The organism is Spirillospora sp. NPDC127506, from assembly GCF_040302145.1.
Classification (GTDB): domain Bacteria; phylum Actinomycetota; class Actinomycetes; order Streptosporangiales; family Streptosporangiaceae; genus Spirillospora.
This window is the reverse complement of record NZ_JBEORG010000012.1, coordinates 114685-171343: the sequence shown is the minus strand read 5'-3', so window position 1 is coordinate 171343 and position 56659 is coordinate 114685. Positions and strand designations below refer to the sequence as shown.

The 56659-nt window shown below is 73.6% G+C and carries 55 protein-coding genes (1 of these 55 cut by a window edge); 22 read left to right on the top strand and 33 right to left on the bottom strand.

Annotated elements, in window-relative coordinates; genetic code table 11:
• From soxR to ABTW95_RS14825, 8 genes are all read right to left on the bottom strand, one after another.
• Positions 1-498: redox-sensitive transcriptional activator SoxR (gene soxR / locus ABTW95_RS14860; RefSeq protein WP_500226529.1), on the bottom strand; the 498-nt coding region annotated here is incomplete at its 3' end.
• Positions 499-559: 61 nt separating this feature from the next.
• Positions 560-1132: an HdeD family acid-resistance protein gene (locus ABTW95_RS14855; protein WP_396445790.1), complete on the bottom strand. Its 573-nt coding sequence runs from the start codon at positions 1130-1132 to the stop codon at positions 560-562.
• Positions 1133-1260: 128 nt separating this feature from the next.
• Positions 1261-3078: a phosphoenolpyruvate carboxykinase (GTP) gene (locus ABTW95_RS14850; protein ID WP_500226528.1), complete on the bottom strand. Its 1818-nt coding sequence runs from the start codon at positions 3076-3078 to the stop codon at positions 1261-1263.
• A 177-nt stretch (positions 3079-3255) separates the two neighbouring features.
• The gene (locus ABTW95_RS14845; RefSeq protein WP_500226527.1) at positions 3256-4302 is read right to left on the bottom strand and encodes an ABC transporter ATP-binding protein; all 1047 of its coding nucleotides are present in this window, start codon (positions 4300-4302) and stop codon (positions 3256-3258) included.
• A gap of 10 nt (positions 4303-4312) precedes the next feature.
• Positions 4313-5110 carry an ABC transporter permease gene (locus ABTW95_RS14840; RefSeq protein ID WP_396445787.1) on the bottom strand — a complete coding sequence of 266 codons (798 nt, stop codon included), beginning with the start codon at positions 5108-5110 and terminating at the stop codon, positions 4313-4315.
• The gene (gene modA / locus ABTW95_RS14835; RefSeq protein WP_500226526.1) at positions 5107-5901 is read right to left on the bottom strand and encodes a molybdate ABC transporter substrate-binding protein; all 795 of its coding nucleotides are present in this window, start codon (positions 5899-5901) and stop codon (positions 5107-5109) included. The genes ABTW95_RS14840 and modA overlap by 4 nt, the downstream gene beginning before the upstream one ends.
• The gene (locus ABTW95_RS14830; protein ID WP_396445785.1) at positions 5898-6311 is read right to left on the bottom strand and encodes a TOBE domain-containing protein; all 414 of its coding nucleotides are present in this window, start codon (positions 6309-6311) and stop codon (positions 5898-5900) included. The genes modA and ABTW95_RS14830 overlap by 4 nt, the downstream gene beginning before the upstream one ends.
• 93 nt (positions 6312-6404) lie before the next feature.
• Positions 6405-7535 carry a nucleoside 2-deoxyribosyltransferase domain-containing protein gene (locus ABTW95_RS14825; protein WP_500226525.1) on the bottom strand — a complete coding sequence of 377 codons (1131 nt, stop codon included), beginning with the start codon at positions 7533-7535 and terminating at the stop codon, positions 6405-6407.
• Between the two features lie 111 nt (positions 7536-7646).
• On the opposite strand from ABTW95_RS14825, the gene ABTW95_RS14820 reads away from it, so the two are divergent.
• Positions 7647-8270, top strand: coding sequence for a hypothetical protein (locus tag ABTW95_RS14820; protein WP_500226524.1), 624 nt, complete (start codon positions 7647-7649; stop codon positions 8268-8270).
• A gap of 16 nt (positions 8271-8286) precedes the next feature.
• On the opposite strand, the gene ABTW95_RS14815 is transcribed toward ABTW95_RS14820, so the two are convergent.
• The 14 genes from ABTW95_RS14815 to ABTW95_RS14750 form a co-directional block, all read right to left on the bottom strand.
• Positions 8287-8493, bottom strand: a complete 207-nt coding sequence (locus ABTW95_RS14815; RefSeq protein WP_500226523.1) for a hypothetical protein — start codon at positions 8491-8493, stop codon at positions 8287-8289.
• Positions 8494-8667: 174 nt separating this feature from the next.
• The gene (der, locus tag ABTW95_RS14810) at positions 8668-10053 is read right to left on the bottom strand and encodes a ribosome biogenesis GTPase Der (RefSeq protein WP_500226522.1); all 1386 of its coding nucleotides are present in this window, start codon (positions 10051-10053) and stop codon (positions 8668-8670) included.
• Between the two features lie 3 nt (positions 10054-10056).
• Complete coding sequence (cmk, locus tag ABTW95_RS14805; protein WP_500226521.1) at positions 10057-10719, bottom strand: (d)CMP kinase; 663 nt, start codon at positions 10717-10719, stop codon at positions 10057-10059.
• A 134-nt stretch (positions 10720-10853) separates the two neighbouring features.
• The gene (locus ABTW95_RS14800) at positions 10854-11945 is read right to left on the bottom strand and encodes a prephenate dehydrogenase (protein WP_396445779.1); all 1092 of its coding nucleotides are present in this window, start codon (positions 11943-11945) and stop codon (positions 10854-10856) included.
• A gap of 89 nt (positions 11946-12034) precedes the next feature.
• Positions 12035-12397 carry a chorismate mutase gene (gene aroH, locus ABTW95_RS14795; RefSeq protein ID WP_396445777.1) on the bottom strand — a complete coding sequence of 121 codons (363 nt, stop codon included), beginning with the start codon at positions 12395-12397 and terminating at the stop codon, positions 12035-12037.
• A gap of 48 nt (positions 12398-12445) precedes the next feature.
• On the bottom strand, positions 12446-13177 hold the full coding sequence (locus tag ABTW95_RS14790) for a pseudouridine synthase (RefSeq protein ID WP_396445776.1): 732 nt from the start codon (positions 13175-13177) through the stop codon (positions 12446-12448).
• Positions 13178-13187: 10 nt separating this feature from the next.
• Positions 13188-13757, bottom strand: coding sequence for an SMC-Scp complex subunit ScpB (scpB, locus tag ABTW95_RS14785; protein WP_500226520.1), 570 nt, complete (start codon positions 13755-13757; stop codon positions 13188-13190).
• Positions 13754-14680: a segregation and condensation protein A gene (locus ABTW95_RS14780; RefSeq protein WP_500226532.1), complete on the bottom strand. Its 927-nt coding sequence runs from the start codon at positions 14678-14680 to the stop codon at positions 13754-13756. Before ABTW95_RS14780 ends, scpB begins: the two co-directional genes overlap by 4 nt.
• An 87-nt stretch (positions 14681-14767) precedes the next feature.
• The gene (locus tag ABTW95_RS14775) at positions 14768-15415 is read right to left on the bottom strand and encodes a SecDF P1 head subdomain-containing protein (protein WP_500226519.1); all 648 of its coding nucleotides are present in this window, start codon (positions 15413-15415) and stop codon (positions 14768-14770) included.
• 39 nt (positions 15416-15454) lie between these two features.
• The gene (locus tag ABTW95_RS14770; protein ID WP_396445835.1) at positions 15455-16321 is read right to left on the bottom strand and encodes a ParA family protein; all 867 of its coding nucleotides are present in this window, start codon (positions 16319-16321) and stop codon (positions 15455-15457) included.
• 209 nt (positions 16322-16530) lie between these two features.
• A complete protein-coding gene (xerD, locus tag ABTW95_RS14765; protein ID WP_500226518.1) occupies positions 16531-17433 on the bottom strand; it encodes a site-specific tyrosine recombinase XerD in 903 nt (300 codons plus the stop codon).
• A gap of 152 nt (positions 17434-17585) precedes the next feature.
• A complete protein-coding gene (locus ABTW95_RS14760) occupies positions 17586-18224 on the bottom strand; it encodes an NUDIX domain-containing protein (protein WP_396445772.1) in 639 nt (212 codons plus the stop codon).
• Positions 18221-19891 (bottom strand): CTP synthase, encoded by a 1671-nt coding sequence (gene pyrG / locus ABTW95_RS14755; RefSeq protein WP_396445771.1) that lies wholly within the window; start codon positions 19889-19891, stop codon positions 18221-18223. Before pyrG ends, ABTW95_RS14760 begins: the two co-directional genes overlap by 4 nt.
• 160 nt (positions 19892-20051) lie before the next feature.
• Positions 20052-21869 carry a coiled-coil domain-containing protein gene (locus ABTW95_RS14750; RefSeq protein WP_500226517.1) on the bottom strand — a complete coding sequence of 606 codons (1818 nt, stop codon included), beginning with the start codon at positions 21867-21869 and terminating at the stop codon, positions 20052-20054.
• A gap of 369 nt (positions 21870-22238) precedes the next feature.
• Between ABTW95_RS14750 and pip the strand changes: the two genes are divergently transcribed.
• From pip to ABTW95_RS14690, 12 genes are all read left to right on the top strand, one after another.
• Complete coding sequence (pip, locus tag ABTW95_RS14745) at positions 22239-23204, top strand: prolyl aminopeptidase (protein ID WP_500226516.1); 966 nt, start codon at positions 22239-22241, stop codon at positions 23202-23204.
• A gap of 572 nt (positions 23205-23776) precedes the next feature.
• Positions 23777-24325 (top strand): diaminobutyrate acetyltransferase, encoded by a 549-nt coding sequence (gene ectA, locus ABTW95_RS14740; RefSeq protein ID WP_500226515.1) that lies wholly within the window; start codon positions 23777-23779, stop codon positions 24323-24325.
• Between the two features lie 53 nt (positions 24326-24378).
• On the top strand, positions 24379-25641 hold the full coding sequence (gene ectB, locus ABTW95_RS14735) for a diaminobutyrate--2-oxoglutarate transaminase (RefSeq protein ID WP_500226514.1): 1263 nt from the start codon (positions 24379-24381) through the stop codon (positions 25639-25641).
• Positions 25642-25686: 45 nt separating this feature from the next.
• Positions 25687-26088 (top strand): ectoine synthase, encoded by a 402-nt coding sequence (locus ABTW95_RS14730; protein WP_500226513.1) that lies wholly within the window; start codon positions 25687-25689, stop codon positions 26086-26088.
• Positions 26085-26993 carry an ectoine hydroxylase gene (gene thpD, locus ABTW95_RS14725; protein WP_396453855.1) on the top strand — a complete coding sequence of 303 codons (909 nt, stop codon included), beginning with the start codon at positions 26085-26087 and terminating at the stop codon, positions 26991-26993. Before ABTW95_RS14730 ends, thpD begins: the two co-directional genes overlap by 4 nt.
• A 103-nt stretch (positions 26994-27096) precedes the next feature.
• Positions 27097-27990 carry an ectoine/hydroxyectoine ABC transporter substrate-binding protein EhuB gene (ehuB, locus tag ABTW95_RS14720; protein ID WP_396445763.1) on the top strand — a complete coding sequence of 298 codons (894 nt, stop codon included), beginning with the start codon at positions 27097-27099 and terminating at the stop codon, positions 27988-27990.
• Positions 27991-27996: 6 nt separating this feature from the next.
• Complete coding sequence (gene ehuC, locus ABTW95_RS14715; protein ID WP_396445762.1) at positions 27997-28713, top strand: ectoine/hydroxyectoine ABC transporter permease subunit EhuC; 717 nt, start codon at positions 27997-27999, stop codon at positions 28711-28713.
• Positions 28713-29366, top strand: coding sequence for an ectoine/hydroxyectoine ABC transporter permease subunit EhuD (gene ehuD, locus ABTW95_RS14710; protein ID WP_500226512.1), 654 nt, complete (start codon positions 28713-28715; stop codon positions 29364-29366). The genes ehuC and ehuD overlap by 1 nt, the downstream gene beginning before the upstream one ends.
• A complete protein-coding gene (gene ehuA / locus ABTW95_RS14705) occupies positions 29353-30309 on the top strand; it encodes an ectoine/hydroxyectoine ABC transporter ATP-binding protein EhuA (RefSeq protein ID WP_396445760.1) in 957 nt (318 codons plus the stop codon). The genes ehuD and ehuA overlap by 14 nt, the downstream gene beginning before the upstream one ends.
• Before the next feature lie 177 nt (positions 30310-30486).
• On the top strand, positions 30487-31659 hold the full coding sequence (locus ABTW95_RS14700) for a thiolase family protein (protein WP_500226511.1): 1173 nt from the start codon (positions 30487-30489) through the stop codon (positions 31657-31659).
• Between the two features lie 3 nt (positions 31660-31662).
• Positions 31663-32034, top strand: coding sequence for a Zn-ribbon domain-containing OB-fold protein (locus ABTW95_RS14695; RefSeq protein WP_500226510.1), 372 nt, complete (start codon positions 31663-31665; stop codon positions 32032-32034).
• Positions 32035-32067: 33 nt separating this feature from the next.
• On the top strand, positions 32068-33204 hold the full coding sequence (locus ABTW95_RS14690; RefSeq protein ID WP_396445757.1) for an NAD(P)H-dependent flavin oxidoreductase: 1137 nt from the start codon (positions 32068-32070) through the stop codon (positions 33202-33204).
• Here ABTW95_RS14690 and ABTW95_RS14685 read toward each other — a convergent pair.
• Positions 33188-33955 carry an SAM-dependent methyltransferase gene (locus tag ABTW95_RS14685; protein ID WP_396445756.1) on the bottom strand — a complete coding sequence of 256 codons (768 nt, stop codon included), beginning with the start codon at positions 33953-33955 and terminating at the stop codon, positions 33188-33190. The two genes, ABTW95_RS14690 and ABTW95_RS14685, sit on opposite strands and share 17 nt — an antisense overlap.
• Before the next feature lie 293 nt (positions 33956-34248).
• Between ABTW95_RS14685 and ABTW95_RS14680 the strand changes: the two genes are divergently transcribed.
• Entirely contained in the window at positions 34249-35262 is a 1014-nt protein-coding gene (locus ABTW95_RS14680; RefSeq protein ID WP_500226509.1) for a methyltransferase, read from the top strand.
• 1 nt (position 35263) lies between these two features.
• On the opposite strand, the gene ABTW95_RS14675 is transcribed toward ABTW95_RS14680, so the two are convergent.
• Positions 35264-35611 carry a ClpX C4-type zinc finger protein gene (locus ABTW95_RS14675; RefSeq protein ID WP_396445754.1) on the bottom strand — a complete coding sequence of 116 codons (348 nt, stop codon included), beginning with the start codon at positions 35609-35611 and terminating at the stop codon, positions 35264-35266.
• Positions 35612-35696: 85 nt separating this feature from the next.
• Here ABTW95_RS14675 and ABTW95_RS14670 point away from each other — a divergent pair, with 85 nt between their 5' ends.
• A complete protein-coding gene (locus ABTW95_RS14670) occupies positions 35697-35840 on the top strand; it encodes a hypothetical protein (protein WP_396445753.1) in 144 nt (47 codons plus the stop codon).
• Between the two features lie 81 nt (positions 35841-35921).
• Here the strand turns inward: ABTW95_RS14670 and ABTW95_RS14665 are convergent, their stop codons facing one another.
• The 6 genes from ABTW95_RS14665 to ABTW95_RS14640 form a co-directional block, all read right to left on the bottom strand.
• Positions 35922-36956 carry an SGNH/GDSL hydrolase family protein gene (locus ABTW95_RS14665; RefSeq protein ID WP_396445752.1) on the bottom strand — a complete coding sequence of 345 codons (1035 nt, stop codon included), beginning with the start codon at positions 36954-36956 and terminating at the stop codon, positions 35922-35924.
• Positions 36957-37259: 303 nt separating this feature from the next.
• Entirely contained in the window at positions 37260-37757 is a 498-nt protein-coding gene (locus tag ABTW95_RS14660) for a GNAT family N-acetyltransferase (RefSeq protein ID WP_396445751.1), read from the bottom strand.
• A gap of 40 nt (positions 37758-37797) precedes the next feature.
• Positions 37798-39519, bottom strand: a complete 1722-nt coding sequence (locus ABTW95_RS14655) for an ABC transporter ATP-binding protein (RefSeq protein WP_500226508.1) — start codon at positions 39517-39519, stop codon at positions 37798-37800.
• On the bottom strand, positions 39516-41303 hold the full coding sequence (locus ABTW95_RS14650; protein WP_500226507.1) for an ABC transporter ATP-binding protein: 1788 nt from the start codon (positions 41301-41303) through the stop codon (positions 39516-39518). Before ABTW95_RS14650 ends, ABTW95_RS14655 begins: the two co-directional genes overlap by 4 nt.
• Positions 41300-41686 carry a cupin gene (locus ABTW95_RS14645; RefSeq protein WP_396445748.1) on the bottom strand — a complete coding sequence of 129 codons (387 nt, stop codon included), beginning with the start codon at positions 41684-41686 and terminating at the stop codon, positions 41300-41302. The genes ABTW95_RS14650 and ABTW95_RS14645 overlap by 4 nt, the downstream gene beginning before the upstream one ends.
• The gene (locus ABTW95_RS14640; protein WP_500226506.1) at positions 41683-43134 is read right to left on the bottom strand and encodes an MFS transporter; all 1452 of its coding nucleotides are present in this window, start codon (positions 43132-43134) and stop codon (positions 41683-41685) included. Before ABTW95_RS14640 ends, ABTW95_RS14645 begins: the two co-directional genes overlap by 4 nt.
• Positions 43135-43299: 165 nt before the next feature.
• On the opposite strand from ABTW95_RS14640, the gene ABTW95_RS14635 reads away from it, so the two are divergent.
• From ABTW95_RS14635 to ABTW95_RS14625, 3 genes are all read left to right on the top strand, one after another.
• Positions 43300-44442 carry a sensor histidine kinase gene (locus tag ABTW95_RS14635; protein ID WP_500226505.1) on the top strand — a complete coding sequence of 381 codons (1143 nt, stop codon included), beginning with the start codon at positions 43300-43302 and terminating at the stop codon, positions 44440-44442.
• Entirely contained in the window at positions 44439-45098 is a 660-nt protein-coding gene (locus ABTW95_RS14630; RefSeq protein WP_500226504.1) for a response regulator, read from the top strand. The genes ABTW95_RS14635 and ABTW95_RS14630 overlap by 4 nt, the downstream gene beginning before the upstream one ends.
• Before the next feature lie 107 nt (positions 45099-45205).
• The gene (locus ABTW95_RS14625) at positions 45206-46066 is read left to right on the top strand and encodes a GNAT family N-acetyltransferase (RefSeq protein WP_500226503.1); all 861 of its coding nucleotides are present in this window, start codon (positions 45206-45208) and stop codon (positions 46064-46066) included.
• On the opposite strand, the gene uvrB is transcribed toward ABTW95_RS14625, so the two are convergent.
• Positions 46059-48176, bottom strand: a complete 2118-nt coding sequence (gene uvrB, locus ABTW95_RS14620) for an excinuclease ABC subunit UvrB (RefSeq protein ID WP_396445743.1) — start codon at positions 48174-48176, stop codon at positions 46059-46061. The two genes, ABTW95_RS14625 and uvrB, sit on opposite strands and share 8 nt — an antisense overlap.
• Before the next feature lie 98 nt (positions 48177-48274).
• Complete coding sequence (locus tag ABTW95_RS14615) at positions 48275-49438, bottom strand: sensor histidine kinase (protein WP_500226502.1); 1164 nt, start codon at positions 49436-49438, stop codon at positions 48275-48277.
• A gap of 132 nt (positions 49439-49570) precedes the next feature.
• On the opposite strand from ABTW95_RS14615, the gene ABTW95_RS14610 reads away from it, so the two are divergent.
• From ABTW95_RS14610 to ABTW95_RS14600, 3 genes are read left to right on the top strand one after another with little or no spacing between them, the layout of a single operon-like run.
• The gene (locus ABTW95_RS14610; protein ID WP_500226501.1) at positions 49571-50584 is read left to right on the top strand and encodes a hypothetical protein; all 1014 of its coding nucleotides are present in this window, start codon (positions 49571-49573) and stop codon (positions 50582-50584) included.
• Positions 50581-51261 carry a hypothetical protein gene (locus ABTW95_RS14605; protein ID WP_500226500.1) on the top strand — a complete coding sequence of 227 codons (681 nt, stop codon included), beginning with the start codon at positions 50581-50583 and terminating at the stop codon, positions 51259-51261. The genes ABTW95_RS14610 and ABTW95_RS14605 overlap by 4 nt, the downstream gene beginning before the upstream one ends.
• Before the next feature lie 28 nt (positions 51262-51289).
• Positions 51290-52174 (top strand): inositol monophosphatase family protein, encoded by an 885-nt coding sequence (locus ABTW95_RS14600; protein WP_396445739.1) that lies wholly within the window; start codon positions 51290-51292, stop codon positions 52172-52174.
• A 52-nt stretch (positions 52175-52226) separates the two neighbouring features.
• On the opposite strand, the gene ABTW95_RS14595 is transcribed toward ABTW95_RS14600, so the two are convergent.
• Positions 52227-53459, bottom strand: a complete 1233-nt coding sequence (locus ABTW95_RS14595) for an ArsB/NhaD family transporter (RefSeq protein ID WP_500226499.1) — start codon at positions 53457-53459, stop codon at positions 52227-52229.
• Positions 53460-53552: 93 nt separating this feature from the next.
• Between ABTW95_RS14595 and ABTW95_RS14590 the strand changes: the two genes are divergently transcribed.
• A protein-coding gene (locus ABTW95_RS14590) for a WD40 domain-containing protein (RefSeq protein WP_500226498.1) crosses the window boundary here: on the top strand, positions 53553-56659 show its 5' portion. 2734 nt of this gene lie beyond the right edge of the window; the window shows 3107 of its 5841 coding nt (coding positions 1-3107); it begins with the start codon at positions 53553-53555; the stop codon falls past the right edge of the window.

The window sequence follows — 56659 nt, the reverse complement described above, 5'->3', positions numbered from 1 at the left end:
CCACCCCGGCGTCGCGATGGCCGCAGGGATCGGCGTCCCCGACGAGGTGCTGGGCAGCCTGCGCGGCCCCGGGCCCTCGTCGCCGAGCCGGTCGTAGGGGTTGGCCAGCGCGCACCTGCTGATCGACAGGCAGCCGCAGCCGATGCAGTCGGTGAGGTCGTCGCGGAGCTTCTCCAGCTGCCGGATGCGGTCGTCGAGGTGGCTGCGCCACGCCTCCGACAGGCGCGCCCAGTCAGCGACCGTGGGGGTGCGCTCCTCGGGGAGGGTGGCGAGCGCGTCGCGGATGTCGCTGAGCGGGATCCCGACCCGCTGCGACACCTTGATGAACGCGACCCGGCGGAGCGTGTCGCGGCTGAACCGGCGCTGGTTGCCGGCCGTCCGGCGGCTGCTGATCAGCCCCTTGGACTCGTAGAAGTGCAGCGCCGAGACGGCCACGCCGCTCCGCTCGGCGAGCTGCCCGACGGTCAGTTCGTGCACCCGGTGCTCAAGCCGCGTCATGCCCCGCATCCTATGCGACCTCAAGCTCGCTTGAGGTCGCGCCGGGCCGGCGGCACCGCGGCTAGTGGCGGGCGGCCGCGCCCATCCGGCGGCGTTCGGCGCGGTGGCCGAGCCGGCGCAGCCGGAACGCGGCGCCGAGCATGGCGGCGCCGCTCAGGATCGCCAGCAGCCCGATCAGCCAGACGATCGCGATCGCGCCGGAGACCGGCCAGGCGAACAGCAGGATGCCGAACAGCAGCGAGACGGCGCCGGTCAGCACGTACGCCCACTCCCCGCGCAGCTCCCGGTGCATCGCGAGGGCGACCACGATCTCCAGGACGCCGGTGGCGACCGCCCACGCGGCGATGAGCATGAGCAGCACGAACGCGGTGATGCCCGGCCACACCAGCGCCGTGACGCCGAGCGCGATCCCGGCGAACCCGACGAGCATGAGCAGGCCGCGCGGCCCGCCGGACGCGCCGCGGAACGCCTGCGTCACCGCGACCAGGCCGTCCGCGAGGGCGTACGCGCCGAACAGCAGCACCAGGGCCAGGACGGTGATGCCGGGCCACGCCCAGGCGACGATGCCGAACAGGATCGCGAACGCGCCGCGCAGCCCGAGCACCCACCAGTGGCGGGTCATCGAGTCGAACATTCCGGCCTCCCGGGACGGGGACTTGCCCCATTGCTGCCCCCGCGCAGTGCAGGAGAGGCCAAAGGCCGGTCGCGGACTCGGCAAAGTCCGCGACCGGCCCGCGCGTCACGCCGGCGGCCGCCGGGAGGTCAGTGCTCCAGGCGGCGCACCAGGTCGTGGTACTCGTCCCACAGCGCCTGCGGCAGGTGGTCGCCGAACTTCTCGAAGAACTCCGGCACGAGGGCGGCCTCCTGCTTCCACACCTCCTTGTCGACCGACAGGAGCGTGTCCAGGTCGGCGTCGTCGATGGTGAGGCCGTCGGTGTCGAGCGCCTCCTTGGTCGGCAGGTGCCCGATCGGCGACTTGGCGGCGTCGGCCTTGCCGTTGAGCCGCTCGACGATCCACTTCAGCACGCGGCTGTTCTCGCCGAAGCCGGGCCAGATGAACTTGCCGTCGGCGTTCTTGCGGAACCAGTTGACGTAGTAGATCCGGGGCAGCTTCTCCGGGTCGGTGGCCTTGCCGATCTCCAGCCAGTGGCCGAAGTAGTCGCCCATGTTGTAGCCGCAGAACGGCAGCATCGCGAACGGGTCGCGGCGCAGCTCGCCCACGGTGCCCTCGGCGGCGGCGGTCTTCTCGGACGCGATGTTGGCGCCGAGGAACACGCCCTGCTGCCAGTCGAACGCCTCGGTGACGAGCGGGACGGCGGTGGCGCGCCGGCCGCCGAACAGGATCGCCGAGATCGGGACGCCCTTCGGGTCCTCCCACTCGTCGGCGATGATCGGGCACTGCCCGGCCGGGGTGGTGAAGCGGGCGTTCGGGTGCGCGGCCGGGGTCTCGGACTCCGGCGTCCAGTCGTTGCCCCGCCAGTCGGTGAGGTGCGCGGGCGGCTCGTCGGTGAGGCCCTCCCACCACACGTCGCCGTCGTCGGTGAGCGCGACGTTGGTGAAGATGCTGTTGCCCCAGAGCGTCTTCACGGCGTTGGCGTTGGTGCTCTCGCCGGTGCCGGGCGCGACGCCGAAGAAGCCGGCCTCGGGGTTGATCGCGTAGAGCCGGCCGTCGTCGCCGAACCGCATCCAGGCGATGTCGTCGCCGATGGTCTCGACCTTCCAGCCGGGGATGGTCGGCTCCAGCATCGCGAGGTTGGTCTTGCCGCACGCCGACGGGAACGCGGCGGCGACGTAGCGGGTCTCGCCCTCCGGCGGGGTGAGCTTCAGGATGAGCATGTGCTCGGCCATCCAGCCCTCGTCGCGGGCCATCGTCGAGGCGATCCGCAGCGCGTAGCACTTCTTGCCCAGCAGGGCGTTGCCGCCGTAGCCCGACCCGTACGACCAGATCTCCCGGGTCTCGGGGAAGTGGGTGATGTACTTGGTGGAGTTGCAGGGCCACTTGACGTCCGCCTGGCCGGGCTCCAGGGGCGCGCCGACGGAGTGGACGGCCTTGACGAACGAGCCGCGCTCCTCGATGAGGCGCAGCGCGGGCTCGCCCATCCGCGTCATGATCCGCATGGACACGGCGACGTAGGCGGAGTCGGTGATCTCGACGCCCAGCTGGGAGATGTTGCCGCCGAGCGGGCCCATGCAGAACGGCACCACGTACATGGTGCGGCCCTTCATGCAGCCGTCGAAGAGGCCGTCGAGGGTCTGCTTCATCTCGGCGGGGGCGACCCAGTTGTTGGTGGGACCGGCGTCCTCCTCCTTCTCGGAGCAGATGAACGTGCGGTCCTCGACGCGGGCGACGTCGGTGGGGTCGGACGCGGCGTGGAAGCTGTTCGGCCGTTTGGCCGGGTCGAGCCGCGTGAGCGTGCCCTGCTCGACGAGGAGACCGGTGAGCCGCTCCCACTCCTCGTCCGAGCCGTCGCACCACTCCACGCGGTCCGGCTTGGTCAGCTCGGCGATCCCGCGTACCCACTCAATCAGTTCGGTGTGGCCGGTAGGGGCCTGGTCGAGGCCGGGGACCTGGATGGACACGGGCTACTCCTTCAGCTGTTCGCAGGATGTTTGCATGATGAACAAGACGCGTCGTTTTTGCCATTTGGTCTGGACCAATCCCGTCCGCATTTGAGGCTTCTTGCCCGTTTTGTGATTGTTATCACGCGGCGGCGGACGTGACGCCCGCCACCCCGGCGTGGTTCGGTATGGGCACGGTCAAGCTGGGTAAACGTGAGTTTCGGTGGCCTTCACGGCCGCCCAAATCATGCTGCCCTCTGACAATTCGAGCTCCGCGACGGCGGCCGGAGTGACGTCCGCGACCGCGTCGAAAGGCGGCCCGGAGAGCTGCACCCGGGCCCGGTCCCCGTGCCGTTCGACCGCGGCCACCCGGGCGCGCCAGAGGTTGCGGGGGCTGCCGTCGGGGCGCGTCCGGTACAGCGCCACCGAGGATGGCGCGAAGGCTATGAACACCTCACCCTCAGGTGAGTCGACCGTGTCCAGGGTTGCGTCGCCGCCGCCGATCACCACGGTCCCGCGCTCGGCCCTCCCCCGATACAGGTTCAGGCCGACGAGCCGCGCCACGTAGCCGGTGCGGGGGCGGCGGGCGATGTCGGCGGGCGCCCCCTCCTGAACGAGCCGCCCGTCCTCGACCACGACGATGCGGTCGGCCAGCACCATCGCGTCCAGCGGGTCGTGGGTGACGAGGACCGCCGCGCCCGTGAACCCGGCGAGGTGGCGGCGCAGCGCCGCCCGGATCTCCAGCCGGGTGCGGGCGTCGAGCGCGGCGAGCGGCTCGTCCAGCAGGAGCAGGCGCGGCTCGACGGCCAGCGCGCGGGCGAGCGCGACCCGCTGCGCCTGGCCGCCCGACAGCGCCCGGGGGCGGGCCGAGGCGTACCCGGCGAGCCCCACGCGGTCGAGCCACTCCGCGGCGGCGCGCCGGGCGGCGCGGCGGCCGGCGCCCCGGCAACGCGGCCCGAACGCGACGTTGTCCAGCGCGCTGAGGTGCGGGAACAGCAGGTAGTCCTGGAAGACCATGCCGATGCCGCGGCGGTCGGCGGGCAGCGGGCGCAGGTCCTCCCCGTCCACCCGGAGGTGCCCGCCCGCCATCGGGACGAGCCCCGCCAGCGCGCGCAGCGCGGTGCTCTTGCCGGCGCCGTTCGGGCCGAGCAGCGCGACGACCTCGCCGGGCGCGGCGGTGAGCGGCAGGTCGAGCGCGAACCCGCCGCGCCGCACCACGAGCCGCGCGTCCAGTCCCTCGCTCATGCCGCCTCGCTCACGCCGTGCCCACCCAGCGGTCGCGGAGCGCGGCCAGGACGGCGACCGAGACGGCGAGCAGCACGAGGCTGAGCACGATCGCGGCCTGCGGGTCGGTCTCCAGCGCCAGGTAGACGGCGAGCGGCATCGTCTGCGTCCGGCCGGGGAAGTTGCCCGCGAAGGTGATGGTCGCGCCGAACTCGCCGAGCGCCCGCGCCCAGCACAGCACGGCGCCGGCCGCCACGCCGGGCGCGACGAGCGGCAGCGTGACCCGGCGGAAGACCGTCCAGCGGCCGGCGCCGAGGGTGGCGGCGGCCTCCTCGTAGCGCAGGTCGGCGGCGCGCAGCGCGCCCTCCACGCTGATCACCAGGAACGGCATCGCGACGAACGTCTCGGCCAGCACGACCCCGGCGGTGGTGAACGGGAACGTGATCCCGAACGCGGCGTCGAGCCACCCGCCGACCAGGCCGCGCCGGCCGAGCACGAGCAGCAGCGCGACGCCGCCCACGACCGGCGGCAGCACCAGCGGCACCGTCACCAGCGCCCGGACGAGGCGGACGCCGGGGAACGGGACGCGGGCGAGCGTCCAGGCCAGCGGGACGCCGAACAGCACGCACAGCCCGGTGGCGAGGGTGGCGCTGAGCAGCGACAGCCGGAGCGCGTCCAGGACCTGCGGCTGCACGAGCCGGGTGCCGAGCGTCGACCACGGCGCGCGGACGAGCAGCCCGAGCAGCGGCAGCACCAGGAACGCCAGCCCGGCCAGCGCGGGCAGCACGAGGATCCACGGCGGCCGGCCCGGGACGGCGTCGGTCCTCATGGCGCCTCGAAGCCCGCCTCCGCCAGCACGGCCCTGCCCCGCGCGCCGAGCACGAGCCCGATGAAGTCCTCGGCGAGCGCGCCGGCCGGGGCCTTGGCGACCTCGGCGATCGGGTAGTCGTTGACGGCCTCGGCCGCCTCCGGGAACTCGATGCCCGTGACCTCCCCGCCCGCGGCCTCGGCGTCGGTGCGGTAGACGAGCCCGGCGTCGGCCTCGCCCAGGCCGACCTTCGTGAGGACGGCCTTGACGTCCCGCTCCCGCGACACCGGCCGCACCTGGACGCCGGCCGCGTCGAGCGCGGTCTTCGCGGCGGACCCGCACGGCACCTGCACGGCGCACAGGACCACCTTCAGCCCGGGCGCGGACAGGTCGCGCACCCCCGACACCTTGCCGGGGTTGTCCTTGGGAACCGCGATGACCAGGCGGTTCCTGGCGAACACGCGGGGCGGCCCGGCCGCGTCGCCCGCATCGGTCACCGTCCGCATCGTGGCCGGGTTCGCGGACGCGAACACGTCCGCCGGCGCGCCCTGCGTGATCTGCTGCGCGAGCGTCGAGCTGCCGCCGAAGTTGAACCTGACCCGCACGCCGGGGTGCGAGCCCTCGAAGGTCTTCCCGAGCGCGGTGAACGCCTCGGTGAGCGAGGCCGCCGCGAACACGGTCAGCGTCCCGCCGCGCCCGCCGTCGCCGCCGCCCGTCCCGGACGGGGTCTCCTCGACCTCGCCGCAGCCGGCCAGGGCCGCCGGCAGGAGGGCCGCCAGCAGGAGGGGCGCCGCCGCGGCGCGCTTGATCATGATGCCCCCGGTTCCGCCACCTCGACCACGACGTTCGTCGACTTCACGACCGCCTCGGCGACCACGCCCGCCTGAAGGCCGAGGTCGTCGGCGGCCTCCCGGCTCATCAGCGACACCACCCGGAACGGGCCCGCCTGGATCTCCACCTGCGCCATCACGCCGTCCCGGACGACGTCGGTGACGATGCCGCGCAGCCGGTTGCGCGCCGAGGAGAACCGCTCGGGCTGGTCGGACGGCGCGCCCCCGCGCGCCTGGTCGCGCACGAAGGCGGCCAGTTCGGCGCCGGGCACCAGCCGGTGCCCGTGCTCGTCGCGGGACGCGGGGAGCCGCCCCCCGTCCACCCAGCGGCGGACGGTGTCCGCGCTGACGCCGAGCAGCGCCGCGGCCTCGCTGATCCTGAACGTGGTCACGCGGCCCAGCCTAGCCAACCGCAGATGCAAGGTGAAGAGCGGAATATCTCTCGATACTGCGAGGCATCTCCGTCAGATGCCTCGCAGATGCGGTCAGCCGGCGTCCAGCAGGACCTCCGTGATCATCCCCAGGTTCGCCCAGTCGACCAGGCGCTCCCGCCTGATCCGCCCGTACGGGAGGACCTCCACATAGGTGCGCTCCCCGTCCGCCGCAACCCCGTGCGGGCCGGACGCCCGCAGCCGCTCCAGCTCCTCCCCCGTCACCTCGGCGGAGAACAGATGCGCCCGGTGCGCGGACATGGTCGCGTTCGGCTGCCGCGCTCCGTGCGCGCGCAGCCGTTCATGCGCGAGCGCCAGCCCGGTCTCCTCGGCGACCTCGGCGAGAGCCCTGCGCACCGGCCCGCCCGCGCCCGAACCGCCCGGCAGCTCGCGGACGAACCCGGCCGCGCACGGGCTGCGGAACTCGCGGACGAGCACGACCTCGGTCTCGTCGAGGGCCGCGCGGCGCCGGTGCAGCACGACGACCGAGACGTCCGGCCGGCCGATGACGATCTCGTTCTCCTTCGCCCGCCCCTCGGCGGCGACGTGCACGCGGACGTGCAGCCCCCAGCACACGCCGAACCGGAACACCGCCCGCGCGCCGAGCAGCACGTTCCCCGCGTCCCGCTGCCCCGCGTACCAGGTCTGGAACACCTCGTCCCGCCACAGCAGCAGGGGCACCTCCCGCTCCCCGCCCGTCCGGGACGCGCCGGCGCCGATGCGGTCGAGCGCCGCCGCGACCGTCCCCGCGAGGTCCTCCGCCGCCGGCACGCCGTGCTTGGCGGCGTAGTGCAGCAGGTAGCGGTTCCCGGGCGCCTCCGGCGGCGCGCCGAAGACCGCGCGCCCGCTGTCGTGCCACATCCCCCATTCGACGTTCGTGGTGAACGCCGGCAGGGTCGCCGGGTCGCGCGGCACCCAGAAGATCACCTCGTCGGACAGGTGGAGGCAGCGCTCCTCCCACTCGACCTGCCCGGTGTAGTCGGGGTAGCGGCCGTGCCGGTCCTCGGGGACGAACACGGCGAGCCGCCCCGGCCCGCGCCACCGGCGGCGGATCTCGGCGACCGCGTCCGGCCGCCAGGAGGCGACGCCGGGCGAGCGGGGCGTGGGCCCGGCGAGGAAGACGGCGGCGTCCCACCGCCGCGGCGGCTCCTCCCGCGCGTACACGAGCGCGATGTCGCTTTCCATGGAAATGCTCCCTTTTTGGCCATATGTGGGCCTTCCGGCCGTGTGGGCGGCCCACCTCCGGGTAAACGGTGTCTCGAAACAGAATCAGAAGCCCGGTCAGGAGGAATGATCATGACTGGGACCATGCGAGCACCGCGCACCCGGGGCGTCCTCAGCGGAGTCCTGCTGATCCTGCTGGGGCTGTGGGGCGGCCTGCTGCCGTTCGCCGGCCCCTATTTCGGATTCGGCTTCACGCCGGACGACACCTGGGTCTACAACACCGACCGGCTGCAACTCAGCATCGCCCCCGGCGCCGCCGCCGTGCTGGGCGGGCTGATCCTCCTCGCCAGCGCCAACCGCGCCATGGCGATGTTCGGCGGCTGGCTCGCCGCGCTGGGCGGCGCCTGGTTCGCCGTCGGCCCGTTCCTCGCCGCCCTGTGGGACGTGCCCGGCGTCGGCACCCCGCTCGGCACGAGCGAGGGCCAGGTCGTCGCCGAGCAGCTGTCCGGGTTCACCGGACTCGGCGTCGTCATCGTGTTCCTCGCCGCGTTCGCGCTCGGCCGGTTCGCCGTCGTCGGCGCGCGCGAGCGGGCCTGGGCGGACGAGCGGGCGGACGGGCCCGGACCGGCCGGCGGGTCGAACACCACCCAGCCGATCGTGCACGGCCGCTACGCGCGGGAGAGCCGCCCCGAGCACGGCCCCCCGCCCCGGCCCGGCGACCAGCACGTCGCGGGCGACCCGCGCCGCGACCGGTGACGGGCGCGCCGCGGCGTCACAGGCGGTCGCGGGCGCGCATGTTGCGGACGGCCTTGGTGGTCTCGTAGCTGGCGCGCTCGTCGTCCGTCCGCACGTCGTCGCGGTCGGTGAACATCGCGATGAAGGCGACCAGCAGCCCGACGCCGCCGATCCACGGCTCCCGCCAGACGAAGCTCAGCGCCACGCATGCCGCCGCCGCGGAGAGCAGTAGGAAGAGCTTCACGTCGCACCCCTCGACCCGCGCCCTGGGGTCCGGAGGCCGCCGCCTCCGGACGAAACCGGTGTCCGTCCCGGGATCGGCGAGTAATGGAGGACTTACTCGCGTCCCGTAGTAGGCATCCTGACATGCCGCGGCCCGTCCGGGAAGATCCTGGACGGGCCGCACCGCCGATTTCCGCTATTTCCTGCCCTTGCCGCGCTTCTCGCGGATCTTCATCGCGATGTCGAGCGGGGCGCCGGCGAAGCCGAACTCCTCCCGCAGCCGCCGCTCGATGAACCGCCGGTAGCCCTCCTCCAGGAACCCGGAGGTGAACAGCACGAACCGGGGCGGGCGCACCCCCGCCTGCGTCGCGAACAGCACGCGCGGCTGCTTGCCGCCCCGCACCGGGTGCGGGTGGGAGTTCACCAGGTCGGCGAAGAACTGGTTCAGCTTGGACGTCGGGACGCGGGTGCCCCAGCCCTCCAGCGCCGCGTCGATCGCCGGCACCAGCTTCTCCACGTGCCGGCCGGTCCGCGCGGAGATGTTCACCCGCGGCGCCCAGCGCGCGTTGTGCAGCTGCCGGTCGATCTCGCGCTCCAGGTAGTGGCGGCGCTCCTCGTCCAGCAGGTCCCACTTGTTGTAGGCGATGACCAGCGCCCGGCCGGAGTCGATCACCATGGAGATGATCCGCAGGTCCTGCTCGGCGAGCGGCTGGCCGGCGTCCACCAGCACGACCGCGACCTCGGCGCGCTCCAGCGCCGACCGGGTGCGCAGCGTCGCGTAGAAGTCGGCGCCCTGGTTCTCCCGGTGCCGCCGCCGGATCCCGGCGGTGTCGATGAACCGCCACGTCCTGCCGCCGAGCTCGATCAGCTCGTCGACCGGGTCGCGGGTCGTCCCGGCCACCGAGTCGACGACCGCGCGCTGCTCCCCCGCCAGCTTGTTCAGCAGGCTCGACTTGCCGACGTTCGGGCGGCCGAGCAGCGCCACCCGGCGCGGCCCGCCCTCCGCGCCGAACGTCTCCGCCGGCGGCTCCACCGGCAGCGCGTCCAGCACCGCGTCGAGCAGGTCGCCGCTGCCGCGCCCGTGCAGCGCGCTGACCGGGTGCGGCTCGCCGATGCCGAGCGACCACAGCAGCGCCGCGTCCGACTCGGCGCCGATGTCGTCGACCTTGTTGGCGACCAGCACCACCGGCTTGCCGGACCGGCGCAGGATCTCCACCACGGCCTCGTCCACGTCGGTGGCGCCCACGGTCGCGTCGACCACGAACATCACCACGTCCGCGAGGTCGACCGCCAGCCGCGCCTGCTCCGCGATCGCCGCGGCCAGGCCGGAGGAGTCGGGCAGCCAGCCGCCGGTGTCGACGACGGTGAACCGGCGGCCGCTCCACGCCGCGTCGTAGGCGACCCGGTCGCGGGTCACGCCCGGGACGTCCTCCACGACGGCCTCGCGGCGGCCCAGGATCCGGTTGACGAGGGTGGACTTGCCGACGTTCGGCCGCCCCACCACCGCCACGACCGGCGCCGGGCCGGCGTCGCCGGCGTCGTCCTCGACGGCGTCGACCGTCTCGATCTCGTATTCGCTCACAGCTCACTCATGCTCTTTGGCGAGGCGGACGACCGCCTCGACGACCTCGGCGAGGCTCAGCTCCGTCGAGTCGATCTCGTGCGCGCCGGCCGCCTTCGTCAGCGGCGACGCCTTGCGGGTGGAGTCGAGCCGGTCGCGCCGCGCCTGCTCGGCCCGGGTCACCGTCACCGACGCGCCCGGGTCGGCCGCCAGGTCCTTCGCGCGGCGCGCGGCGCGCGCCTCCTCGCTGGCCGTCAGGTACACCTTCACGGCCGCGTCCGGCGCGACCACCGTGCCGATGTCGCGGCCCTCCACCACGATCCCGCCGGCCCCGATGATCTCCCGCTGCAGCTCGACGAGCCGGGCGCGGACCGCCGGGACGGCGCTGACCGCGCTGACCGCGTTCGTCACCTCGCGGGTGCGGATCGGGCCGGACACGTCCGTGCCGTCCACCGTGATCGAGGGCGCGTCCGGGTCGGTGCCGCAGGCGATCTCCGGTTCGAGCGCGCGGGCCGCGACTGCGGCGCCGTCCTCGACCGGCACGCCGTGCTCCAGCATCCACCACGTCATGGCGCGGTACATCGCGCCGGTGTCCAGGTACCGGAGGCCGAGCGCGCGGGCGACCCCCTTGGACGCGCTGGACTTGCCCGAACCGGAGGGTCCGTCCATGGCGATGACGAGCGGCACGATCGCTCCCTCTCTTCGTCGTCGGAGCGCCCGCCGACCGGGTCGGCGGGCGAAGCGGGCGGCGCTCGTCGCCGCACCGGCGCGAGGGTGTCTCCCCGGCGGGCCCCGGCGATCCAGGCTACCGGTCCCGGGGACTAGCCCGGGACGGACCAGCCGCGGGCGCGCAGCTCGGCCGCGAGGCGCTCGGCCGCCTCCGGGACGACCGACAGCTCCAGCACGCCGAGCGGGCGGCCGGGCGAATGCTCGATCGTCACGTCCTCGATGTTGACCCCGGCGATCCCCGCCGCCTGGAAGATCATCGCCAGCTCGCCGGGGCGGTCCGGGATGACGACCTGGACGGTCGCGTAGGCGGGCTGGTCGCCGCCGTGCTTGCCGGGGATGCGGGACCGGCCCGCGTTGCCGCGCAGCAGCAGGTCGGCGACGTGCGCGGCGGCCTCCTCGCTGCCGTCGCGCAGCAGCGACGCGGCCACCGCCAGGTCGGTCGCGACGGCCTCCAGCACGTCCGCGACCGGCGCGGCGTTCGCCGACAGGATGCCGATCCACAGCCGCGGGTCGCTCGCCGCGATGCGGGTCACGTCCCGCACGCCCTGCCCGGACAGGCCGAGCGCCACGTCGTCCGCGCCGGTCAGCCGGGCCGCGACGGCGGCGGACACGACGTGCGGGCCGTGCGAGACGAGCGCGACGGCGCGGTCGTGCTCGGCGGCGTCCACCCGGACCGGCATCGCCCCGCACGCCTTCGCCAGGCCCGTGACGGCCTCGATGGTCTCCGCCGCCGCCTCGGGCGTCGCGCACAGCGCCCACGGGCGGCCGAGGAACAGGTCGGCGCGGGCGGCGCTCGGGCCGGACCGCTCGCTCCCGGCGAGGGGGTGCCCGCCCACGAACGTCGTCAGGTCGCAGCCCAGCTCGGCCGCCTGCGCCAGCGGCAGCGCCTTCACGCTCGCCACGTCGGTGTAGGCGGTGGCGAGGCCGCGCTTCTGCGCGTCCAGCAGCGTCACCGCGACCGCGGCCGGCGGCACCGCGAGCACCGCCAGGTCGGCGGGCTCCTCCTGCGCCCCGTCCGGCAGCGCCGCGCCGGCGCCCAGTTCCACGGCCAGGGACAGGGCCGCCGAGTCCCGGTCGGTCAGCAGCACCTCGGCGCCGCGCTCGCGCATCGCCAGCGCGATCGACGTCCCGATCAGGCCCGTCCCGACCACGACGATGCGCCGCGCCACCACGTCCTCACTCACGCCCACGACCTTACTGCTCCGCGCCCACTGCTCCGCGCCCACTGCTCCGCGCCCACTGCCTCGTCGCCCGCCGCCCGTCCGGCCGGGCGCTACTGCGCGATGTCGAGGCGCAGCGCGGTCGCGCCGCGCAGGTACACGTGCTGGACGTCCGAGCGGGGGCGGTCGGTCTCGATGTGCGCCATCAGCCGGATCACCCGCGGCAGCGCGCCGGGGACGCCGATCTCGGTCGCGCACAGCAGCGGCACCTCGTGGAAGCCGAGCTTGCGCGCGGCGAGCGCCGGGAACTCCGCCGTCAGGTCCGGCGTCACCGTGAAGATGACGCTGATCACGTCGTCGGTGGTCAGCCCGTTGCGGGCCATCACCTCCGAGACCAGCTCCGTCGTCGCCTCCAGGATCTGGTCCCGGTCGTCGGCGTCGATCTGCGTCGCCCCGCGGACCGCGCGTACCGCCACAGTCGTCTCCCCTCCGTCGTGCCCGGCTCCGTCGTGCCCGGCCGTCCCCTACAGCCCGACCGCCTTGTACAGCTCGCCGACCTCCCGGACGGTCAGCGCCCGCATCCCGCCCGGCTTCAGCGACCCCAGCTTGATCGGCCCGAACTCTATGCGGGCGAGCTGCTGGACGGGGAACCCGACCTCCTTCAGCAGGCGGCGGACGATGTGCTTGCGCCCCTCGTGCAGGGTGATCTCCACCAGGACGCGCCGGCCGACCTGGTCGAACACGCGGAACTTGTCGGCCTTGGCGGGCCCGTCGTCCAGCGTCACCCCGGCCTTCAGCCGCTTGCCGAGGTCGCGCGGGATCGGGCCGTGGATCTCCGCCAGGTAGGTCTTGTTCACCCCGTAGGACGGGTGGGTGAGGCGGTGCGACAGCTCCCCGTCGTTGGTGAGCAGGATCAGGCCCTCGGTGTCGGTGTCCAGCCGGCCGACGTGGAACAGGCGCTCGGGCACCTCCACGTAGTCGGCGAGGGACTTGCGCCCCCGCTCGTCCGACATCGTGGACACCACTCCGCGCGGCTTGTTGATCGCGTAGTACCGCATCTCGGCGCGGGTCTCGACGCGCTTGCCGTCGACGTGGATGACGGCCGTGCGCGGGTCGACGCGCTCACCGAACCGGAAGACCTTCTTCCCGTTCACGGTGACGCGGCCCTCGCCGATCAGCTCCTCGCAGCGGCGGCGGCTGCCGATCCCGGCCTCGGCCAGGACCTTCTGCAGCCGGACGCCCTCGTTGTCGCTCACGTGTCCTCAGCTATTCCACTATGTCGTCTGGCAGGTCATCGGGGAGGTAGGGGGCGAGCTCGGGCAGCTCGTCGAGGTCGCGCAGGCCGAGGCGCTCCAGGAAGTACCCGGTGGTCCGGTACAGGTGCGCCTGCGACTCCGGGTCCTGCCCGGCGTCCTCGATCAGGCCGCGCAGCGTCAGCGTCCGCATGACGCCGTCGCTGTTGACCCCGCGGATCGCCGACACGCGGGCGCGGCTCACCGGCTGCCGGTAGGCGACGACGGCGAGCGTCTCCAGCGCGGCCTGCGTGAGCCGCGCCTGCTGCCCGTCGGTGACGAACCGCTCCACGACCGGGGCGCACACGTCCCGGGTGTAGAACCGCCAGCCGCCGGCGACCTCCCTGAGGTCGAACCCGCGGCCTTGCTCAGTGTATTCCGCGGCCAGCTCCCGCAGCGTCTCCTCGACCTCGCCGCGGGGGCGCTCCAGCAGCTGCGCCAGCGTCATCACGCTGACCGGCTCGTCCACGACCAGCAGGATCGCCTCGATCGAGGGGCGCAGTCCCGGCAGTTCCGGGGCGTCCGCACCGGGTTCGTCGGTCATCGCTCTTCCCCGTCCTTCTCGTCCTTCTCGTCCTTCTCGTCCTTGGCGTTCTTGGCGTCCTTGGCGCCGCCGTCCTTCTCGGGGGCGCCCTCGTAGTCGTCGCCGACCTCGACGTCGCCGTCGTCGGTGCCGGTCCAGGTCACGTGCAGCTCTCCGAGGGGCTCGTCCTGGTCGAAGGAGACGGCCTGCTCCCGGTACAGCTCCAGCAGCGCCAGGAACCGGGCGACGACCTCGTAGGTGCCCTCCGCGTCGGCGGCGAGGACGCGGAACGTCGTCCGGCGCAGCCTGCGGAGCATCTCCACGACGATCGCGGCCTGCTCCTTGACGCTGGCCTTCGGCTGGTAGATGTGCTCGACGGACACTGCGGGCGGCGCCTTCGGCGCCAGGGCCTTCGCGGCGAGCCGCGCGAACTCCTCCGGGCCGAGGCCGAGCAGCACCTCCGGCAGCAGGTTCGCGAACTTCGGCTCCATCGGCACCATGCGCGGGAACCGGCGGCTCGCGTCGGCGATCCGCGCGGCGAGGACCTGCGCCACCTCCTTGTAGGCGCGGTACTGCAGCAGCCGCGCGAACAGCAGGTCGCGGGCCTCCAGCAGCGCCAGGTCCTCCTCGTCGTCGACCTCGCCGGACGGCAGCAGCCGCGCGGCCTTCAGGTCGAGCAGCGTCGCGGCGACGAGCAGGAAGTGGCTGGCCTGGTCGAGGTCCCAGTCGCGGCCGTAGGAGCGGATGTGCGCGATGAAGTCGTCGGTGACCTTGTGCAGCGACACCTCGGTGATGTCGAGCTTGTGCTTGGAGATCAGGCCGAGCAGCAGGTCGAACGGGCCCTCGAAATTGTCCAGGTGGACGCGGAAGCCCTGGTCCTCGGTCTGCTCCCCGGACTGCTGCTCCCCGGCCGCCCGCTCCGGCTCCGGCGACGTCTCGTCCACGTCGCTCACGGTAGCGGAATGCTCCTCCCGCGCTGTGCTCACCGGCCCAATGGTCCCATGCCCGGCGCGCCGCTCGGACCGGGGACGCTACCGCCCGGCCAGCCGGCGGACGAGGCTCTCCGCGCCTGCGCGGCCGCCGCCCGCCCCCTCGTCCGCGGGGCCGCTGATCTGCATCTCGCCTCCCGAGATGGGCGCCATCACCTCGGCGGGCTCGGAGATGAGCGTCTCGCCGAGGAGCATGCCCATCAGGCGGCCCGGCCGCTGTTCCGCGTACGCCTGCGCGGCCTTGCCGGTGAGCGCCGTGAACCCGGAGGCGTCCGCCCGGTTCAGCACGATGGTCACGGTCCATCCGGAGCGGCCGGCCGCCGGGTCGGGCGGGTTCGCCCTGACCTGCTCCAGCCGCCGCACGGTCAGCCGGTCCGGGCCGAACCTGTAGCAGGAGGACGCCCCGGCGACGGTGACCGCCCCGGCGCCGCAGGGCGCGTCGGACACCTCCTCGACCAGCGCGAACGTCAGCGGCTCCCGCAGGTCGACCGGTCCGGACGAGGCGACCGGCGCGGGACCGCCGCCGTCGCCGGCCGCGACGACGTAGGCGACGGCGCCGCCGATCGCGAGGAAGGCGGCGACGAGCGCGGCGATGAGCACGGGCACCGGCGGCACCGGCCCCCGGGCGGGCGGGGGCGGCGGAGGCGTTCCGGGCGGCGGGCCGTGCGGGGCCGGCGGGGGCTGTCCCATGTACGCGCTCCGCGGGGGTTCAGGAGATCAGGGGACGGATCAGCCGTTCTCCGCCCAGCGCACGAGGACCTCCCGTGCCAGGCTCCGGTACGCGTTCGCGCCCATCGAGGTCGGGTCGAAGAACGTGATCGGCTCGCCGGCGACCGTCGCGTCGGGGAAGCGCACCGTCCGGTTGATGACCGTGTGGAACACCTTGTCGCCGAACGCCTCGACGATGCGGCCGAGGACCTCGCGGGTGTGCAGCGTCCGCGAGTCGTACATCGTGCCGAGGACGCCGTCGATGACCAGGTCCGGGTTGATCCGGCCCTGGACCTTGTCGATGGTCTCCATCAGCAGCGCGACGCCGCGCATCGCGAAGTACTCGCACTCCAGCGGGATCAGCACGCCCTCGCTGGCGGCCAGCGCGTTGACCGTGAGCAGGCCGAGCGACGGCTGGCAGTCGATGAGGATGTAGTCGTAGTGCGGGACGGCCGACTTCAGCGCGCCCTGCAGGATGTACTCGCGCCCGACCTCGTGGACGAGCTGGACCTCCGCGCCGGACAGGTCGATGTTGCTCGGCAGCAGGTCCATCCCGTCGACGCCGGTCTCGATGACGACGTCCTCCCACTCGGTGTCGTGCTCGAGCAGCAGGTTGTGGATCGTCACGTCGAGCTGGCGCGGATCCCCTTTGCCGAGCCCGACCGACAGGGCGCCCTGCGGGTCGAAGTCGACGAGCAGGACGCGGCGGCCGTACTCGGCGAGCGCGGCGCCCAGGTTGATCGTCGTGGTGGTCTTGCCGACGCCGCCCTTCTGGTTGCAGACGGCCACGATCCGCGCGGGCCCGTGCTCGGCCAGCGGCTCCGGCTCCGGGAATGTCGGAACGGGTCGCTGCGTGGGTCCGAGGGCCCTGCTCGGATCGGTCTCTATGGTGGCGGAGGAAAGGACTCCATCCGCACTGTCGGTGCTGGTCACCAGATCCCTCCCCGGCGGCCCGGAAATGCCATCCAGAACGGGGACTCTAGGGGCGTCCACCCCCGGCCACAAGCCGACGCGCGCCGAACGTCGCGATTTGTGCCGCGACCGCTCCGCCCGATTCGTCCCCCGATGCGCCCCCGTCGCGCCCCTCCGGCGGGCGGTCAGCTCCGCGCCCGCGGGTGCGAGGTCGCGTACACCTCCCGCAGCAGCTGGACGGTCACCAGCGTGTACACCTGCGTCGTCGTCACGGACGCGTGCCCGAGCAGCTCCTGGACGACGCGGACGTCGGCTCCCCCGTCCAGCAGGTGGGTCGCGAACGAGTGCCGCAGCGTGTGCGGGGACACCTCCGACAGCTGGGCCCGGTCGGCGGCGGCGCGCAGCACCATCCACGCGCCCTGCCGCGAGAGCCGCCCGCCGCGGGCGTTCAGGAACAGCGCGGGCCCGCCGCGCCCCGCCCCGGCGAGCTCGGGCCGGGCGCGCACCAGGTAGGCGTCCACGGCCTCGCGGGCGTAGTCGCCGATGGGCACCACCCGGGCCTTGCCGCCCTTGCCGGCGACGCGGGCGAACCCCTCCCGCAGGTCGAGGTCGTCGACGTCCAGGCCGACGGCCTCGGAGATCCGCGCACCCGAGCCGTACAGCAGCTCCAGCAGCGCGCGGTCGCGCAGGCCGCGCGCGGTGCCCGGATCGCCGGCCGCCGCGGCGAGCAGCCGCTCCACGTCGGCGAGCGAGATGGCCTTCGGCAGCCGGCGCGGCGGCGTGGGCGGCTTGACGCCGTGCGCGGGGTCACCGGGGGCGAGGCCCTCCCGCAGCGCGAACCGGTGCAGCCCCCGCACGGCGACCAGCGCCCGCGCCGCCGACCCCGCCGACAGCGGCGGATGGCCGGCGTCGCCCTCCCGCAGGCCGACCAGGAACGCGCGGACATCCTCCTCGGTGATCTCGCCGATGGCCGCGCGGCCCCGCGCGTCCTGCACCTCGGCGTAGCGGCGCAGGTCCCGGCGGTAGGAGCTGAGCGTGTTGGCGGCGAGGCCCCGCTCGACGGCCAGGTGCGCGAGGTAGGCGCGCACGGCCGAGTCGAGCGCGGAACCCGTGCCCGCGTCCTGCGCGGCGCTCCGGGGGGACGGGCTCGGGGACAGTGCGGCACCTCTTCCGGCCGTGGGACTCCGGGGACCCGCCCATCATGCCCCCTCCGGCCGCCGGAGGGGGACCTCATCGGGGCCTAGTCCTCGGGCGCGTCGGCGGGCCGCAGGCCCCGGAAGCCGGCGTCGCGCGCCGCCCGCGCCGCGAGCACCCCCATGCACGCGATCATGTTGTGCAGATCGCCGGCGAGGACCTTGCGGACCGCCTCGTCCAGCGGCACCCACACGACCGGCATGTCGGCCTCCTCGTGGACGCGCTCGAAGTCGATCTCGCCGGCGGGTACCTCGGCGAGGTCGCGGGCCAGGAAGATGCGGACGCGCTCGTCGGCCATGCCGGGCGAGGTGAACACGTCGACCAGCGTGTCCCAGCGCGCGGCGCGGTACCCGGCCTCCTCCAGCAGCTCCCTCGCGGCGAGCTCGTGCAGCGGCTCGCCGTCCACGTCCCGCAGCCCGGCGGGCGCCTCCCACAGCATCCGGCCCACCGCATGCCGGTACTGGCGCAGCATCAGCACCCGCTCGCGGTCGTCGAGGGCGAGGACGCCGACGGCGCCGACGTGCTCGACCACGTCGCGGGCGACGGCCTCGGTGCCGTCGCCCCGCGGCATCTCCACCCGGTCCCTGCGGACGCCGAACACCGGCCCCCGGAAGGCCCTGGACGACTCCAGGACCTTCCAGCGCTCGGGGCGGTCGCGGACGTCGCCGACGCCGAGGCCGCTCACGCGTCGCCCGCGCGCTGCTCGGCGTAGTCCAGGGCGGCGGCGATCAGCCCCTTGAACAGCGGGTGCGGGCGCGTCGGGCGGGACCGGAACTCCGGGTGCGCCTGCGTGCCGACGAAGAAGGGGTGCCGCTCGCGCGGCAGCTCCACGTACTCGACGAGCCGCCCGTCCGGGGACAGCCCGGAGAAGCGGAGCCCGGCCTCCTCCAGCCGGTCGCGGTAGGCGTTGTTGACCTCGTAGCGGTGCCGGTGCCGCTCGGACACCTTCGCCTCCCCGTACAGCTCCCGCACGACCGACCCCTCGGCGAGGTCGGCCGGGTACAGGCCGAGGCGCATCGTCCCGCCCATGTCGCGCTCCCCGGCGACGACGTCGAGCTGGTCGGACATCGTCGCGACGACCGGGTGGGCGGTGGTGGCGTCGAACTCGGCGCTGCCCGCGTCGGCGAGCCCGGCGAGCGTCCGCGCCGCCTCGATGACCATGCACTGCAGGCCGAGGCAGATCCCGAGCAGCGGGATCCGGTTCTCCCGGGCGTAGCGGACGGCGCCGAGCTTGCCCTCGATGCCGCGCACCCCGAACCCGCCGGGGACGAGCACGCCGTCGACGCCGTCCAGCTCCCGCTTGGCGCCCTCGGGGGTATCGCAGTCGTCGCTCTTCACCCAGCGGATGCGGACCCGGGCGTCGTTGCCGAACCCGCCGTGCCGCAGCGCCTCGGTGACCGACAGGTACGCGTCGGGCAGGTCGATGTACTTGCCGACCAGCGCGATGGTGACCTCGCGGGCGGGCTTGTGGACGCGGCGGAGCAGCTCGTCCCAGGCGCCCCAGTCGACGTCGCGGAACGGCAGGTCGAGCCGCCGCACCACGTAGGCGTCCAGGCCTTCGGCGTGCAGCACCTTCGGGATGTCGTAGATGGACGCCGCGTCCACCGCCGACACGACGGCCTCGCGGTCCACGTCGCACATCAGGCTGATCTTGTGCTTGAGCCCGTCGGTGATCGGCCGGTCCGACCGGCACACGATCGCGTCGGGCTGGATGCCGATGGAGCGCAGCGCGGCGACCGAGTGCTGCGTCGGCTTGGTCTTCAGCTCCCCGGACGGGCCGATGTAGGGCAGCAGCGACACGTGCAGGAAGAAGCAGTTCTCCCGGCCGATCTCGTGCCGGATCTGGCGGACCGACTCCAGGAACGGCAGCGACTCGATGTCGCCGACCGTGCCGCCCACCTCGGTGATGACGATGTCGACCTCGGTGTCGTCCGCCATCCCGCGGATCCGGTCCTTGATCTCGTTGGTGATGTGCGGGATCACCTGGACGGTGTCGCCGAGGTACTCCCCGCGCCGCTCCTTGGCGATGACGTTGGAGTAGACCTGCCCGGTGGTCACGTTCGCCGACCCGTGCAGCTCGGTGTCGAGGAACCGCTCGTAGTGGCCGATGTCGAGGTCGGTCTCCGCGCCGTCGTCGGTGACGAAGACCTCGCCGTGCTGGAAGGGGTTCATCGTGCCGGGATCGACGTTGAGGTAGGGGTCGAGCTTCTGCATGGTGACCCGGAGGCCGCGAAGCGTGAGAAGCCGTCCCAGGCTGGACGCCGTCAGTCCCTTGCCGAGGCTGGAGGCGACACCGCCGGTGACGAAGAGATGCTTGGTAGGACGTGGTCTACCAATGGCTGCCGATGGCAAGAAGGCGCTCCCGTGGTCGTGATGAGGCGGACGAGTCTCACCGTCCACGGGCCACCAGGATAACAAGTGAATTCCCCAGGCAGGACGCTACCCGGAAGGCGGGGCGCCGCCCCGGAGCGGGCGCCGGCGGTGGCGGCCGCAGCCGCGGCGGCCGCCTCCGTCAGAGGCGCGGCGTCGCGGCGCTCGGCATGATGGTGCGCAGCTGGCGGGTCAGCTCGTCGATCAGGGAGCGCGCCTGGTCGGCCGCCTGGCGGGCGGCGTCGCGCTCCTGGGACAGCTCGGCGATCTGGGCGCGCTGCTCGGTGACGGCCTGGGCGAGCTGGTCGACCCACTGGTCGCGCTCGGCCAGCTTCTCGGCGACGGCGTCGCGCTCGGCGGCCATCTGCCGCATCGCGGTCACCGCCTTGTCGCGCTCGCGGCCGGCCTGGTCGGCGCGGCCCCGGGCGAGGGTGAGCTCGGACTCCGCGCGGGCCTGCGCCTGGACGGCGGCCTCCCGCGTCCGCTCGGCGGACTCGCGGGCCTTGGCGGCGGCGTCGCGCTCCCGCTCGGCCTTCTTGGCGGCCTCCAGCGACTGGGCGGCGGTGTCGAGGGCCTGCTGGCGCTCGGACTCGGCGGCGTCGGCGCGGGACACGGCCTCCTGGAGGCGGCGCTCGGCGTCCTGCGCGCGGCGCTCGGCCTCCTGGGCGCGGCGCTCGTTCTCCTGCGCGCGGCGCTCGGCGACCTCGGCGCGGCGCCGCGACTCGTCGGTCTCCTTGCCCGCGGCGACCACGGCGTGCTGCAGGTTCTGCGCGGTCATCTCGGCGTCGGTGACCTTGGCGCGCAGCTGCGACAGCTCCCCGTGCGCCGCCTCCAGCGCGCGGGACAGCTCCGCGGCCTGCTCGGCGACCCGGTCGCGCTCGGACTCGGCGGAGCGGCGGGCGTTGGCGGCGTCCTCGACGGCGCGCAGGGCGTCGTCGCGGGCCTCGCTCATGGCGTCGCGCTGCTGGATCGCCTGGCGGACGGTGGCCTCGGCCTCGGCGACGCGGCGCTCGGCCTGCTCGACCTGGGCCTGCACCTGCTCCATCTGCGCGCGCGCCTGGTCGGCCTGGGCGCGGGCCTGGTCGGCCTGGACGCGCCCCTGCTGGGCCTGGTTCCACGCGGCGGCGGCGTCGCGCTGCGCGTTCTCCTTCTCGGTCTGGAGCGCGGCGATCTGCGTGACGGCCTCGTTCTGGACCTCGGCGGCGCGGCGCTCGGCCTCCGCCAGCTTCCGCTCGGCCTCGACGGCACGGCGCTCGGCCTGCTCGGCCTGCCCGCGGGCGCGCTGCACCTCGCCCCAGGCGGCGGCCGCGTCGCGCTGGGCGGACTCCTTCTCCTGCTGGACGGCGGCGACCTGCGAGGCGACCTCGTTCTGCGCCTCGCCGAGGCGCCGCTCGGCCTCGACGGCGCGGCGCTCGGCCTGCTCGGCCTGCCCGCGGGCGCGCTGCACCTCGCTCCAGGCGGCCGCGGCGTCGCGCTGCGCCGATTCCTTCTCCTGCTGGACGGCGGCGACCTGCGAGGCGATCTCGGTCTGCGCCTCGTTGACCTTGCGCTCCCCGGCGGCGAGCGCGTCGCCGATGAGGTCGGCCATCTGGCGGAGCCGCTCGACGATGTCCCACGGCTGGGCCTCGGGCCGCTCCTCGGAGGCGAGCACCAGCTCGCCGCCCCGCCCGTGCCGGCCGCCCTGCGGCTGGGGCGGCTGCGGCTGCGGCGGCACGCCCTGCCCGCTCTGGGCGTGCTGCGGGTGCTGGGCGGACTGGGCCTGCTGCGCGGGCTGGGCCTGCTGGCCGGGCTGGGCGTGCTGCGCGGGCTGGCCGGGCTGGGCGTGCTGTCCGGGCTTGGCCATGTGGATCGGCTGCTGGGCGGCCGGCCGCGCGCCCTCGGGCGCCCGGCCCATCGCGGGCCAGGGCGCGGCCGCGTCCGGGACGCCGCGGTTGCCGCCCGATCCGTTCAGCTCGCTCACGGTTCTCCTCGCCTCACGGCCGGGAGCCCGGCGGCCGGCATGGCGCCGCCCCGCCCGCTCGCCGCTTTCCTCGGACGGCCCGTCACTTCGCTCACGTGTCTCCTCGCCCGGCGGCGCGCGGCCGCGTTCGCGGGGGTCGTTGCGCACATCTCGTTCGCTCCGCTGCCGGCCCCGTGGCTCCTCGCTTCGCTCACTAGAGGCACTCTAGTCCCGACCAGCGGAGCGTTTGCCCAGTTTGGGGTTTAGTTTCTCGACGGCTCCGCGGCGTTCCCGCACGCAGGACGCCTGACGGCGGCCGGTACGGGCCGAGTCACGGTGCCGCGGGTCACATCCGGCCGGCGGCCGCGGCGGGTGGGACAATCGCGCCCCATGGAGCTTCGCACCCTGTATCCGCCGATCGAGCCGTACGACTCCGGACTGCTCGACGTCGGCGACGGCGATCGGATCTACTGGGAGGTCTGCGGGAACCCCGAGGGCAAGCCCGCGGTCATGGTGCACGGCGGGCCGGGGGCCGGGTGCAGCCCGGCGCACCGCCGGCAGTTCGACCCCGAGGCGTACCGGATCGTGCTGTTCGACCAGCGCAACTGCGGGCGCAGCCTGCCGCACGCCAAGGACCCGGAGGTGTCGCTGGAGGCGAACACCACCTGGAACCTCGTCGCCGACATGGAGCGGCTGCGCGAGCACCTGGGCATCGACCGGTGGCTGGTGTTCGGCGGGAGCTGGGGCAGCGCGCTGTCGCTGGCGTACGCGCAGAAGCATCCGGAGCGGGTGACGGAGCTGGTGCTGCGCGGCGTCTTCACGCTGCGGCCGTTCGAGCTGTACTGGTTCTACCAGGAGGGCGCGTCCCTGCTGTTCCCCGACCTGTGGGAGAAGTACGTCGAGCCGATCCCGGAGGACGAGCGGGAGGACCTCATCTCCGCGTTCCACGAGCGGCTCAACTCCGCGGACCGGGACGTGCGGATCGCGGCGGCGAAGGCGTGGGCGACGTGGGAGGGCTCGACGATCACGCTGCGCCCCGACCCGGAGCTCGCGGACGCGTTCGGCGAGCCGGACTACGCGGTGGCGTTCGCACGCATCGAGAACCACTACTTCGTCAACGAGGGGTTCTTCGAGGACGAGCAGCTCATCCGGGACGTGGACAAGATCCGCCACATCCCGGCGGTGATCGTGCAGGGCCGCTACGACGTCTGCACCCCCGTGGCGACGGCGTGGGACCTGCACCGCGCGTGGCCGGAGGCCGAGTTCCACATCGTCGACGACGCGGGCCACGCGTTCAGCGAGCCGGGCATCCTGCACCGCCTCATCGAGGCCACCGACCGCTTCGCCGGCCGCTGAGCCGGACATGCCATAACAAGATTATCGGAAAGCCCGGAACAGGCCGGGGTTCGCCGTCCGCGGCGGGCCCCGGCCGGCTCGTTCCCGGGTCGAATTTCCCATTTTCTTACTCGCCGGCGATCGACGCCTTACCTCTAAGCCAGCGACTCTGCCCCTTGAAGGCAACCGGATGCGGGCTCCCAGAACGCGCGTGAACGCCGTGGTCCCCACGCGTCCCAGCGCGCCCGCGACCGGACGACCTCGTCGGATGCGACGTGACGCCGACCGCACCGGGACCGTTGACAGCGGATTCGAGTGACTTACCTCACACAACCGATACACAGAACCCCTCGCCAAGCGACGCCAAAACATTAAGCTGACGTTCAGGAAACGTCCTGGCGCCTTCTCCGGCGCACCCGGCAGTACCTCCTGCGTAGCGGCGGGAAATGCGCACCAAGTCTCGCGCGACCCCGGTTTGAATTGCACCGAATTCGGCAAAGCCCTTAACCCTACCCACTGCGCAGCGCCGTCAAACATCTCGCAGATAACATTCATCTGCGATCACGGGGCGAGATTCGCTAAGTTGCCTGGACATGGCAGCGCAACCCCTGGAAACACCGACCCGACGCCCCGAGATGAACGAGACGAACGAGGAAGTGCAACTCCAGGAGCCGAGCCTCTCCGACGGCCCCGGGCTTTGGCGACTCGCCCGGGACTCGCAGGTTCTGGACGTCAACTCGCCGTACAGTTACACGCTCTGGTGCCGCGATTTCGCGGACACTTCCGTGGTGGCCCGCGACGGCGGCGTCCCGTGCGGTTTCATCACCGGCTACGTCCGGCCGGCCCGCCCCGACACGTTCTTCGTGTGGCAGGTCGCCGTCGACGCCGCCCACCGCGGCCAGGGCCTCGCCCGCCGCATGCTCGACCGCCTCGCCGACCGGCTCGCCCCGCGCGGCCACCGGTACATGGAGGCCACGGTCACGCCGGGCAACACCGCCTCCACCGCGATGTTCGAATCGTTCGCCCGGGGCCGCGGATGCGAGCTCGCCCGCAGCCCGCTGTTCGGCGCGGAGCACTTCCCCGAGGGGGGACACGAGCCCGAGGTGCTCTTCAGGATCGGCCCGATCGCCGCCGCGAACTGACCCACTCCACACTCCCTCACCCGCTCCCCCACCCCGACTGCCTGGAGGCAGAGATGGACGTTTTCGCCCGCCTGGAATCGGAAGTCCGCGGCTACTGCCGCGGCTGGCCCACGGTGTTCACGACCGCGCGCGGCAGCCACATGACCGACGAGAACGGCAAAACCTATCTCGATTTCTTCGCCGGCGCCGGAACGCTCAACTACGGGCACAACAACCCGCAGCTTAAACGCCGGCTGCTGGACTATCTCGCCGGCGACTCGATCGTGCACAGCCTCGACATGTACACCGCCGCCAAACGCGAGTTCCTGGAACGCTTCAACGAGTACGTCCTGGAGCCGCGCGGGCTCGACTACAAAATCCAGTTCCCCGGCCCCGCGGGCAACAACTCGGTCGAGGCCGCGCTGAAACTCGCACGGAAGTACACCGGCCGCGAGACCGTCGTCAGCTTCACCAACGCCTTTCACGGCATGACGCTCGGCGCGCTCGCCGTCACCGGCAACTCGATGAAGCGCACCGGCGCCGGCGTGCCGCTCGGCCACGGCGTCGCCATGCCCTACGACAACTACCTGGACGGCCGGACGCCCGACTTCCTGCTGTTCGACACGATGCTGGACGACAGCGGCAGCGGCCTCGACAAGCCCGCCGCCGTCATCGTGGAGACCGTGCAGGGCGAGGGCGGCATCAACGTCGCCACCGCCGAGTGGCTGCGCGGCCTGCAGGACCTGTGCCGCCGGCACGACATCCTGCTCATCGTCGACGACGTGCAGATGGGCTGCGGCCGCACCGGCTCCTTCTTCAGCTTCGAGGAGGCCGGGATCACCCCGGACATCGTCTGCCTGTCCAAGTCCCTCAGCGGATACGGGCTGCCGTTCGCGGTCACGCTGATGAAGCGGGAGCTGGACGTGTGGGAGCCGGGCGAGCACAACGGCACCTTCCGCGGCTTCAACCCGGCGTTCGTCACCGCCGTCGCCGCGCTGGAGGACTACTGGACCGGCGACGGCTTGGAGAAGCAGACCCTCGCCAAGGGCCAGCAGGTCCAGTCGGCGCTGGAGGAGATCGCGCTCGCGCACGCCGGCGCCGTCGACTCCGTCCGCGGCCGGGGCCTCGCCTGGGGCCTGGTGATGAAGGACGCCGAGGCGGCGCCGAAGGTGTGCGGCGAGGCGTTCGCCCGCGGGCTGCTGATGGAGACCTCCGGCCCCGAGGGCGAGGTCGTCAAGCTGCTGCCCCCGCTGACCACCACCGAGGCGGAGCTGGCCCGCGGCCTGGAGATCATCGCGGACTCGGTCGAGGCCGTCCGCACGAAGGTCTCGGTCTGAGCCGGCGCACCGCACGCCCGGCACACGACTGGAAAGAGGAGATCAATGATCGTTCGTTCCCTTGACGAGATCGTCGGCACCGAGCGCGACGTCCAGGCGCCCACGTGGTGCAGCCGGCGGTTCGTGCTCGCCAAGGAGGGCGTCGGATTCTCGCTGCACGAGACGATCCTGTACGCGGGGACCGAGACGAAGATGTGGTACGCGAACCACATCGAGGCCGTCTACTGCATCGAGGGCCACGGGGAGCTCACCAACGACGAGACCGGTGAGAAGCACGAGATCCGGCCCGGCGTGATGTACCTGCTGGACGGCCACGAGCACCACACGCTGCGGGCGCACACGGACGTCAAGACCGTGTGCGTGTTCAACCCGCCCTGCACCGGCCGGGAGGTCCATGACGAGAACGGTGTGTACCCGCTGCTGACTGAGGAGGACGCAGACGCATGAGCATCATCGAGTCCCATCCGACCATCGACGACGCCTACCCCACCCGGAAGGCCGCCGAGGCGGCGCTGCTGTACCGGCAGGACCCGGTCGTGTACGGCGCCCCGCAGGACGGGCCGATCGACGGCGCCACCCTCGACTCATTCGAGGCCAACGGCTTCCTGACCGTCGACCAGCTGCTCGCGCCGGAGGAGGTCGAGGACTACCGCGCCGAGCTGCGCCGGCTGTCGTCCGACCCGGAGGTCCTGGCCGACGAGCGCACGGTCACCGAGCGCGGCTCGAACGAGGTCCGCTCCATCTTCGAGGTCCACCGGATCAGCGAGGTCTTCGCCGGCCTCGTCCGCGACCCCCGCGTAGTCGGCCGGGCCCGGCAGATCCTCGGCTCGGACGTGTACGTCCACCAGAGCCGGGTCAACTACAAGCCGGGGTTCACCGGCAGGGACTTCTACTGGCACTCGGACTTCGAGACCTGGCACGCCGAGGACGGCATGCCGCGGATGCGCGCGGTCAGCATTTCCATAGCGCTCACCGAAAATTTCGTGCACAATGGCGGGCTAATGATTATGCCTGGCTCGCACAAGACCTTCGTGGCCTGCGTCGGGGAGACCCCCGACGACCACTACAGGGAATCCCTGCGCAGCCAGGAGATCGGCACGCCCGACCCCAACAGCCTCTCGATCCTGGCCGACAAGCACGGGATCGAGCTGTTCACGGGCCCTGCGGGCTCCGCGACCATGTTCGACTGCAACTGCATGCACGGGTCGAACGGCAACATCACCCCCTTCCCGCGCTCCAACGTGTTCATCGTCTTCAACAGCGTTGAGAACACGTGCGTCGAGCCCTTCTCGGCGCCCGCGCCCCGCCCGACGTTCATCGGCGCACGCGATTTCACCCCCGTGGCCGGCTGACCGAATCACAACAATTCGATAACCCCGACCGCTCCGCCCCGCGCCCGCGGGGGCCGTGCCAGGCCCCCCGCGGGCGCGACGGCACACCGACAGGAGTTCAACGATGACTTCTTCGAGAAGAGATTTCCTCCGCACCGCCGTGCTGCTGTCCGCCGCGGTCCCGCTGGCCGCGGCGGGCTGCTCCACGACGGATCCGGAGCAGGAGAAGGCGGGCGGCGGCACGCTGCAGAAGGCCAAGGACGCCGGCTCCATCACGGTGGGCTTCGCGAACGAGGCGCCGTACGGCTACACCGACAAGTCCGGGAAGCTGACCGGCGAGGCGCCCGAGCTGGCCCGCGTCATCTTCAAGAACCTCGGCATCGACGACATCAAGGGCGTCCAGGTCGACTTCGGCGGGCTGATCGCCGGGCTCAACGCCAAGCGGTTCGACGCGATCGCCGCCGGCATGTTCATCACGCCGGAGCGGTGCGCGTCCGCGGCGTTCGCGAACCCCGAGTACGTCGCCAAGAGCGCCTTCATGGTCAAGGAGGGCAACCCCAAGGGCCTGAAGAACGAGAAGGACCCGGCGGCGAAGGGCGTCAAGGTCGGCGTCCTGACCGGCGCGGTCGAGGCGGACTACGCCGAGAAGACCGGCGTGAAGAAGGGGAACATCAAGACGTTCGCCGACCAGGCGAGCGCCTACGAGGGCCTCAAGGCCGGCCGCATCGACTGCATCTGGCTGACCCGCATCTCGCTGGCCGACCTGCTGTCCAAGCACAAGGGCGAGGGCTTCGAGGTGACCGACCCGTTCACCCCGGTCATCGACGGCAAGGAGCAGCTCGGCGCGGGCGCGTTCGCGTTCCGCAAGGCCGACGCGGACCTGGTGAACTCCTGGAACGCCGAGCTGGCCAAGCTGAAGCAGCAGAACGGCCTGCTGCCGATCCTGCAGCCCTTCGGGTTCACCCAGGACGACATGCCGGGCCCGGACGACACCGCCGCCAAGTTCTGCAAGGGCTGATCCTCCGTGTCCGACGTCCTCGACAGCTACTCCCAGTGGCTGGACGGCGCGTGGGTCACGGTCAGGCTCACCCTTCTCGGCGGCGCGCTGGCGCTGGTGCTCGCCCTGCTGTTCGGCATGGCGGGCACCTCGCGCCACGCGTGGGTGCGCGTGCTGAACCGGGTGTACGTGGAGTTCTTCCGCGGCAACGCCACGCTGGTGCTGCTGTTCTGGTTCTTCTACGCGCTCCCGCTCATCGGCCTCCGGTTCACCACGATGTTCGCGGCCGTGCTGGCGCTCGGCCTGAACGTCGGCGCCTACGGCGCGGAGGTGGTGCGCGGCTCGATCAACGCCGTGCCGAAGGCGCAGTACGAGGCGACGGTCGCGCTGAACTTCACCCCGTTCCAGCGGATGCGCCGGGTGCTGCTGCCGCAGGCGTTCGCGCTGATGCTGCCGCCGTTCGGCAACCTGCTCATCGAGCTGATGAAGGGGACGGCGATCGTGTCCCTGGTCGGGCTCGTCGACCTGACCCGCGTGTCGAAGAACATCCAGGGCAGCACCGGCGAGACCGTCGCGGCGTTCTCGGTGGTCCTGGTCCTGTACTTCGTCGTCGCGCAGCTGCTGCAGCTGTTCGTCCGCTACGCCGAGCGCCGCGTGGACCGCATGCTCGGCCGCCGGCTGCCCAGTGAGCCGTCCCTCGGGACGATCGCGGCGGGCGCCCCCGGAGCGGGGGTGGCCGGCTGATGAGCTGGGACTGGCAGTACTCCGGGGAGATCCTCCCCGACCTGCTGCGCGGCCTGCGGTACACGGTCATCGCGACGCTGGCCGGCTACGTGATCGCAATCGTGCTCGGCCTGGTGTGGACGCTGCTGCGCCGCACGCCGAGCAGGGTCTTCAACCAGGTGATCCGGTGGGTCACCGAGTTCATCCGGTCGACGCCGCTGATCCCGCAGCTGTACTTCGTCTTCTTCGTCCTGCCCGCGTGGGGCATCACCATCGGGTCCCTGACCGCGGGAATCATCACGCTGGGGATCCACTACTCGACGTACACGGCGGAGGTGTACCGGGCCGGGATCGCGGACGTGCCGAAGGGGCAGTGGGAGGCGTGCACCGCGCTGAACCTGCCGAGGTCGCGGGTGTGGCTGGACGTGATCCTGCCGCAGGCGATCCGGCGCGTGATCCCGACGCTCGGCAACTACCTGATCGCGATGTTCAAGGACTCGCCGATGCTGCTGGCCATCAACGTCGCGGAGCTGCTGTTCTCCGCGTACAAGGTCGGCTCGCAGAGCCTGCAGTTCCTGGAGCCGATCACCATGGTGGGCCTGTTGTTCGTCGTGGTCAGCGTCATATCCTCGATACTCGTCCGCCGCTTGGAGAGGCGTTATGCCACCACGTAACACCGACGCAGCCGGCCCCGGGGACGCTGGGGGCAGCCCCTCCCCGGAGAGCGCCGGCACCACACCGGAGGCGCCCGAGGGCGCCGCGGCGGACACCGCCGCGGAGAAGGGCGTCTCCACGCAGAAGGGCGCCGCGCCCGAGGGCGCACCGGCGGCGGAGCTGCCGCACGGCGCCGCGCCGGGGATCCGCTTCGAGAAGGTGGTCAAGCGGTTCGGCTCCAACGTCGTCCTGCGCGAGCTCGACTTCACCGTGGAGCCCGGCGAGCGGGTGACGCTCATCGGGCCGAGCGGGTCGGGCAAGACCACGATCCTGCGGCTGCTGATGACGCTGGAGACGCTCGACGAGGGCCTCATCTGGATCGGCGACGAGACGCTGTGGCACATGGAGCGGGGCGGCAGGCGCGTCCCGGCGAACCAGAAGCACCTGCACGAGATGCGCAAGCAGGTCGGCATGGTGTTCCAGCAGTTCAACCTGTTCCCCAACATGAACGTGCTGCGCAACCTCACCGAGGGGCCGGTGCGCGTGCTGGGGGTGCCGAAGGACGAGGCGGTCGAGCGGGCCCGCGGCCTGCTCGACATGGTGGGGCTCTCCGACAAGGAGAACGCGCACCCGACGCAGCTGTCCGGCGGGCAGCAGCAGCGGGTCGCGATCGCGCGGGCGCTCGCCATGCAGCCGAGGGTGCTGCTGCTGGACGAGGTCACCTCCGCCCTGGACCCCGAGCTGGTCGTCGGCGTCCAGGACCTGCTGCGCGACATCGCCCGGCAGAGCGACCTGACCATGCTGTGCGTCACGCACGAGATGAACTTCGCCAGGGACATCTCCAACCGGGTCCTGATGTTCGACCAGGGCCAGATCGTGGAGGAGGGCCCGCCGGACCAGATCTTCGGCGAGCCGTCCGAGCAGCGCACCCGGGACTTCCTGCAGGCCGTCCTGGCCTCCTGAGCGCCTCCCGGCACGTCGCCCGCGTCCCCGTCGCCCCGGGGACGCGGGCGATTCCCGTTCCGGGCGGCGCCCTGCCGCGCGGTCGCCGCATCCGCGCCCGGTCCCGATCACCCCGCCCGCACCGGTACCGAATGACGTTCTGTACCGTGGCATCCACGGGACGAGGAGAGCGAGGCGATGGGGATTCCCAGGGGCACGTCGATCGTGGGGCTCGGGATGACCGAGCTCGGCAAGGTGTACGGGCGGAGCCCGCGGCGGCTCGCCGCGGACGCGGTGCGGCTCGCGGCGCGGGATGCGGGGCTGGCCCTCGGCGACCTGGACGGGCTGCTGGTCAGCCACGGGATGGGCGGCTCCCCCGGCATCGAGCTGGCCGGCACGCTCGGGCTGCGCGACCTGCGGCTGCTGTCCCAGGTCAACGCGTTCGGCGCGACGGCCGGGGCGATGGTGTCCTACGCGGCGGCGGCGGTGCTGAGCGGGACCGCGACCGCGGTGGCCTGCGTGTTCGCCGACGCGCCGCTCAAGCCGAAGCAGTCGGCGGGCTCGGCCTACAACCGCAGCGCCCGCGAATGGTACGGGTTCGGCGGGATGACGGCGGCGCTCGGGCTGCGCAGCGTCAACTCGTTCTACGCGCTCGCCGCCCAGCGGCACATGGCCCGGTACGGCACGACCAGCGAGCAGCTCGGCGCGATCGCCGTCTCGACCCGCGCGTGGGCGTCCCGCAACCCGCTCGCCCAGATGCGCGACCCGATCACCCTGGAGGACCACCAGAACTCCCGCTGGGTGTCCGAGCCGCTGCACCTGCTGGACTGCTGCCTCGTCTCCAACGGCGCCATCGCCGTCATCGTGACCGGCGACGACCGCGCCCGCGACCTGGCCCGCCCGCCGGTCCACCTGTGGGGATGGGGGCAGGGGCATCCCGGGCACCGCAAGGAGCGCGGCAGCGACTTCGGCCTCACGACGGGCGCCGTCTCCTCGGGGGCGACCGCGATGAAGATGGCCGGGATCACCCCGGCCGACGTCGACGTGTGCGAGCTGTACGACTGCTACACCTACACGGTCCTGGTGTCGCTGGAGGACTACGGGTTCTGCGCGAAGGGCGAGGGCGGGGCGTTCGCCGCGTCCGGGGCGCTCGGGCCCGGCGGGTCGCTGCCGACCAACACCGGCGGCGGGCAGCTGTCGGCCTACTACATGTGGGGCATGACGCCGCTGTCGGAGGCCGTGATCCAGGCGCGCGGGGACGGCGGTGAGCGGCAGGCGCCGTCCAACGACGTGATCCTCGTCAGCGGGAACGGCGGCATCCTCGACCACCACTCCACGCTGATCGTCAGCCCGCACCGGAAGGGGGCCTGAGCCATGGACATCGGCGTTCTGCGGCGGGACGGGCGGACCGACCCGTTCTTCGACGGCACCGCGTCCGACCGGCTGGTCATCAAGCGGTGCGAGGCGTGCGGCCTGTGGTTCGCGCCGGACGCGTCCGGCTGCCCCGAGTGCGGGGAGGAGGACCTCGGCTGGGCGGAGGCGAGCGGCGCGGCGACGCTGGTGACCTGGACCGTCCTCCCGAAGGACCCGCCCGCCTTCCTGGCGCTGGTCGAGCTGGCCGAGGGCCCGTGGCTGCACGCCCGCCTGGACGGGGTGGCGCGCGGCGACCTGCGCGAGGGCCTGCCCCTGCGGGTGACGTTCGAGCACCCCGCCGAGGGCGAGTCCTACATCCTGTTCCGCCCCTAGACCGAATCACATTCGGTCCGTTAGCGTCGGGGCATGAACACCGAGGTCTGCAAGCGATTCGGCATCGAGTTCCCGCTCTTCGCCTTCAGCCACTGCCGCGACGTCGTCGCCGCCGTCACCAACGCCGGCGGCTTCGGCGTCCTCGGGGCCGTCGCCTACACCCCCGACCGGCTCGAAGAGGAGCTGCGCTGGATCGACGACCGCGTGCACGGACGCCCCTACGGCGTCGACGTCCTCGTCCCCGGCAAGATCGACGAGTCGGCCCGGAGCGGCGGCGGCCTCGACGCCATGCTCGCCGCGATCCCCGACGAGCACTGGACGTTCCTCACCGGCCTGTTCGAGAAGTACGACGTCCCGCTGCCCGACTTCGAGAAGGCGAAGCGGTCCAACGCGCGCAGCGGGACGCAGGTGACGGCGAAGGGCGCGACCGAGCTGATCGACGTGTCCCTCGCGCACCCCATCGGCCTCATCGCCAGCGCCCTCGGCACCCCTCCGCCGCTCATGGTGGAGAAGGCCCGCGAGGCGGGCGTCCCGGTCGCGGCCCTGGTCGGCACGTCCGAGCACGCCCGCCGCCAGGTCGCCGCCGGGGCGGACCTGATCATCGCGCAGGGCGGCGAGGCCGGCGGGCACACCGGGGAGATCTCCACGATGGTCCTGGTCCCCGAGGTGGTCGACACCGTCGCCCCGGTGCCCGTCCTCGCCGCGGGCGGCATCGCCACCGGCCGCCAGATGGCCGCCGCCCTGGCCCTCGGCGCGTCCGGCGTCTGGTGCGGCTCGGTCTGGCTCACCACGGAGGAGGCGGAGACGTCCCCGGCCGTGAAGGAGAAGATGCTGGCCGCCACGTCCCGCGACACGATCCGCTCGCGGTCCCGCACCGGCAAGCCCGCCCGGCAGCTCCGCTCCGCCTGGACGGACGAGTGGGAGGGCCCCGCGAGCCCCGGCCCGCTCGGCATGCCCCTCCAGATGATCGTCGCCGAGGGCGCGATGCGGCAGATCACCAAGGCCGCCGAGTCCGGCAACCCGGGCGCCCGCGCCCTCGCCAACTACTTCGTCGGCCAGTGCGTCGGGCTGATGAACACGGTCAAGCCCGCGCGCCAGGTCGTCTACGACATGGTCGAGGACTTCGCGGACGCCGTGGAGCGCCTCAACGCCATCACCGAAGCGGACTGACCGGGGCGCCTGTGCCCGCGGTGTCGCGCAGGACGAAGACGCCCCAGCCGAGGTACCGCCGGTTGTAGGTGAGGTAGGAGCGGCGGGACGTGTCGGCGAACTCCCGCATGGCCGGAGCGTCCGGGTCGCCCGGGTTGGCCTTGAGCCATTCGTGGATCGTCCACCACTGCGAGGCCGCGTAGCGATCCCAGCTGTCGGGGTCGGCCAGGACCATCTCCACCAGTTCGAGCCCGGCGGCCTCGAAGCGGTCGAGCGTGCCGGGCAGCGACGCGAACTCGTCCCGCGCGAAGCCGAGCGCCCGGTGGGCCTCCCCGGGCGGCTCGTCGGTCCAGAACGGCTCGCCGATCAAGAAGAGGCCGCCGGGTTCGGCGGCGGAGCGCATGAGGCCGATCGTCCCGGCCAGGCCGCCGCCGATCCAGGTCGCGCCGAGGCAGGCGACCGCGTCGAAGCGGGCGGAGGCCCGGTAGCGGCCGGCATCGCCCTGTTCGAAGGTCACGCGCCCGGCGACGCCCAGCTCGCCGGCTCGCCGTCGCGCGGCGGCGAGGAACACCTCGCTCAGGTCGACCCCGTGGCCCGCGGAGCCGAAGGCCGCCGCCCAGCGGCACAGCATCTCGCCCTTGCCGCACGCCAGATCGAGGATGCGAGTGCCGGGGCCGATCCGGCTCACCTCGCCCAGCAGGAGGAGCTTCTCCTCGGTGAACGGGTTGAGGATGCGGTGATCCGCTTCGGAAATCTCGTGATAGCGCAGCAAGCAGGGTCTCCGAGGACGCGCGGTGAGGCCGATACCGGTCAGGATGCCGCCCGCGCCTCCGAGACGCGACCCCATTTCCCGCGCGTCCACTTCCCGGGCGCATGCCGGGAGCGCCCTCCCGCTCATCGCCGGTGAGGCGTCCCCGGCGGCCGCCCCCTTTTTGACGGACCCCGGTTGTAGCGTTCGGGGCGACGTCGGCCGTCGGGCCGCGGGCTTGCGAGGAGGCGGGCTCCGTCCTGGTCGTCGTCGGACGGCCAGACGGCGTCGGGTGGCGGGCTTGCGAGGAGGCGGGTATGGGCGACGAGGCGTCCGGGTGGGGCGGGGCGTTGTGGGCGGCGGCCGATCTGGTCACTCCGATGGCGATCCGGGTGGCGGCCACGCTGCGGCTGGCCGATCACATCGCGGCCGGTACGCGGACGGACGAGGCGCTCGCCGCGGCGGCGCACGCCGAACCCGACGCGCTGAGGCGCCTGCTCGGGCACCTGGTCACCGCCGGTGTGGTCTCCCGTGCCGAGACCGGTGACTACCGCCTGACCGGGCTGGGCGAGCAACTGCGGGACGACGCCCCCGGCGGCCTGCGGGCCTGGCTCGATCTGGAAGGGGCCATCGGGCGCGCCGACCTGTGCTTCGTCGAACTGCTCCACACCGTCCGCACCGGTGAGCCCGCGTTCCCCCGCCACTTCGGCCGCGACTACTGGGACGACCTGTCCGCCGACCCGGACCGGGCGGCGTCGTTCGACGCGCTGATGGGAGGGCGGCTGGTGGAGGAGGCGCCCGCCCTGGCCGCCGCCTACCCCTGGGGCGGACTCGGGCACGTGGTCGACGTGGGCGGCGGCAACGGCACCCTGCTCATCGCCATCCTGCGCGCCCACGAACACCTGCGGGGGACGGTGATCGACCTGGCCGGGCCGGTCGCGCGCGCCGAGGAGGCCATCGCCGCGGCCGGGCTGGGCGATCGCGCCGAGGCCCGGGCGGGCAGCTTCTTCGACGCCCTGCCCGCCGGGGCGGGCGGATACCTGCTCTCGGGCGTCCTCCACGACTGGGACGACGAGCACGCCGCCCGCATCCTGCGGCGGTGCGCCGACGCCGCCGGGGAGACGGGCAAGGTGCTCGTCGTCGAGCACGTCGCCAACGTCCAGGGCGCCACCCGGGACACCGAGGGCGACCTGCGCATGCTGTGCTACGTCCGCGGCAGGGAGCGCACCCTGGACGAGCTGGGCGAACTGGCCGCGTCCGCCGGCCTGCGGGTCGGGTCGACCGGGCCGGGCGGGCAGCACTCGATCATCGAGCTGGTCCCGTCCGGCTGACTCAGTCCTCGCCGGAGAAGCGCTCCCAGGCGGACTGGCGGGTGATGCCGAGCGCCCCGCCGATCCGCGACCAGGTGACCCCGCGGCGGCGCAGCTCCTGGACCCACGAGCGCAGGTCGGCCTCGACCTGGGCGACGGCGGCGGCGACGCGCGGGATGTGGTCGAGCATCTCGTCGTCGCTCAGCGACTCCCAGGGCGGCAGGCGCAGCTCGACGGGCCTGTCCTCGTACTCCTTGATGATCGCGTCCGCCAGGGACACGCATTCGTTGCAGATGTGCACTCCCGGGCCGGCGACCAACCGCTCGACCTGGGTGTGCCGCTTGCCGCAGAACGTGCACTGGACCGTCATCGCTCCTCCCTTTCGTCAGGGTTGCCCTGACACGCTAGGACGTCAGGGACGACCTGACAAGTGATCACTGTGGGACGATGGGGCGGTGCCTCCGCCCGAGCCCGTCGCCGTCGATCCGCCGAGCGCGATCCCCCGGCCGTGGCTCACGCAGTGGTGGCTCGACCTCGCGTTCGTCCACTGGGCCACCGCCCTCGTGGACGAGTACGGCCCGCTCGGCGATCCCCTCTGACCCGGCGATGACGTGCCGGCCGGTCTCCCGGCCCCGAGATCCCGGCGGACGACGCCGGGGACGGCTTCGCCGCGCAGGCCGCTAGGACAGCGGGCGGCCCGGGCCCCTCTGGATCTGGTCGATGAACAGCCGGGCCAGGGCGTGCTGGCCGGCGATCGTCGGGTGGTAGCTGCGCGGCTCGGCCTCGAGCGCCGGCAGCTTCACCGCCAGGCCGTTCATGTACGCGTCCCGGCTGCCGACCTCGTGCCCGGCGAACGCGCTGTAGGCGTCGACGAACTCCACGCTGCCGGGAGCGTGCGTCGCGACCTTGCGCGCGTCGGCCTCGGCGGCGGTCTGGCGGATCAGCCGCCCCAGGTCGTAGGCGCGGGCGTTCAGCCAGCGCTGGTCCGACACCGTGATGTTGTCCCCGTCGACGCCGCTGACTTCGGAGAACGCCTTCGGATAACCCATCACGATCACCCGCGCGTAGGGCGCCCTCGCGGTGATCTCGGCGAGCAGCCCCGAGAGGTTCTGCCGCAGGTCGGACATCTTCTCGGCGATCTCCGTGCCCTGCCTCGTGCAGCCCTTGCTCCACGGGAACTTGACGACGCATCCCGCGAGCACCTTGGAGAAGCCGACGTCGTTGCCGCCGATGCTGATGGTGATCAGGCTGGTGTCGCGCCCGATGCGGCCGATCTGCGGCGGTTCCCCGCCGCGCCCCTTCAGGACGTCGCGGGTGGTGGCGCCGGAGCAGGCCCAGAACGAGGAGCCCTTCGCGAAGCGGAACGTCCGGGCGACCTCGTGGTAGTACGCCTTGGACGTGCGGTGGCAGCGGTCGAGCGGGTTGTGGTCGGCCGCGGTCGCCTCCGCGCCGACACCCGCCGAGTAGGAGTCCCCCAGCGCGACGTAGGCGCCGCGGGTGGCCGCTTCCAGGGGCGTGGGCGCCCGGTGGGCGGCGACGGGGTCGGCGCGCTTCTCCGGCGCGGGCGCCCGGCATCCGGCGCCGAAGACCTCGCAGCGCACAGCCGGCAGCGCCACCAGCGGGACGACGGCCAGCGCCAGCAGCGCCACGAGGAGGACGATCGCGGCGTTCCGCTCGCCGAGACGGTCGCGTATCCACGTCACCGGGCTGGTCATCGTCCTCCTTCCGCGTCCATCGGCCAGACGTCCGTGAACCGTCCCGGGTTCCCGTCTTTACATTGTAGATCTTGATCTGGAGCGCGGCCGCGGGGCCCCGCGTTCAGAGGACCGACGATGAGTCAGCGGGAAGGACGCATGCTCGCGGTACTGGCCGGCCTCGCGGCCGGTCTGAACGCCCACATTCCGGTGCCGCTCGTCGGCCCGATCGCCTGGTCCGGCTCGCCGACGGGATCCTCGCCGGGGCCGGGCGTGCCGCTCGGGTACACGGGCCACCCGCCTGCTCCGGCGACGGCGGGGCCGCTAGGCGAGCGGCGCCCACATGACGACGCGCGGCCCGAGCTCGTGCAGCCCGGCCTCGATCTCGGCGTCCCAGTAGGACCTGATGCCCGGCCCCCACCGCTCCTCGGGCAGGCCGGCGAACCCGTGCCGGGCGTACCAGGGGCCGTTCCACGGGACGTCCCGGAACGTCAGGAGGCTGACGCCGGGCGCGCCGGCCGCCGCCGCGCGCGCCATGACCTCGTCCAGCAGCCGGACGCCGATCCCGCGGCCCGTCAGGTCGCCGCGCACCGAGATCTGCTCCAGGTGCGCGGCCCCGTCGACCTCCTCGACCGCCGCGAACCCCACCGGCGGGTCGCCGGCCACCACGATGTCGGCGCCCTTGCCGATCACCTGCTCGACCACGGTCGGGCCGGGCGGGAAGACGATCCCGATCTCCGCGAACATCGCATCGCCCGAGTTCTCGATGTCCGCCAGGCCCGGCAGGTCCGCCGGGCGCGCCGGCCGTACGTCGTACTCCATCCCGCGATCGTAGGCCGCGGCCCCGGGCGGCGGCCTCCCCTTATCCGCCGGCCGGCGGGCCGGGCGGTTCCGCGGCGCTCCAGAACTTGGCGTAGCGGCCGCCGCGGCGGAGCAGCTCGGCGTGGCCGCCCTCCTCCACGATCCGGCCGCCGTCCAGGAGGGCGACGCGGTCGGCGCGCCGGACGGCCCGCGGGCGGTGCGCGACCATCACCACCGTCCGCCCGGCCATCAGGCGCTCGACGCCCTCGTGGACGGCCGCCTCGCTCACCGGGTCGAGCGCGGAGGTCACCTCGTCCAGCAGCACGATCGGCGCGTCCTTCAGCAGCGCCCGCGCGATCGAGACGCGCTGGCGCTCACCGCCCGACAGCAGCGCGCCGCCCTCGCCGACGCGCGCCGCCCACCCGCCGGGGAGCCGCTCGATCACCTCGTCCAGGCGCGCCGCGGCCGCCGCCGCCCGCACCTCGGCGCCGCCGGCGTCCGGGCGGCCCAGGCGCACGTTCTCCTCGATCGTGCCGTCGAAGAGGTAGACGTCCTGGAAGACGACGGCGATCTGCGCCATGAGCGCCTCGGTGCCGATCGCGCGCACGTCCACGCCTCCCACGCGCACCGCGCCCGCGTCCACGTCGTGGAACCTCGCCAGCAAATGCAGCAGCGTGCTCTTGCCCGCGCCGGACGGCCCCACGATGGCGAGGCGCTCCCCCTCGCGCACGGACAGCGACAGGTCCCTGATCACCGTGCGGCCGCCGTGCCGGAACGTGACCGACTCGAACTCCAGGTCGCGCCGCACCGGCCGGACCGGCTCGCGGGGCTCGGGCAGCGGCTCGGTGCGCAGCACCGCGTCGAGCCGCGCCAGGTCGGAGCGGGCGGCGCGCATCCGGCCGCCGATGGACGACAGCGACAGCAGCGGATCGGCGCAGCGGGCGGCGAGCACCAGCATCGCCAGGACCTCCGCCGCGCCGATGCGCCCGCCCAGCGCGAGATAGGCGCCCAGCACCAGCATCGCGGTGAACGCCGCCTGCACGGCGAGGTTCAGGCCGAGCGCCCCGGGCAGCGCCGACAGCGCGGAGCGGCGGGACGCGCGGCGCAGCCCGTCCAGCGAGTCGTCGAGCAGCCGGAAGCGCTCGGCGGTGCGGCCCCCCGCCCGCAGCACCGGCTGGGCCTGGAGGTACTCGATGACGCGCCCCGCCGCCTCGTCGGCGCGCTCGTGGTGCTCGGCGTCCGCGGCGGCCGTCGAGCGGCCCGCCCAGACGTGCACCAACGCGACGACCGGTACGGCGGCCAGCGCGGCGAGGCCCATGCGCCAGTCGAACGCGAGCATCACGGCGACGATCGAGAGAGGCGTCACGCAGGCGGAGACGAACGGACCGAGCATGTGCGCGATCACGCTCATCGCCCGCAGGACGCCGCCGCCCGCCAGGACGGACAGCTCGCCGACGCGGCCCCCGCCGTACCAGCCGACGGGCAGCCGGGCCAGATGGCCGCCGAGCCGGTGGTACATGCCGTGCAGCAGCGTCGTCCCGGCGCGGAAGCCGGCCAGGTCGGCGGCGTAGCGCAGCACCGCGCACCCGGCGACCGCGGCGCCGAACGCGGCCAGCCACGGCCACGCGTCCCGCGGCGCGTCCCCGAACAGCTCCCGGAGCACGGGGACGAGCAGCGCGCAGGACAGCCCCTCGGCGGCCGCGGTCACCGCCATCAGGGCCGCGGTGCGCCGCACGGGAGGCGCGTACTCCGGTCCCAGCACGCGCAGCAGCATTCTGATCATCGGAGGCCGGCTCCTCGCAGTGCGGTGTCGTCGGCGCCGATCCCGTCGGCGGCGCCGATCCCGTGCGCCGCCGCGCGGTGGGTGCGCCAGAGCGCGGCGAACCTCCCGCCGCGCGCGAGCAGCTCGGCGGGTGCGCCGCGTTCGGTGATCGCGCCGTTCTCCAGGACGACGACGGTGTCGGCGCCGGCGATCGTCTCCAGGCGGTGGGCGATGACCAGGACCGTCCGGTCGCCCTTCAGCTCCGCCAGGGCGCGGCGCACCGCCCGCTCGGTCAGCGGGTCGGCGAAGGCGGTCGCCTCGTCCAGCACCAGGACGGGCGCGTCGGCGAGCAGCGCGCGGGCGAGGGCGATCCGCTGCGCCTCGCCGCCCGACAGCCGCACCTCGTCGCCGATGACCGTCTCGTATCCGCGCGGCAGTTCCAGGACGCGGTCGTGGACGTTCGCCGCCCGCGCGGCGCGGACGATGTCGCCGCGCCCGGCGTGCGGGACCGCGAGCGCGATGTTGTCGGCGACCGACGCGCGCAGCAGGCGGACGTCCTGGAAGACGAAGGAGACCGCGCGGTAGAGGTCGCGGGCGGCGATCTCCCGCAGGTCGGCGCCGCCGAGGCGGACCGATCCGGCGGCCGGGTCGAAGAACCGCGGCAGCAGCTGGACCAGCGTGGACTTCCCGCTCCCGGACGGCCCGACGACGGCGGTGAACGTGCCCGGTTCGAGGACGAGGTCGATGCCCCGCAGCACCTCCCGGCCGGCGTCGTATCCGAACCGGACGCCGGTCAGCTCCACCCGGTGGCCGCGGGGCGCGGCCGGGCGCGCGGGCTCGGGCAGCGGCGGCCACGCCAGCACGTCCCGGATCCGGCCGACCGCGCGGCGGGCGGCCTGCATGTCGTCGAAGCCGTGGCCGAGGGCCTCCACCGGGGCGGTCAGCCCCAGCCCGAGCAGCAGGAAGGGCAGCAGGTCGGCGGCGGGCATGCCGCCGCCCGCGATCATCGCCGCCCCGCCGGTCAGCACGGTCGCCAGGACGAACGGCGGCGACAGCACCGCCTGCATCGCCGCGGCGACCGGGGACAGGCCGCGCACCATGCGGTAGAAGGAGCGGACGAACTCGTCCACGGCCGCGGTGAACCCGCGGTGGGCGCGCTCCCCGCCGCCGAACGCCTTCACCACCGCGATGCCCTGCACGAACTCGACGACGGAGTCGGAGATCCGCGCCATGCCCTCGTCGAACTCCCGCTGCTCGCGCAACCGGGCCGGGGTCATCATCAGCGGGACGAGCGCCAGCGCCAGCGCGACCGGGACGAGGGTGACCAGCGTGAGCCGCCAGTCGACGGTGAACAGGTAGACCAGCGACACGAGCGGCACCGCGAACGCGGACACCAGCTCGGAGGGCGTGTGCGCGATGAACGGGTGCACCGCGCTCACGTCGTCCCCGACGACCTTGGCCAGTTCGCCGGTGCGGCGCCGGGAGAGCCGGCCGAGCGGGACGAGCCCCAGCCGCTCGGCCAGCGTGCGGCGGAACGACAGCTGCACGCGAACGTCCAGGAGGTGCCCGAGCCCGGACGAGGCGGCCGTGAACAGCAGCCGGAGGAACAGGCCGGCCGCGCCCGCGGCCACGGCGGTCCAGGCGTGCCCGTGGTCGACCGGGCCGGGCGCCAGGAGGGTCCGGCCGAGTTCCACGACGGCGAGCAGCGGCGCCAGGCCCGCGACGGCCCCGATCACCTGGAGGGCCACGATGGCGGCGAAGCCGCGCGCGTGGGGGCGCAGCAGCCCCGTCACGCTCCCGCTCATCCCCCTCCCTCCCGCTTCTCGCGGCGGCTGCCGCGCGGCAGGGTGACGGCCATGACGGTGCTGGGCACGTCCAGCTCGATGCGGTGCCAGCGCCCGCGCGGGACGACGGCGGCGGTTCCGGCGGTCAGCCTGATCTCCTCCTCCCGCTCCCCCGGGCGCTCCGGGCGCAGGTAGAGGCGGAATTTGCCGATCAGGCAGGAGACGACCTCCTCGGCCTCGGGATGGATCTCCCAGTGGTCGGCGTGGACGTCCTCGCCGGTCTTGGCGTGGACCGCGGTCAACCGCCAGCCGTCCCCGCCGCCCGCTCCGCCTCCCGCGCGGATGGTGCCGCCTCGCTGGAGGTGGACGGAGGACGAGAAGAGGTCGATCGGGGTGACGGTCATTCCGGGCCCCCTTCCCGCCGCGGCGCCGGCGGGCCCGTGCGGGGCAGGACGGCCAGGGCGATGAGGACCGCGGAGGCCAGGAGGACCGCGCCGAGGACCATGCCGAGCGCGTACCCGTCGTTGAGGGTCGCGGGCGTGACGATGCCGCCGGTGCGGTGGTGGGCGGCGGTGCCGAGGGCCGCGAGGCCGAGCGAGGCGCCGATCTGGCGGGAGCTGTTGAGCAGGCCGGCGGCGACGCCGGTCTCGTGGGACGCGACGCCGGCGGTGGCGGTGGAGACGAGCGGCGCGAGGCAGAGCCCGATCCCGACGCTGGCGACGATCGACGGGCCGAGGACGTCGCTCGCGTACGAGCCGTCCGAGCTGATCAGGCCGAACCAGGCGAACCCGGCCGCGGTCATCGCCGCGCCGCCGGCCAGCACGGTCCTGGGGGCGGCGCGGTAGCCGATCCGGACGGCGAGGACGGAGCCGGCGATCACGCCGAGGGCGAACGGCAGGAACATGGCCCCGGTCAGCGCCGCGCCGTGGCCGAGCACCCGCTGCAGGTAGAGGGACATGAAGTAGAAGGACGAGGCCATGGCCCCGCCGACCAGGAGGTTGACGGCGTTCGCGCCGGTCACCGAGCGGTTGGCGAACAGGCCGAGCCGGACCAGCGGATCGCGGGGCGTGCCCCGCTCCACGAGGACGAACGCGGCCAGCAGCACGGCGGCCGCCGCCAGCGTCGCCACGGTGACCGGCGACGTCCACGAGTTCTGCTCGGTGCGGACGACGCCGAACACCAGCAGGGTCAGGCCGCCCGTGGCCAGGACGGCGCCGAGCACGTCCGGGCGGCCGCCGCGGGCGGGCGCCGGAGCGGACCTGATGCCCCGCCACGCCATGGCCAGCGCGGCGGCGGCCATCGGCACGTTCACGAACATCACCCAGCGCCAGCTCGCGTACTCGGTGAGCACGCCGCCGATCAGCACGCCGAGGGCGCCGCCGGCGGCGTTCACCGCGCTCCAGATCCCGAAGGCCCGGACGCGGGCGCGGCCCGTGGGGAACGCCTCGGTCAGCAGCGCCAGCGCGGCGGGGGCCAGCATGGCGGCGCCCACCCCCTGCGCGGCGCGGGCGGCGACCAGATGGCCGGGCACCTGCGCGAGACCGCCGAGGAGTGAGGCGAGCCCGAACAGCCCGAGCCCCAGCAGCAGGACCCTTCTGCGGCCGTACCGGTCGGCGGCCTTGCCGCCCAGCAGGAGCAGGCCGCCGAAGGTCAGCGCATAGGCGTGGATCACCCAGGTCACGCCCACCGCGCTGAAGCCGAGGCCGGCGCCGATCTGCGGAAGCCCGACGTTCACGACCGACAGGTCCAAGGAAACCATGAACTGCACGACGGCCACCGCGGCCAGGACGAGCCCCGGCCGGGCGTCCGGCCGGGCGTCCGCCGTCCTCGTCGTCGCTTCGTTAATCGTCATGCCGGACATCGTCACGGCCGGACCGGCCGGCGGTCGTCCTGCCGGGGAAGACACCTTCGCGCGGCACCCGGGGAGCAGGTTCCGCCCGTCTACAACCCCGGGAGTACTCGTCCATTGCGACGTGCGGCGGAGGACCCCGGCGGAAAAGCCGCTTAACCTACCCAGATGAGGTTCATCGACCGGTTGCCGCCGCTCGCCCAGGACGGTCTGCTCGCCGCCGCGGTGGCCGTCCTGCCGGTGCTCTTCGTGATCTTCACGGCGGGTTCGGGCCCGCTGGACGTCGTGCTCGCCCTCGCCGGCTCGCTCGCGGTCGTCGCGTGGCGGCGCGCGCCGCTGGCCGCGCTGCTCGTCGGCACGCCCTGCATGCTCGCGGTCGCCGTGCACGTGCAGCCGGGCCCCTCGGCCGTCTTCCCCGTCCTGGTGGCGGTGTTCGGGGCGGCCAGGGCCGGCCGCTGGCCCGCGGCGGCGCTGGCGGCCGCGGCCTTCCTCGGCGCCGACCTGGCGGTGAACCTGCCCGGCGCCGACGGACCCGTGGAGGGCCTGGAGAACACCTCGCTGCTGCTCGGCTGGTTCGTGGCGGCCGGCGTGGCGGCGACGGTGACCCGGCACCGGCAGGCGTACCTGGAGGAGGTCGAGCGGCGCGCCGCGGAGGCCGAGCGCACCCGCGAGGAGGCGGCCCGGCGCCGCGCGGGCGAGGAGCGGCTGCGCATCGCCCGCGAGCTGCACGACTCCCTCACGCACAGCATCTCGATCATCAAGGTGCAGGCGGGCGTCGCCGTCCACGTGGCGCGCAGGCGCGGCGAGGAGGTGCCGCCCGCGCTGCTGGCCGTCCAGGAGGCCAGCGGCGACGCGATGCGCGAGCTGCGCGCCACCCTGGAGGTGCTGCGCGACCCCGGCGGGCCGGACGACGAGGCCGCCGCCAGCGGCCTGGACCGCCTGCACGACCTCGTGGAACGCGCCCGCTCGACCGGGCTGCCCGCCACCGTGACGGTCTCCGGCACCCGGCGCGACCTGCCCGCCGAGGTCGACCGGGCCGCGTACCGGATCGTCCAGGAGGCCCTCACCAACGTCTCCCGGCACGCGGGCGGCGCGTCCGCCGAGGTGCGCATCGACTACACCCCCGGCGGGCTGGTCGTGCGGGTCGACGACGACGGCAAGGCGGACCCGGACGCGCCGCCCGTCCCGGGCACCGGCCTGCTCGGGATGCGCGAGCGCGTCGCGGCGCTCGGCGGGCGGCTCCGCGCCGAGCCCCGGCCCGAGGGCGGCTTCACCGTGTGCGCCGAGCTCCCCCTGGGAGGCGAGGCGTGATCCGCGTGCTCCTCGTGGACGACCAGGCGCTGATCCGCGGCGGTTTCCGCGCCCTGCTGGAGATCGAGGACGACGTCGAGGTGGTGGCCGAGGCGGCGAACGGCGAGGAGGGCGTCGCGCTCGCCGTCGAGCACCGGCCGGACGTCGCGCTCATCGACGTCCAGATGCCGGTGATGGACGGCATCGAGGCGACCCGGCTGATCGCCGCCGACGAGCGGCTGGCGGGCGTCCACGTCGTGATCCTCACCAACTACGGCCTGGACGAGTACGTCTTCAACGCCCTGCGCGCCGGCGCCTGCGGGTTCATGGTCAAGGACACCGAGCCCGCCGACCTGGTGCAGGGCGTCCGCGTCGCGGCCCGCGGCGACGCCCTGCTGTCCCCCGCGATCACCCGGCGGCTGATCGGCGAGTACGTCGCCCGCCGCCCCGAGCCCGCGCCCGGCGCCCTCGACGTGCTGACCAACCGCGAACGCGAGGTCACCGCGCTGGTGGCCCGCGGCCTGTCCAACGACGAGATCGCCGCGCACATGGTGATCAGCCCGACCACCGCCAAGACCCACGTCAGCCGCGCGATGACCAAGCTGGGCGCCCGCGACCGCGCCCAGCTGGTCGTCTTCGCCTACGAGTCCGGCCTCGTCACCCCCCGCCGCGCCTGACTCCGGCGAAGGCGGGCAGGCGGGACGCCGCCATGGTCCCGCCCGTCCGGCGAATTTCCGGGGGAAAACCGGATGCGGGCGCCGCGGCGGCGGGGGCATGCTCGGGTATGGCCTGGACACTCACCGACGATCTCGACGGGTTCCTCGCGCGGGCGGGCGGCTTCCTGCGGGCCGATCCCGTCGCGAACACCGTGCCGCTGACCGTGACCGAGTCCATGCGCGTCCAGGGCCCGGGCCTCTTCGGGGAGGCGCTGCTCGGCTGGTGGACGGAGGGCGGGCGGGTCGCGGGCGCGTGCCTGTGGACCGGCGCGCACCCGCCGATGCTGAGCGCGATGCCGGAGGCGGCGGCCGCGGAACTGGCGGAGACGCTGGCCGGGCGGGGCGCGGCGGTGTCCGGGATCAACGGGGCGCCGGAGGCCGCCGCGGCGTTCGCGGACGCGTGGACGAAGAGGACGGGGGCGGCGAGCACGGTCGCGATGCGGCAGCGGCTCTACCGGCTCGGCCGCCTGGACGCCCCCGCTCCGCCGCCCGAGGGCACCGCGCGGGTGGCGGGCGGCGCCGACCGCGGCCTGGCGATGGAGTGGTTCACCGCGTTCTACGCGGACGCCGGGGAGCCCAGGCGCGCGAACCCGGGGCTGGTCGACGGCAGGATCGCGGCGGGCGGGGTGGTCTTCTGGGAGATCGGCGCCAGGCCGGTGGCGATGGCGGGACGCACCGAGGTCGTCGCGGGCATGGCCAGGGTGGCGCCGGTGTACACGCCGCCGGAGCACCGGCGCCGCGGCTACGGCGCGGCGGTCACCGCCGCCGTCACCCAGGGCGCGCTGGACGCGGGCGCCGAGCACGTCGTGCTGTTCACCGACCTCGCCAACCCGACGAGCAACGGCATCTACCGGCGCCTCGGCTACCGCCCCGTCGAAGACCGCGTCGTGCTCGGCTTCACCCCGCCGCCCGGGGGCCGGCTCACTTGACGCCGGCCTCCTTCATGTCGCGGAGTTCGCGCTTGAGCTCCTTGATCTCGTCGCGGAGGCGGGCGGCGAGCTCGAACTGCAGGTCGGCGGCGGCCTGGTGCATCTGCTCGGTCATCTGCTCGATCAGCGCCTCCAGCTCCTCGCGGGGCCGGTCGCCGACCAGGTCGGCGGCGTGGCGGCCGACCTCCCGGGCCTTGGACGCCAGGCCGGGGACGGGGGCCTTGCCGCGGGACTGCTGGCGGCCGGCGCCGCCGATGAGGGTCTCGGTGTCGGCGTCCTCGCGGGCGAGGGAGTCGAGGATGTCGGCGATCCGCTTGCGCAGCGCCGTCGGCTCGATGCCGTGCTCGGCGTTGTAGGCCTGCTGCTTGGCGCGGCGCCGGTTGGTCTCGTCGATCGCCCGCTCCATCGACGGGGTGACCGTGTCGGCGTACATGTGGACCTGGCCGGACACGTTGCGGGCCGCGCGGCCGATCGTCTGGATGAGGGACGTCTCGGACCGCAGGAAGCCCTCCTTGTCGGCGTCGAGGATCGCGACCAGGGAGACCTCGGGCAGGTCGAGGCCCTCGCGGAGCAGGTTGATGCCCACGAGGACGTCGAACTCGCCGGTGCGCAGCTCCCGGAGCAGCTCGATGCGGCGGAGGGTGTCGACCTCGCTGTGCAGGTAGCGGACCCGGATGCCGAGTTCGAGGAGGTAGTCGGTGAGGTCCTCGGCCATCTTCTTGGTGAGGGTGGTGACGAGGACGCGCTCGTCGCGCTCGGTGCGCTCGCGGATCTCGTGGATGAGGTCGTCGATCTGGCCCTTGGTGGGCTTGACGACGATCTCGGGGTCGATGAGCCCGGTCGGGCGGATGACCTGCTCCACGACGTCGCCCTTGACGCGGTTCAGCTCGTAGGGGCCGGGCGTCGCGGACAGGTAGACGGTCTGGCCGATGCGGTCGAGGAACTCCTCCCACTTCAGCGGGCGGTTGTCCATCGCGGACGGCAGCCGGAACCCGTGCTCGACCAGCATCCGCTTGCGGGACGCGTCGCCCTCGTACATTGCGCCGATCTGCGGGACGGTCTGGTGCGACTCGTCGATGACGAGGAGGAAGTCCTCCGGGAAGTAGTCGAGGAGGGTGTTGGGGGCCGAGCCGGGGCCGCGGCCGTCGATGTGCCGGGAGTAGTTCTCGATGCCGGAGCAGGTGCCGACCTGCCGCATCATCTCGATGTCGTAGGTGGTGCGCATGCGCAGCCGCTGCGCCTCCAGCATCTTGCCCTGCCGCTCCATTGCGGCGAGGGTCTCCTCCAGCTCGGCCTCGATGTCGCGGATCGCCCGCTCCATCCGCTCGGGCCCGGCGACGTAGTGCGAGGCGGGGAACACGTACAGCTCGTCGTCCTCGGTGATCAGCTCGCCGGTGAGGGGATGCAGGGTGGCGAGCTTCTCGATCTCGTCGCCGAACATCTCGATGCGGACGGCGAGCTCCTCGTACTGCGGGATGATCTCGATGGTGTCGCCGCGGACCCGGAACGTGCCGCGGGTGAACGCGAGGTCGTTGCGGGTGTACTGCATGCCGACGAGCTGCCGGAGCAGGTCGTCGCGGTCGATCTCCTGGCCGACGTGCAGCCGCACCATCCGGTCGACGTACTCCTGCGGCGTGCCGAGGCCGTAGATGCACGACACCGACGCGACGACGACGGTGTCGCGGCGGGTGAGCAGCGAGTTGGTCGCCGAGTGCCGCAGCCGGTCGACCTCATCGTTGATCGAGGAGTCCTTCTCGATGTAGGTGTCGGTCTGCGGGATGTACGCCTCGGGCTGGTAGTAGTCGTAGTACGACACGAAGTACTCGACGGCGTTGTTCGGCAGCATCTCGCGCAGCTCGTTGGCGAACTGCGCGGCGAGCGTCTTGTTCGGCTGCATGACCAGGACGGGCCGCTGCAGCTTCTCCACCAGCCACGCGATCGTGGCGGTCTTCCCGGTGCCGGTGGCGCCGAGCAGCACCGCGTCCTTGTCGCCGCGCCGGATGCGGTCGGCCAGCTCGGCGATCGCCTGCGGCTGGTCGCCGGACGGCTTCATCTCGGTGACGACCTCGAACGGCGCGACGCGGCGCCGCAGGTCGGTGACTGGACGCATCGGCACTCCCCTGTCCCGGCGTACTACCTGCTCCGACAACTGTATGCAGGGCCTGCGACATTCCCGGCCGGCGCCGGTGCGCGGCCCGTCCCCGCCGGTCAGGAGGCGGGCAGCGGCAGCCGGGCCCGGACGGCGTAGCCGCCCTCGCAGGGCCCCGCCTCGAAGCTGCCGCCGAGCGCGTGGACGCGCTCGCGCAGCCCGACCAGGCCGTTCCCGCCGCTCGGCAGCCGGTGCTCGGGCCGGGCGGTGGGCGGGTCGTTGACGACCGACACCTCGATCGCCTCGGGCAGCAGGCCGAGGGACACCCGGGTGTCGGCGGACCCGGCGTGCTTGTGGACGTTGGTGAGGGCCTCCTGGACGAGGCGGTAGAGCGTCCGCCCCACGGCGTAGGGCATCGGGCGCTCCTCGCCGCTGACCGACATGTCGACGCGGAGGCCGGCGGCGCCGGACTGGCCGACGAGCTCGCGGACGTGGGCGAGCGTGACCGCCTCCTGGGGCAGCGCCTGCTCGCCCTGGCGCAGGACTCCGATGACGTGCCGCAGCTCCTCCAGCGCCTGGCGGCCCATGTCCCCGATGACGCCGGCGGTCTCGGCGGCCCGGACGGGGTCGCGGCCGGCGATCGCCTTGAGCGCGCCCGCGTGCACGACCATGACGCTGATCCGGTTGGCGACCACGTCGTGCATCTCCCGCGCGATACGGGTGCGTTCCTCTCCCCGCGCGCGCTCCGCGAGGAGGTGCTGTTCGCGTTCGAGCCTGGCCGTGCGCTCCTGGAGCGATGCAAGGAGTTGCTTGCGCGCACCCATGTAAAGGCCCAGCAGGACGGGGACGGCGACGAACGCGATGCCGAAGATCGCCTGCGCGGCGAAGGTCTCCGTCGCCGCCGTCGGGGACGGGAACGCCAGCCCGGCGGCGTAGGTGACGGCGGCGATCGTCAGCACCGTCCGGCGGGACGGGGCGTACGCGGCGAGCGAGTACAGGATGACCAGCGTGGCGAAGACGCCCGCCCCGGTGACCGTCCCGAACACGAGCAGGAAGAGGGCGAGGCCGACGGGATGGACGCGCCGCACGACCAGCGCGAGCCCGAGGACGACGCTGCACGCCGAGACGACCCAGGGCGGCAGCCAGAACCTCTGGTCGGAGAACCACAGGAACACGGCGTCGCCGGCGGCCAGGGAGACGGCGAGGAAGACGTCGAGCGCGCGTGAGCGGCGGGTCGGCCACGCCCCCGCCCACGCCCCCGCCCAGCGGCCCCGTACGCGCATGCGAAGAGTCTATGGCGATCAGGCCGACCGTCGATCGCGCAAGTGACCGAAGCCCTTACCGGCCGGGCTTTTCCGCATTCGTTGCACTGTGGTTACGATGACGGCGCGACTAGGACGGGGTGCCAGCCGAACATGACCCGCTTCACGAACTGGCTCGGGAAGAACGCCGACGCGGTGATCGCGCTGGTGCTGGCGATCGTCGTCGCCGTGCTCGGCCTCGGGGTGAACCTGCCGAACGAGGACGAGATCACCAACAGCGGCATCCTCGCGGTGATCGGCCTCCTGGCGACGTCGGTGCTGCGGGACCGGGGGCGGCGCATCCCGGTCGAGGCGGAGGTCCGCGACACGCTGCGGTCGTCGTCGGCCACGCTGGGCGAGCTGAGCGCCAAGCTGACCCGCGTCGAGAGCTTCGAGGACGTCCTGGCCGGCACCAAGCGCGCGCTGGACGAGTCGACGGTGGTCCGCGTCATCGGCGGCGCGCAGGTCGCGCACGTCCTGGAGGAGGCGCGCCGCGACACCGACCGGTGGTTCTTCAAGGGCGGGACGGGCACCTACATCCGCGCCCGCACGCTGCCCGAGTGCGTGGCGGCGGCCCGCAGGGAGCGGCGCACGCTGCTGTTCCGGGTGGAGATCCTCGACCCCTCCAACGTGGAGGTGTGCGAGGCGTACGCCCGGCACCGCCGCTCGGTGTCGGACGGCCCGGACGCGACGGGCGAGCCGTGGACGCTGGAGCGCACCCGCAAGGAGGCGTACGCGACGATCCTCGCGGCGTGCTGGCACAAGCAGCGGTTCGCGATGCTCGACATCGACATCGGCCTGGCGCAGACCATGACGACGCTGCGGTACGACCTCGCGTCGTCGCGGGTGGTGGTCACCCGGGACGACCCGCGCGGCGAGGCCCTGGTCGTCGACAGCAACAAGTTCTACTACAGCTGGGTGAGCGCGGAGCTGCAGACCAGCCTCGACCAGGCGCGCCGCGTCCCGGTCGAGCGGGCGAGGCTGGCGCCGCTGGACGAGGAGCCGACGGTCGAGCAGGTCCGCAAGCTCTTCGAGGTGATCGGCATCGAGCTGGCGTCCGGCTACACCGACCGGGACGTCATCGAGATCATCCGCAAGGCGCTGCGAGCGAAGGACCCCTACGAGTGAGGTACGCCGAGATCCGGGAGGAGATCCGCGCCGGGACCGCCGAGCGGACGCTGCCGGCGTGGGCGGGGCGCGTCCTCGGCGAGATCCTGGGCGGCATCGCGGCGGGCGCGCCGCACGTCCCGGCGGTGCGGCACCCGCTGGGCTTCCTGTGCCTCCCGGTGGAGCGCACCGGCGATCTCGGCGTGTGCCTGCACATCTGGACGCCGGAGGTGCGGCCCGCGCCGACCACCACCTCGCCGGTGCACTGCCACAGCTGGGACCTGCTGAGCTTCGTCCTGTACGGGACGGTGCGGAACGTGCGGATGGACGTGGCGGAGGCTGCCGGTACGGCGTCGCAGCAGGTCTTCGAGGTCATCAGCCACGGCGACGTGGACGAGCTGAGGGCGACGGGGCGCGCCGTCGACTGCGCCCCGCGCCGCTCCGCCGCGCACCGGACGGGCGAGTCGTACACCCTGCCCGCCGGGGTGTTCCACAGCACCCTCATCGAGGGCGGCCGGGACGCGGCCACGGTCGCCCTCGGCCGGCAGACGCCGGGCGGCGGCGACCTGTCGCTCGGCCCGCTCGGCACGCCCACGCACCGCGTGCGCCGGTCCCGTTCCGATCAAGCCGGGACCGAGCGCGCCCTGCGCCGGTCCGCGGCCAGGATCGCCGCCGCCCACTGCTCGGCGCGCCGGTAGGCCGCCGCCCGGACCCGCAGGAGGCCCGATGAGACCCCCGACCCCGTCAGCGGCCGTCCCGGTCGATCTCTCCGAGGCCCGCGCCGTGGCGGTGGACGCCGCCGAGGCGGCGGGCGCCCTGCTGAGCGCCCGCGCGGGCGAGCCGCTGGAGATCCGCCCGAAGGGCGCGGGCCCGGACGTGGTGACGGCGCTGGACACGGCCGCCGAGGAGGTGATCCTCGCCCGGTTGCGGGCCGCGTATCCCGGGCACCGCATCATCGCGGAGGAGTCCGGCGTCCTCGACGGCGCGCCGGGCGAGGAGATGGTGTGGCTCGTCGACCCGCTGGACGGCACCAACAACGTGGCGATCGGGATGCCCGTGTACGCGGTGGGCCTGGCGCTGTGCGCGCGCGCCGAACCGGTCTTGGGCGTCGTCCACGACCCGGTGTCCGGCCGCACGTGGTCGGCGATCCGCGGTAAGGGCGCGCTGGGGCCGGACGAGTCGCTCCTGACGCTGCCCGACCGCCCGCGTCCGGGCCGGGAGGAGCATCCGGTCCTGGCATGGACGCAGGGCCACCAGGTCGAGCCGAACGATCTTGTGGCGTTCACCATGCGCACGGCCCTGGAGAAGCGGTCCGCGCGCATGCTCCAGCTGTGGGCGCCGCTGGTCTGCTGGGCGATGCTCGCGCGCGGGGACATCGACGGCATCGTCGGCTACCTGCCCGAGATCGTCGACCTGCCCGCCGGGGCGCTGCTGGCCGCCGAGGCGGGCGCCGAGTTCCGCCGCCTGGACGGCGGCCCCTACGAGCTCTGCATCGACCGCCCGGCGTCCGAGCTCGGGTTCGTGGCGGCGCGCCCGGACCTCCTCGACCGCCTCCTGGAGACCACGGCCTCGATAGCCATGCCGGACGGCAGCTTCCGCGTCGTCCTCTAGCCCACCCGGCCGACGCGCCCGGTCTCCAGCCCGCCCGGCCGACGCGCCCGATCTAGCCCGCCCGGCCGGTCAGCAGGAGCGCGCCAACCGAGGCGGCGCAGCCCAGGACCGCCAGGACGGCCCCCGTGAGGACGAACTTGCGGATCGGTACGCGCACGTCCCACCGCCGGCACCACTCGAACCACAGCAGCGTGGCGAGCGAACCCCACGGGGTGATGACCGGCCCCACGTTCGTCCCGATGAGCAGGGAGAGGAGCTGCTCCTTGTTCGACGCCGGTACGGCCGACTCCCCCGCCACGTACGCGGGGAGGTTGTTGAGCACGTTCGACAGGCCCGCGCCGGAGAACGCCGCCCGGAAGGCCCCGGCGGCGTCGCCGTCGTGGCCGACGAGGGCCCGCATCGCGTCGTCCAGCCCCCACCGTTCGAGCGTGGGGACGACGAGGAACAGCCCGGTGACGAACACCATGAGCTGCCAGGGGACGAGCGCGGGGCGCAGCGCCGACCGGTCGCGCACCGCGAAGGCGGCGACGGCCACGGCGGCGGCGGCGGTCGCGGCGACGCCGAGCTGCACGCCGGTGTGCACGCCGGCGAGGATCGCGCCGATGAACAGCAGGCACGCGCCCCCCGTCGCGGAGAACAGCACGCGGTCGCGGACGGGCACCGGGTCGGGCGGGTCGTAGGCGTCCTCCCCGCGCATGCGGCGGCGCCAGTAGAACGCCCACAGCAGCGCCATCGTGACGGCCAGGACCGCCAGCTGCGGCAGCCACATGCGGGCCGCGAAGGCACGGGTCTCCAGGGCCACCCGGTCGGCGGCGAGCAGGTTGGTCAGGTTCGACACCGGCAGCAGGAGGCTCGCGGTGTTGGCCAGCCACACCGTCGTCATGGCCAGCGGCAGCGTCGCGATCCCCGCGCGCGCCGCCAGCGCCAGCATGACGGGGGTCAGCAGCACCGCGGTCGTGTCGAGGTTCAGGAAGACCGTGGTGAGCGACGCGAACGCCACGCACAGCAGGAACAGCGCCGCGTAGCTCCCCCGCCCGGCGCGCGCCATCCGCTGCGCGATCGCGTCGAAGACCCCGGCCTCCTTGGTCAGCTCCGCCAGGACGATCACGCTGAACAGGAACAGCAGCAGCGGCGCGATCCGGCCGATACTGGCCCGCGCCGTGCCGGCCGGGAGCAGGCCGGTGGCGACGAACACGAGCCCGGCCGCGAGGACCCCGATCCGGATCCGGTCGAGTACGCCCAGGGAGCGGGCGGTGCGGCGCAGGGTCTGCATCGGGGGCGGCACGGCCGCCATGATCTCACGACCCGCCCGCCCGCCAAGATCGAAAAACGTCCCCGGGACCCTGTTCCGCGCGGCCCGCCGCGCGATACTGGCGGCATGACACCCCCCGGCCGCACAGCACAGGAGCGCCCCACCGACTTCTTCATCAGCTACTCCCCCGCCGACGAGCGGTGGGCGTCCTGGATCGCGTGGCAGCTGGAGGCCGCCGGGCACCGGACGATGATGCAGGCGTGGGACTTCGTGCCGGGGACCAACTTCATCGACTTCATGGACCGGGGCCTGTCGGAGGCCAAGGCCGTGGTGGCGGTCCTGTCGCGCAACTACCTGCGCTCCCGGTACGGGCGGCTGGAGTGGATGGCGGCGCTGCGGGCCGACCCCGACGACCCGGCCCGCAAGCTCGTCACGGTCCGGATCGAGGACTGCCCCATCGACGGGCTGCTGTCCACGATCACCTACGTGGACCTCGTGGGGATCGACGACCCGGACGAGGCGCGCGGGCTGCTGATGCGGCGCATCCGGGAGGCCCTCGCCGGCCACGCGCGGCCCCTGGACGGCCCCGTGTTCCCCGGCGGCGGCCCCTCCGCACCGGCCTCCGCACCGGACGGCGGCGGCGTCCTGCCGGGGCGTCTGGAAGCGCCTGACGGGCCGCAGGGGCCGGTCGGGGAGCGGCCGGCGCGCCGGGCGCCCGTGGCCGCGCCCGCGTTCCCGGCGGCGGGCTCCGGGCCCGAGCCGCGCGAGCACGTCAGCGTCCTGCACGTCTCGGGCCCCCGGTTCGGCCGGACGCTCGCCGAGCCGGGCGAGCCGACCACCGCCACCGAGCTGCAGGACCGCATCTGGAGCGACGTGACGCGGCTGGCCGACTCCGGCGTGCCCCGCCCGGACCTGCTGGTCGTCACCGGCAACATCACCCACTCGGGCAGCCGCAAGGAGTTCGCCGAGGCGCTGTCGTTCCTGACCGGCCTGCGGGCGCTGCTCGGCCTGGAGGCGCAGCGCGTGGTGGTCGTGCCGGGCACCCACGACGTCACCCGCGCGGCGTGCCGGGCGTACTTCGCCGGCTGCGAGGCCGACGACATCGAGCCGCAGCCGCCGTACTGGCCGAAATGGCGGCACTACGCGGGCCTGTTCAGAGAGTTCTACCAGGGCATCGACGCGCTGATCTTCGACAGCGCGCAGCCGTGGACGCTGTTCCCCGTCCCGGACCTGCGGGTCGTGGTCGCCGGCCTCAACTCGACGCTGCCGCAGACGCACCGCGAGGAGGACCGCTACGGGCAGGTGGGCCGCGCGCAGGCCGCCTGGTTCAACGAGCGGCTCCGCCATTTCGAGGACGAGGGCTGGCTCCGCCTCGCCGCGGTGGAGCACACCCCCATCGCCGGGGAGCCGGGCGCCCTGCGCGATCCGGAGACCGTGGAGATGCTGCTCGGCGGCCACGTCAACGTGTTCTTCCAGGGGACGGAGTCGGAGTTCGGCGCCGTCCCGCTGCTCGGCGGCCGGGGCGTCCCGGCCGTCCCCGCGCTCGGCCCGGGGCGCCACCAGATCGTCGTGCTGCGCCGGGACGGCCTGGAGCGCTGGATCCCCGAGGACGCCGAGCGGCGCGGCCCCGAGCGGCTCGACCGGCCCTGGCCGGGCACCGCGGGAACGTTCCCGGCGCCCCGCGCGGAGGCGCCGCCCGCCCCGCCCGCACCGGAGATCGGCCCCGCCCCGGACGGCGCCGCCGAGCCCGTCCCCGACCCGGCGGCACGGCTGCTCGACCGGCTCACCGAGGCGTGCGAGACGCGGTTCGAGCGGGCGACGATCCGGCGGATCGTCCCGGCCCCGCGCGAGGACGGCCGCGCCGACCCGCCGCACCTGCTGCTCACCCACCTGGAGGACGGGTTCGTCCGGCAGTACCGCATCGGCGCCCACGTCGGGCAGGTCACCGAGGCGGACGTCGACGCGTTCGTCCGGCAGGTCCACGCCGACGGCACCGACCACGGGTCGGAGCTGGTGTTCGTGGGGCCGCCGCCCGCCCGGTCCCTGCGCGAGGACGCGCTGCGGCGCGGCGTCCGGGTGCGCAGCCTCACCGAGTTCCAGGGCCTGCTCGACCTGTCGGAGTACGTGGCGGCGCAGACGCGGCGGCTGTCCGCCGACGGGCAGTACCCCCCGTCGCTGTACGTCCCGCAGCGGTTCCGGGAGCTCGACCGGTTCCAGGCGCCGGGCGAGGGCGCGGCGCCGGCCGGGACCGTCCGCGAGGACGCCGTCGGCGAGATGCTGCGGCTGCTGGCCGCCGACCACGGCCGGTTCGTGCTGCTGCTGGGCGACTTCGGGCGCGGCAAGACGTTCGCGCTGCGCGAGCTGGCCCGCCGCATCCCCGAGGAGCTGCCGCACGTCGTGCCGATCCTCATCGAGCTGCGGGCGCTGGACAAGGCGCACTCGGTGGACGGCCTGGTCGCCGCGCACCTCGCCAACCACGGCGAGGAGCTGATCGACCTCAAGGCGTTCCACTACATGCTCCGCCAGGGCCGCATCGTGCTGCTGTTCGACGGGTTCGACGAGCTGGTCACCCGGATGACCTACGACCAGGCCGCCGACCACCTCGACACGCTGCTGCAGGCCGCCCAGGACAAGGCCAAGATCGTGGTGGCGAGCCGGACGCAGCACTTCAAGTCGCAGGCGCAGGTGCTGACGGCCCTCGGCGAGCGGGTCGGCGTGCTGCCGCACCGGCGCGTCCTCGGCCTGGAGGAGTTCGCGCCCCCGCAGGTCCGCTCCTACCTGGTGAACCGGTACGGGGACGAGGACGCCGCCGAGGCGCGCCTGTCCCTGCTCGCCGGGATCGAGGAGCTGCTCGCCCTCACCGCCAACCCGCGGATGCTGTCGTTCATCGCCGACCTGCCCGAGGACCGGCTGCGCGCGGTCGCGCGGGCCCGCCGCACCCTGTCGCCCGCCGACCTGTACCAGGAGATCCTGTCGGCCTGGCTCGCCTACGAGGCCGACCGGGTCGGCGGCTCCGGCGGGCCGCCGGGGCTGAAGGCCGACGACATGTGGCGGGCCGTCGGCACGCTCGCGCTGCGGCTCTGGGAGGGCGACGACCAGTTCCTCAGCCTCGCGGAACTGGCCGACGTCGCCGACACCCTCACCGGCCTCGCCGGCGGCCGGATGTCGCCGCACCAGTTGACGCACGCCGTCGGCGCCGGGAGCCTGCTCGTCCGCACCGACGACGGGCTGTT

Coding starts and splice junctions, on each gene's coding strand:
- pip (WP_500226516.1), top strand. CDS start 22,239: ATGGAGCTTCGCACCCTGTATCCGCCGATCGAGCCGTACGACTCCGGA.
- ehuA (WP_396445760.1), top strand. CDS start 29,353: ATGCCACCACGTAACACCGACGCAGCCGGCCCCGGGGACGCTGGGGGC.
- ABTW95_RS14645 (WP_396445748.1), bottom strand. CDS start 41,686: ATGACCGTCACCCCGATCGACCTCTTCTCGTCCTCCGTCCACCTCCAG.
- ABTW95_RS14625 (WP_500226503.1), top strand. CDS start 45,206: ATGGCCTGGACACTCACCGACGATCTCGACGGGTTCCTCGCGCGGGCG.
- ABTW95_RS14640 (WP_500226506.1), bottom strand. CDS start 43,134: ATGACGATTAACGAAGCGACGACGAGGACGGCGGACGCCCGGCCGGAC.
- ABTW95_RS14845 (WP_500226527.1), bottom strand. CDS start 4,302: ATGAGCGAGGGACTGGACGCGCGGCTCGTGGTGCGGCGCGGCGGGTTC.
- uvrB (WP_396445743.1), bottom strand. CDS start 48,176: ATGCGTCCAGTCACCGACCTGCGGCGCCGCGTCGCGCCGTTCGAGGTC.
- ABTW95_RS14690 (WP_396445757.1), top strand. CDS start 32,068: ATGAACACCGAGGTCTGCAAGCGATTCGGCATCGAGTTCCCGCTCTTC.
- ehuB (WP_396445763.1), top strand. CDS start 27,097: ATGACTTCTTCGAGAAGAGATTTCCTCCGCACCGCCGTGCTGCTGTCC.
- ABTW95_RS14695 (WP_500226510.1), top strand. CDS start 31,663: ATGGACATCGGCGTTCTGCGGCGGGACGGGCGGACCGACCCGTTCTTC.
- ABTW95_RS14675 (WP_396445754.1), bottom strand. CDS start 35,611: ATGACGGTCCAGTGCACGTTCTGCGGCAAGCGGCACACCCAGGTCGAG.
- ABTW95_RS14840 (WP_396445787.1), bottom strand. CDS start 5,110: ATGAGGACCGACGCCGTCCCGGGCCGGCCGCCGTGGATCCTCGTGCTG.
- ABTW95_RS14610 (WP_500226501.1), top strand. CDS start 49,571: ATGACCCGCTTCACGAACTGGCTCGGGAAGAACGCCGACGCGGTGATC.
- ABTW95_RS14700 (WP_500226511.1), top strand. CDS start 30,487: ATGGGGATTCCCAGGGGCACGTCGATCGTGGGGCTCGGGATGACCGAG.
- ABTW95_RS14825 (WP_500226525.1), bottom strand. CDS start 7,535: ATGGAAAGCGACATCGCGCTCGTGTACGCGCGGGAGGAGCCGCCGCGG.
- ABTW95_RS14820 (WP_500226524.1), top strand. CDS start 7,647: ATGACTGGGACCATGCGAGCACCGCGCACCCGGGGCGTCCTCAGCGGA.
- ABTW95_RS14600 (WP_396445739.1), top strand. CDS start 51,290: ATGAGACCCCCGACCCCGTCAGCGGCCGTCCCGGTCGATCTCTCCGAG.
- ABTW95_RS14635 (WP_500226505.1), top strand. CDS start 43,300: ATGAGGTTCATCGACCGGTTGCCGCCGCTCGCCCAGGACGGTCTGCTC.
- thpD (WP_396453855.1), top strand. CDS start 26,085: ATGAGCATCATCGAGTCCCATCCGACCATCGACGACGCCTACCCCACC.
- ABTW95_RS14855 (WP_396445790.1), bottom strand. CDS start 1,132: ATGTTCGACTCGATGACCCGCCACTGGTGGGTGCTCGGGCTGCGCGGC.
- ABTW95_RS14615 (WP_500226502.1), bottom strand. CDS start 49,438: ATGCGCGTACGGGGCCGCTGGGCGGGGGCGTGGGCGGGGGCGTGGCCG.
- modA (WP_500226526.1), bottom strand. CDS start 5,901: ATGATCAAGCGCGCCGCGGCGGCGCCCCTCCTGCTGGCGGCCCTCCTG.
- ehuD (WP_500226512.1), top strand. CDS start 28,713: ATGAGCTGGGACTGGCAGTACTCCGGGGAGATCCTCCCCGACCTGCTG.
- ABTW95_RS14665 (WP_396445752.1), bottom strand. CDS start 36,956: ATGACCAGCCCGGTGACGTGGATACGCGACCGTCTCGGCGAGCGGAAC.
- ABTW95_RS14650 (WP_500226507.1), bottom strand. CDS start 41,303: ATGAGCGGGAGCGTGACGGGGCTGCTGCGCCCCCACGCGCGCGGCTTC.
- ABTW95_RS14655 (WP_500226508.1), bottom strand. CDS start 39,519: ATGATCAGAATGCTGCTGCGCGTGCTGGGACCGGAGTACGCGCCTCCC.
- ectA (WP_500226515.1), top strand. CDS start 23,777: ATGGCAGCGCAACCCCTGGAAACACCGACCCGACGCCCCGAGATGAAC.
- ectB (WP_500226514.1), top strand. CDS start 24,379: ATGGACGTTTTCGCCCGCCTGGAATCGGAAGTCCGCGGCTACTGCCGC.
- ABTW95_RS14775 (WP_500226519.1), bottom strand. CDS start 15,415: ATGGGACAGCCCCCGCCGGCCCCGCACGGCCCGCCGCCCGGAACGCCT.
- ABTW95_RS14680 (WP_500226509.1), top strand. CDS start 34,249: ATGGGCGACGAGGCGTCCGGGTGGGGCGGGGCGTTGTGGGCGGCGGCC.
- ABTW95_RS14730 (WP_500226513.1), top strand. CDS start 25,687: ATGATCGTTCGTTCCCTTGACGAGATCGTCGGCACCGAGCGCGACGTC.
- scpB (WP_500226520.1), bottom strand. CDS start 13,757: ATGACCGACGAACCCGGTGCGGACGCCCCGGAACTGCCGGGACTGCGC.
- ABTW95_RS14660 (WP_396445751.1), bottom strand. CDS start 37,757: ATGGAGTACGACGTACGGCCGGCGCGCCCGGCGGACCTGCCGGGCCTG.